The following is a 57,671-nucleotide window of genomic DNA, read 5'->3' as shown; positions in this document are numbered from 1 at the left end:
ACCCAGCACCAGGTTCACGACAACGAGACGCCGCACCGCGCCCACTGCGCGCGCGCCGTCCGGCCACTTCTGCGCCTGCACCGCGCGGCGCACGCGCGGAAAGAGCGCAAAGCGGATATGCCCGAAAATCAGCATCATCACGATGCCGATGCCCGCCATCGCGTGCAGTTGCCACGTCGCGTGAGCGCCGCCGAACTGCATCAGCAGAAAGCCGCCCGTCAGCAGAATCACCAGCACGGATACGCCGACCCAGTTGAAGAAGCGGCCGAACACCGATTCCCACAGCGGCAGCCGCAATTGCGGCGAGAGATCTTCGAGCGCCGGACGCAAGCAGAAATGCGCGAACACCATGCCGCCGATCCATACGGCGACACCCAGCAGATGCAGAAAGAGCGCAACCTCGATCGCCTTGTTCATATAGTTTTCCTTTCCCGATGTGGCGCGCTGCCGTTTTGTCCTGTCGATGTGCGTCGGCTCTGACACGATCCAATGACCGCGTTCGACCCATCACGTCATGCGCAGTTCATTCCCGCGCTGACTTCTTGCGTGTTGCGCCGTGAGAGACCCCGCTCACGGTTTTCACTGCGACGCACGTTGTGAAAGGCGTGCATCGCAGTGAAGATGGTAAGGCCCTGCGACCGAACCATGCGCAGCAAACGAAGCCGCAAACGAAGGCCTTGATACGCGTTGGCTTCGCGCTTGCGACATTGCGCGCGGCGTTCGCCGTGCTTACTCGCCCAGCACCGGACGCATCGACGTCACCTTCAGCTTCGTATCGGGCGTGCGGCCCTTGCGGGCGCGCTTGCTGACATGCGCAGCCAGCGCTGCGCCCGACAACAGTTCTTCGCTCGGCTTGTTACGGAATATGCCTTGCAGCACGACGCCCGCGTTGCTGATCGCCAGCGCCTGCGTGAGCGCCTCGTTCGGGTCGAGCGCCATCAGAATTACGCCGCGTCCGCCGCCCGACAATGTCTTCATTTCGTCGAGACCGAACACGAGCAGACGCCCGCCGCCCGACAGACACGCCACCTGCGTCGCGTCGGGCAGCATCGGCATCGGCGCGAGCGGCGTCGCGCCCTCGTCGATCGTCATGAACGCCTTGCCCGCTTTCACGCGGCTCACCATGTCGCCGACCTTCGCGACAAAACCGAAACCATTCGACGACGCGAGCAGCAACGCCTGCTCCGCCGACGCCGCGAAGTAATGCATCAGATGCGTGCCCGATTCGAGCTCGATCAGCGACGTGACGGGAACGCCGTCGCCGCGCCCGCCCGGCAATTGCGACACGCCGACGGAATACACACGGCCCTTGCAGCCCCACGCAATCAGCGTATCGGGCGTGCGGCACTGGAATGCGGCATAGAGACCGTCGCCCGCCTTGAACGTGAAGCCGGCGGGATCGAGCCCGTGGCCCTTCAATGCGCGCACCCAGCCCTTCTGCGACACGACGACCGTCACCGGCTCGTCGACGACGCGTGCTTCGAACGTCGCGCGCTTTTCCTGCTGGATCAGCGTGCGGCGGTCATCGCCATACTGCTTCGCGTCTGCTTCGATTTCCTTGATGAGCAGACGCTTCATCGCCGGTTCGCTGCCGAGCAGTTCTTCGAGCCTGGATTTTTCGTCACGAAGCTCGGACAGTTCCTTCTCAATCTTGATCTTCTCTAGGCGCGCCAACTGGCGCAGCCGGATTTCAAGAATGTCCTCGGCCTGACGATCGGACAGACCGAATGCTTCGATCAGTGCTGTCTTGGGTTCTTCGGATTCGCGAATGATGCGGATGACTTCGTCGATATTCAAAAAGACGATCATCCGGCCTTCGAGGATGTGAATCCGGTCGTTGACCTTGCCGAGACGATGCTGCGAACGGCGCGTGACCGTCGTGAAGCGGAAGCCGATCCATTCGTGCAGCATCTCGCCGAGACTCTTCTGACGCGGGCGCCCATCCGCGCCGACCATCACGAGGTTCAGCGTCGCGTTCGATTCGAGGCTCGTATGTGCGAGCAGCGTATTGACGAACTCGGTTTGATCGATGGTGCGCGACTTCGGCTCGAACACGAGACGCACGGGCGCATCCTTGCCCGACTCGTCGCGCACGGCGTCGAGCAGACCAAGAAGCGTCTGCTTCGTCTGCAACTGCTCCGGCGTCAGCGACTTCTTGCCGAGCTTGATCTTCGGATTGGTCTGTTCCTCGATCTCTTCGAGCACCTTCTGGCCCGACGTGTTCGGCGGCAATTCGGTAATGACGAGCTGCCACTGGCCGCGCGCGAGGTCTTCGATTTTCCAGCGTGCGCGGACCTTCAGACTGCCGCGCCCCGTCTCGTACGCTTGCGAGATTTCCGCTTCGCTCGAAATGATCTGACCGCCGCCCGGGAAGTCGGGACCTGGCACGTGCTGCATCAGTTCGGCGTGCGTGATTTTCGGATGGCGGATCATCGCGACGGCGGCGGCCGCGACTTCGCGCAGGTTGTGCGACGGAATTTCCGTCGCGAGACCGACGGCGATGCCCGACGCGCCATTCAGCAACACGAACGGCAGACGCGCAGGCAGCAGCTTCGGCTCGTCGAACGAGCCATCGTAGTTCGGCATGAAATCGACGGTGCCTTGGTCGATTTCATCGAGCAGCAGCTTGGCGATCGGCGTGAGGCGCGCTTCCGTGTAGCGCATCGCCGCCGCGCCATCGCCGTCGCGCGAGCCAAAGTTGCCCTGGCCGTCGATGAGCGGATAGCGCATCGAAAAATCTTGCGCGAGACGCACGAGCGCGTCGTACGCCGACTGGTCGCCGTGCGGGTGATATTTACCCAGCACGTCGCCGACCACGCGCGCCGACTTCACCGGCTTTGCGTTGTCGGCAAGGCCCATCTCGTTCATCGCATACAGGATACGGCGCTGCACGGGCTTCTGGCCGTCGCAGACGTCGGGCAATGCGCGGCCCTTCACGACGCTCACCGCGTAGTCGAGGTACGCGCGTTCCGCGTAGTTGCCAAGCGTCAGCACATCGCCCTCGGGCGCTGTGGGCTCGGCAAAAAGATCGGGAGTGTTGTCGTCCATCTAGATTCCGTGTCCTTGTTCGGTGGCGCGCGCTTCGTGTTCGTATGTGAAAGCACGAAGCGCGGCGGCGCTCAGATATCCGCTTCGACCTGATTGCCCTTCTCTTCGAGCCAGCTGCGGCGCGACGCCGCTTCGCCCTTGCCCATCAGCATCGTCATCCTGGCGACGGTCGCGTCGAAGTCGAGTTCGCCGAGCGCGACGGGCGACAGGCGCCGCGTGTCAGGGTTCATCGTCGTGTCCCACAACTGCTCGGCGCTCATTTCGCCGAGGCCCTTGAAGCGGCTGATCGTCCATTGCGATTCGCGCAAGCCGTCCTTGCGCAGCTTGTCGAGAATCGCTTCGAGTTCACCTTCATCCAGCGCGTAGAGCTTCTGCGCGGGCTTTTTGCCGCGCGCCGGTGCGTCGACGCGAAAGAGCGGCGGACGCGCGACATGCACGTGACCGCGCTCGATCAATTGCGGAAAGTGCTTGAAGAACAATGTGAGCAGCAACACCTGGATATGCGAGCCGTCGACGTCGGCATCGGACAAGATACAGATCTTGCCGTAGCGCAGATTGGACAGATCGACGTTGTCGTCGGGGTTGTGCGGATCGACGCCGATCGCGACAGAAATGTCGTGCACTTCGTTGTTGGCGAACAGACGATCGCGCTCCGTTTCCCATGTGTTCAGCACCTTGCCGCGCAGCGGCAGGATCGCCTGATACTCCTTGTCGCGCCCCATCTTCGCCGAACCGCCCGCCGAGTCGCCTTCGACGAGGAACAGTTCGTTGCGTTCGATTTCCGTCGATTCGCAATCCGTCAACTTGCCGGGCAGCACCGCGACACCCGAACTCTTGCGCTTTTCGACCTTCTGGCCGGCGCGCGTGCGCGCCTGCGCCTGCTTGATGACGAGATCGGCAAGCTTCTTGCCGTGCTCGACGTGCTGGTTCAGCCAGAGTTCGAGCGCGGGACGCGCGAACGACGACACCAGCTTCACGGCGTCGCGGCTATTCAGGCGCTCCTTGATTTGCCCCTGGAACTGCGGGTCGAGCACCTTTGCGGACAGCACGAACGACACGCGCGCGAATACGTCTTCCGCGAGCAGCTTCACGCCCTTCGGCTGCAGGTTGTGCAATTCGACGAAGCTCTTCACGGCCTGAAAAAGACCGTCGCGCAAGCCCGCTTCGTGCGTGCCGCCTGCAGGCGTCGGAATCAGGTTGACGTAGGACTCGCGCGTGAGCGGCCCCTCCTCGCTCCACGCGACGACCCACGCCGCGCCCTCGCCTTCGGCGAAGGTCTCTTCGTTCGAGCGCGAGCTTTCCGCGTAGCGCTCGCCTTCAAAGAGCGGAATCAGCAGATCGCTGCCCGCCATGCCTTCCATCAGATAGCCGCGCAGGCCGTCCTCGTATTTCCAGCTTTGGCGCTCGCCCGTTTTTTCGTTGACGAGAATGACCTCGACGCCCGGCAGCAGCACGGCTTTCGAGCGCAGCAGGCGTTGCAGTTCGCCAAGCGGCAGGTTGGGCGAATCGAAGTATTTCGGATCGGCCCAGGCGGTCACGCGCGTGCCCGACTTCTTGTCGGCCTTCGTCGCGGCGCGCACCTGCAGCGGCTTGATGACGTCGCCATGCGAGAAACTGAGTTCGGCGATCTTGCCGTCGCGCCAGACGGTCACGTCCAGGCGCGTGGACAGTGCATTCGTCACCGACACACCGACGCCGTGCAAGCCGCCCGAAAACGTGTACGCACCGCCCGCCGCCTTGTCGAACTTGCCGCCCGCGTGCAGGCGCGTGAAGACGATTTCGACGACGGGCACGCCCTCTTCCGGATGCAGGCCGAACGGAATCCCCCGGCCGTCGTCTTCGACGGACACGGAATGGTCGGCATGCAACGTGACGGTGATCTGACGGCCATAGCCGCCGAGCGCTTCGTCGGACGCGTTGTCGATGACTTCCTGGATGATGTGCAGCGGATTTTCGGTGCGCGTGTACATGCCGGGCCGCTGCTTGACCGGCTCCAGACCCTTGAGCACCTTGATCGATGCTTCGCTATATGCGGCGTTAGGCTTTTTCGTTGACATGGCTTGCTGAGGTCCGTCGGTTCATCGTTGTCCACATGTCTTGTGGACAGGTGCGTGGACAATGCGTTGAGTTTTCAAAAAAGGCGAAACGAAACAACGGAGTGTGCGCGCTGCGCGACTTGCGTGCAGCGCGATCGGTTTGCCCTTTCTGCCCGCCACAGTTTTTCCGTCGAGCCCACAACGGGAGCAACGCGCTGGAACGACCGTGGGAAGCAGGTTCGCGGGTATTTTACTGATTTCAATGCGCGGGGCAATTTAGATGAAGGGGATAGGACGTTTCGTGAGGTCCAACGCGTTACGGCGCGAAACATGCCCCATATAATCTGGAGACTTCCCGCTTGCGAAGCAAGCCTTGGAGTATCGATGTGAAACCCGCCTTTGGTAAAGCGATACCCGTGTGAAGAACTCGGATCTGAGCATCGCCGATTGTCTCGAACGCATGCTGGAAGCGATCGCGAGAATCGAGCATTACACCGAGGACCTGACGGACGATACGTTCCGCATCGATTCGCTCGTGCAGGATGCTGTCATCCTCAACCTGGGAATTATCGGCAGTGTCGCATGCGATGTCGCGCGCAAGCGTCCGGACTTCGCAGCCGCGCATGCGCACGTCCCATGGGAAAAGACGTGCCTCGCCTGCAACCGGTTGACGCGCGATTACTTCTCGATCGATGCAGATCGTGTCTGGCAGACGGTCGTGCGCGACCTTCCCGTACTCAAGGAACAACTGGCGCAAATCCGGCGGCCAACGTCGTAGCGCTCGACGAGCGCCGCCTCTTCGTCACTTCCGCTTGCTCTCCAGCTCATCCCACCGTTCGAGCGCCACAAGCAATTCATCGTCGATCGCCGCATAGCGCTCGGTGAGCCGCGCGCCTTCCTGCGCATCCTTGACGAAGATCGAGCCATCCTCGATTTGCGCCGCGATTGTCTTCTGTTCTGCTTCGAGCGCGGCGATCCGCTCGGGCAGCGCTTCCAGCTCGCGTTGTTCCTTGAATGAAAGCTTGACGGTGCGCTGCGCGTTGCGGCCCGCCGCGCTTTCCTTGGGCGCGGCTTCCTTCGGCGGCTCTTTTGGCGCATCCTGCTGCGCGATCTGCTCCGAGCGCTCGCGCTGAATCTGCCAGTCGGTGAAACCGCCGACATACTCGCGCCATCTGCCTTCGCCTTCCGATGCGATCACCGACGTCACCACGTTATCCAGGAACGCACGGTCGTGGCTCACCAGCAGCACGGTGCCTTCATAGTCGGTGAGCAGTTCTTCGAGCAGTTCGAGCGTCGGAATGTCGAGGTCGTTGGTCGGCTCGTCGAGCACCAGCACGTTTGCCGGGCGCGCGAAAAGACGCGCGAGCAGCAGCCGGTTTCGCTCGCCGCCCGACAACGACTTGACGGGCGAACGCGCGCGCTCGGGCGCGAACAGGAAGTCGCCGAGATAGCTCATCACGTGCTTCCTCTGGCCGTTGATCTCGACCCAGTCGCTGCCCGGGCTGATGGTATCGGCGAGGCTCTTTTCCTGATCGAGTTGCGCGCGCATCTGGTCGAAGTAAGCGACCTGCAGGTTGGTGCCGATGCGCACCTTGCCTTCGTCCGGCTGCAATTCGCCGAGAATCAGCTTCAGCAGCGTCGTCTTGCCCGCGCCGTTCGGCCCGACGAATCCAATCTTGTCGCCGCGCATCACGGTTGTCGAAAAGCGGTCAACCACCGTGCGCGCGCCGTAGCGTTTCGTCACGTCCGTCAGTTCGGCGACGATCTTGCCGGACTTTTCGCCTTGCCCGACGTCGAGCTTGACGTTGCCTTGCACGTTGCGACGTTCCTCGCGCTCCTTGCGCATCTGCACGAGCCGCGCGATCCGCCCGACGCTGCGCGTGCGCCGCGCCTCGACGCCCTTGCGGATCCACACTTCTTCCTGCGCGAGCAGCTTGTCGAACTTCTCGTTCTCGACGCGCTCGACTTCCAGTTGCTGCGCCTTGCGCGTCTGGTACGCTGAGAAATTGCCCGGATACGACAACAGGCGCCCGCGATCCAGCTCGACGATACGCGTCGCGACGCGGTCCAGAAACGCGCGGTCGTGCGTGATGAACAGCAGGCCGGCGCGCTGCGCGATCAGTAGTTCCTCGAGCCAGCGGATGCCGTCGAAGTCCAGATGGTTGGTCGGCTCGTCGAGCAGCAGCACGTCCGGTTGCACGACGAGCGCCCGCGCCAGCGCGACACGCTTTTGCATGCCGCCCGACAGCGAGCCGACGCGCGCTTCGCCGTCCAGACCGATCTGCGCGAGCGTGGTGGCGACGCGCGTGCGCCAGTTCCACGCGTCGGTCGCATCGAGCGACGATTGCAGCGCGTTCATGCGCGCAAGCAGCGCATCGTGCTGCGCGCCTTCCGGCGTTTCCGCAAGCTCGTGCGCGACCGTGTTGTATTCGTCGAGCAGCGCGCTCGCGTGCGTGAGGCCCGCTGCGACGCTGTCGAACACCGTCGCGTCGGCGTCGAACTCAGGCTCCTGCGGCACGTACACGGTGACGAGGTTCTGCTGGCGCGTGATCAGGCCGTCGTCCGGCCTGGCCAGTTCGGCGACGATTTTCAGCAACGACGACTTGCCCGCGCCGTTACGGCCGATCAGCCCGACGCGCTCGCCGGCTTCCAGGGAAAAATCCGCGTGATCGAGCAACGCGACGTGGCCGAACGCCAGTTGCGCGCCCGTGATGGTGTAAAGCGACATGGAAAATTGAAGAAACCAGCGATGAGTCGGAAGCGCTCATTGTACCCATCGGCGGCTCTGACATTGGCGGGGAGCGGCGCGGCGGACGGTATAGGACGAATGACGGTTGCGCAGCGCGTCTGCGGCGCCTGCGGATCGCGCGCCTCGTTGCCGCTCCCATGAATCGGCACGCGAGCCTTGCAGCGAAAACGAACGGCGTTCCTCGCGGCAGCGTTCGTGCCGGGAAACATTGCGCAAACGCGCCCGGCGCGGATTCGCTTGCCGCGTGAGCGCGCAGCATGCGCGCCGACGGCTACTTCACGTGAATCGCGATCGTCTTGCTCATCTCGGGACCGTACGACCGATGCGCGCCATCGCCGAAATCGAGCGTCAACGTGTGTTCGCCCGGCGGCAATGTGATCCGCGTTTCAGTCTGTCCTTTGCCGAAGTGAAGGGACTTGTCGTTGGCGGGAACCACTTCGCCTTTGGGCAACGGCTGCCCGTCGATGATCAGATGATGGTGCCCCGTGCCCTCCGTCATCGTGCCGGCGGGCGCGATCTTCATGCCGTCGACGGCAAACTTCACGTGGATGGGATTGCTGACGATCGCGCCGTCCTACGGCTCGATAAAGGAGACGCCCGCGGCATGCGCGATGCCCGACACCACCAGCATGCCCGAGCACGCTGCGCCGACCCACCGCCTGTTGTTCAGCATCGTGTTCCTCCTTGTCATACGCGACTCGACGGGCGCTGCGCGGCCCGCGAGCCAAATTGCCCGGACGCGCGTCGCTTTGCATTGATTTAAAACGATAAACACAGCAGAGCGCGGAAGCAGTCCAAGGATTTCCGGTAAGATTGCGGGTCGCCGCCGGATGCACAAGAAAGAAGCAGACCGTGCGCATTTTGCATTGAACCGATGAAGAGTGTGTGTCGTGAGTGAAGTGATCGAATACAAGAGCTGGGTCTGCCTGATTTGCGGCTGGATCTACAACGAAGAGGAAGGTTTGCCCGGGGAAGGTATCGCGGCGGGTACGCGCTTCGCCGATATCCCGGATGACTGGCGTTGCCCGCTGTGCGACGTGGGCAAGGCAGAGTTCGCCGTCGTAGAGTTCTGATACGGCGCGCCCGTGGGCGTCGATGGATTCTCCGGCGTCCGTCGTGCCTGCTTCTGCGGTCCGCGGGTGAAAGCCCTGCGGACCGTTTGCTTTTGATGGGCTTGCGGGCAGCCCGCGGACATGTCGAAAGCCGCTTTGGACACCCGGGCGATTTGCTATACTCTGCGCTCGTCGGCGGCTCCTCCCCGTAGTTCAATGGATAGAACGAGTGCCTCCTAAGCGCTAGATACAGGTTCGATTCCTGTCGGGGGGACCACACCAGCCGGTGATGGACGACGCGAGGACGACGCGACGACAAAACCCGCAACAGCTTGCGCTTTGCGGGTTTTTTATTTGCTGACGGCTCACATACGCAGAGCGATACGCAGAGCGCGCCAGGATTTCCGTATCGACTTGCCGATCAGCGGCGGCGTTCGACCTGAACCTTGACCAGTTGTTGATCGCGCCGATCGAAGAATCGGGCGAGCACGAAAAGCGTAGCAGCGGCAAATGGCCAAAGCACGAAGAATGTAGCGAGCATGAACGACTCCAATGCGAAAACGTCTGATTTGAGTGTACCGGCTCGTTACACAAAGAAAACTATCGGAATCGCCAAAACACAGTTCCCTTTTTTGACATGGAGCGGCGACACGTCCGCCTGACGCCCACGGCGGACACGTTCGCCGATCGCGCAGCGTCTCCCCGCTGCGTCCGCCCGTGACAAAATCACGCGTCCCGCGCATGACCAGCCAGACAACGAAGGACTTCCCATGGACCTCAACAAGCAAGTCGCCGCCCTCACCAGTTCGGAATTGCAAACGGCGGGCGCCAGCCAGGCGACGGCCATCGCCGTCAGTGTGCTGCTGCGCCACCTGAGCTCGCCGGAGCTGTCGAAGCTGCTGAGCTCGGCATTCGAAAATCATCAGGCCGTCATGCTGCAAACTCCTTGGCCTGACCAGATGCTGCAGTCGTTCGAAGCGACGCGCCGGTTTCTCGAAGGCGCGGCCCAGCCGCCCGCGAGCCCGGACAAGCAGCCCTGACGCCGGACTTCGCCTTACGGCGCGAATCGCCCGACCGCACGTCAATCCGGCGCGTTGCGGCCGTCGCCGCGAGACGCTCCGAACCGCCATCCATCCGACCAAGCAGCGCTTCGCCACGCGATGCGAAAAAACCACATGCCCGGGCGCCCAGGCATTCGCCGAAGCCCCGTCTGGCGGGATCTTGGTGTCGGCGCGCAAAACAAGTGTGCGCTCTCCCACTTAAGCCGCCATTTGTCTGCGGACGGGCGCCTGGCGTCCTCCTATCATTTCGTGACCCTTCGGATACCTCGGGTTGATCGATGCGCTACCCGTACAACCTGGTTCTCGCCGCTGGCCTGATGATCATCGTGCTCACCTGCAGCATCGCACTGGCGCTGACATGAGATGACACCTTGAGGAGGCCGCCGACTGCGCGTCGCGCCGCCGCGCGCCGCTCCCCGCCTCGCCGCCCGCACGCGCCGCAGTCGCTTCCGGCGCGCTGCCTCGCCGGCCAGAAAATATTTTCGATCGAACCCTAAAGTTTTGCGTGCCGCTGCCGTAGTGCGGGCATGGACAATTACCTCACTCCGTCGGCGGGATCGTTCAAATCGACTCTGATCGATCAGGACATCGCGCACATAGCCCGCGTCATGCGGCCTGCGATGCATGGCGATCTGGGCGGGGCGATTTTCCCAGCCGCCTATTGGCGCAAGCGGCTATTCGGGTTGCTCGAAGCCGATCATCTGACCAATTCGCAGATTTGCGCGATCGACGATCTGCTGCTGCAGCTCGACGAACTGTGCGCGAAAGAGCTTTCGCCGTTGCCCGTGACGACCGCGCGGCCCCCGGCGTCGCGCGACGCGAACCGCCATCGCGTGCGCCGCAAGCGCTGAGCAGTCGAGCCGTCGAGCCGTCGAGCGGTCGCGCAGACGCAAGCGAATGCCGCGGCACGCCCGCTGCGGGGGGCGATGCGCGCCGCGCATTTGACATTCGCTGATCCCTCGCGCGCTCTTCCCCGATGCTGCTGCCCGCAGCGCGACCACCCGGCGACACCCCGAGGGCGCGAGCCGACGCCGCCCAAGCTGCATCCCTTCCGTTTCGAACGACTGCCGCTCCAGAAGAGCCAAACCGGGAAATTTGTCCGCGCAAATGCGCGACAGTCGCAAATTGGGAACGTTCATAGGTCATAATGTCCGCAAAAATACCCAGCAAGGACTCCTGTGACCGAGGCTTCACCGCTTGAACTGCTGAAGCAGGCGCGCACCCGCTTCACACAAAAAGAAATCGCCGCGCATGTCGGCAAGGACATCAAGACGGTGCGCCGCTGGGAAAAGGGCGAAACGCCCTGCCCGGCCATGCTCGAAGCGGCATTGCGCGAACTGCTCGTTCCCGCGGACAGGCGCGCCGCCCGGACGCCGGCCGGCGCCAGCCGATCTCACGTGCGTTTCATCGATCTGTTCGCCGGCATCGGCGGCATTCGCATGGGCTTCGAGGCGCACGGCGGACAATGCGTGTTCACGAGCGAGTGGAACGCGTTCTCGCAAAAGACGTATCAGGAGAATTTCGGCGACGCTCGCGCACAGCAGGCAGGCGTGCCGGATCACACGCTGATCGGTGACATCGTCACGTTCCCCGCCGAAGCCGTTCCCGCGCACGACATCCTGCTCGGCGGCTTCCCGTGCCAGCCGTTTTCGATCGCGGGCGTCAGCAAGAAGAACGCGCTCGGCCGCCCGCATGGCTTCGAATGCACGACGCAAGGCACGCTCTTTTTCGATGTCGCGCGCATCATCGCCGCGCGCCGCCCCGCCGCGTTCCTGCTCGAGAACGTGAAGAACCTGCTGTCGCACGACAAAGGCCGCACCTTCGACGTGATCCTGCAGACGCTGCGCGACGAACTGGGCTACGAAGTGCATTACCGCGTGATCGACGGCGCGCACTTCACGCCGCAGCATCGCGAGCGGATCATCATCGTCGGCTTTCGCGGCAAGACGTCGTTTTCGTGGGAGGATCTGCGCCTGCCGGAAGAAGGGCCGCGCCTCGCATCGATCCTGCACAAGACCGACGGCAGCGAACCGACCCTGCCGTGGGACGGCGACCGTTTCTTCGATCACGCCGCGCGCCGGGTTCAGGCCAGATACACGCTGACGCCCAAGCTCTGGACCTACCTGCAAAACTACGCGGACAAACATCGTGCCGCGGGCAACGGCTTCGGCTACGGGATGGCGTATCCGCAAAGCGTGACGCGCACGCTTTCGGCGCGGTATCACAAGGACGGCTCGGAAATTCTCGTCTACCAGGGCGAGGATCAGCGCCCGCGCCGCCTGACGCCGCGCGAGTGCGCACGGCTGATGGGCTTTCCCGACACGTACCGCATTCCCGTCAGCGATACCCAGGCGTACCGCCAGTTCGGCAACAGCGTCGTGGTGCCGGTGATGCGCGAAGTCGCGCGGATCATGCTGCCGCATGTGCTGGCGCTCACGCGCGCGGCGGATGAAGAAAGCGCGGCGGAGCTGGCGGCCTGATGGTCGATATCGTCAACGCGGCCACGCGCAGCCGAATGATGTCCGGCATCCGCGGACGCAATACGAAGCCCGAGATCCTGATCCGCAGCCTGCTGCATCGGCGCGGCTTCCGGTTCCGGCTCGATGCGCGCGATCTGCCCGGCCGCCCCGACATCGTCTTGCCGCGCTATCGCGCTGTAATTTTCGTGCACGGCTGCTTCTGGCATGGTCACGACTGCCCGCTCTTCAAATGGCCGCAGACGCGCCCGGAGTTCTGGCGCGACAAGATCGGCCGCAACCGCGCCAACGACGCCAAAGCTCAGGCTGCGCTGCTCGAACACGGCTGGCGCGTCGCGACGGTGTGGGAATGCGCGTTGCGCGGAGCGAACCGGGATATCGACGGCGTGCTTCAACGGCTCGTGGACTGGCTGCACGCCGACGCGCCGCTGCACGAAGAGCGCGCCTGAGCGCAACCGTCGGCGATCGCCCGCGCTGGCCGCGGGACCCGTCGCGCCGCACTTTTCGACTCACGCGCGCGGCGAATATTGCCTTGCGCCGGTGCTACACTCGATTGGCTCACTGGAGTCCCTCAAGCGGTCTCTCGGCGGCTCCCGTCCATCCAAGAACCACCTAGAAGGAGGCACACGATGGCTGATTTCAGAATCTGGTCGGACGACTTCCCTGCCAACGGCTTCATGCCGAAAGCGCAAGAGATGAACGACAAGGCGTTCGGCGTCGACGGCGACGGCGAAAACGTGTCGCCCGCGTTGCAATGGGACGCGCCGCCCGCCGACACGCAAAGCCTCGCGCTCACCGTCTACGATGCCGACGCGCATACGGGCAGTGGCTTCTGGCACTGGGTCGTCGTCAATATCCCCGCCGACGCGCGCTCGCTGCCGCGCAACGCGGGCAAGGCCGACGGCAGCCTGCTGCCGCAAGGCGCGCTGCAGTTTCGCAACGATTACGGCACGGTCGGCTTCGGCGGCGCTGCGCCGCCGCGCGGCGACAAGCCACATCGCTTCATTTTTCGCATTCACGCGTTGAAAGTCGCGAACCTGCCGCTTGCCGCCGATACCACCAACGCGGTCGCCCGCTTCATGGTGCATCTGAACGAAATCGATTCGGCGACGTACACGGGCCTGTACGAACTGAAGTGACAGCGGCTGCGCGGCAAGGCGCCCTCGCCCTTGCCGCCCTTGCCGCCAGTCTGCCGGGCCGTCGCGGCCGCTCATCATCATGGCGACAGGCATCGCCCGTCTCGACTCTACGGATGACTGCCGCCATATCGCCGTCCATCACAACAACACAATGCAAGCATCTTCATCGAGGGGCAGCCGCCCTGCATCGGGCGCATCCAATCCCGCCGCCGCGACTTCAGCCGCCGCGCCGGATGCCGAGCACGGACTGCCGCTGCCGCAACGCTATTGGGCCATTCTCGTCGTCGCGCTCGGCATCACGCTCGCCGTGCTCGACAGCGCGATCGCCAACGTCGCTTTGCCGACCATCGCCCGCAACCTGCATGCAAGCGCCGCCAGCTCGATCTGGATCGTCAATGCGTATCAGCTGTCGGTGACGATCTCGCTTCTGCCGCTGTCGTCGCTCGGCGACCGGATCGGCTACCGGCGCGTCTACCTGGGCGGGATGGCGCTGTTCACGGTCGCGTCGCTTGGCTGCGCGCTCGCGACGTCGCTGCCGCTGCTCGCGCTCGCGCGTGTGATTCAGGGCTTCGGCGCGGCGGGCATCATGAGCGTGAACACGGCGCTCGTGCGCATGATCTATCCGCCCGCGCGCCTCGGGCGCGGCATCGCGATCAACGCGATGGTGGTGGCGATTTCGTCGGCGGTCGGGCCGACGGTGGCGTCGGGCGTGCTGTCCGTCGCGCCGTGGCCGTGGCTCTTCGCGATCAATGTGCCGATCGGCGTCGCGGCGCTCGCGGTCGGCCTGCGCTCGCTGCCCCGCAATGAGCGCCACGACTCGCCGTACGATTTCCCGAGCGCGGTCATGAACGCGTTCGTGTTTGGCCTGGTGATCTTCGCCGTCGACGGGCTCGGTCACGGCGAGCGCTACGGCTTCGTCGCCGTCGAACTGATCGGCGCGATCGTGATCGGCTATTTCTTCGTGCGGCGACAGCGCACGCAGCCCGCGCCGCTCTTGCCCGTCGATCTGCTGCGCATTCCCGTGTTCGCGCTATCGGTCGGGGCGTCGGTGTGCTCGTTCTGCGCGCAGATGCTCGCGTTCGTGTCGCTGCCGTTCCTGCTGCAGAACCACCTCGGCATGTCGCAGGTCGAGACGGGCCTGCTGATGACGCCGTGGCCGCTCGTGATCGTCGGCGCGGCGCCGTTGTCAGGCGTGTTGTCGGACCGGATCTCGGCGGGCTGGCTCGGTGGCCTCGGTCTCGCGGCGCTGACGGCCGGCCTGCTGCTGCTCGCCACACTCGGCGAGCACCCGACGGCGTCCGACATCGTGTGGCGCATGGCGCTGTGCGGCGCGGGCTTCGGGATTTTCCAGTCGCCGAACAACCGAACGATGCTGTCGGCGGCGCCGCGCCACCGCAGCGGCGGCGCGAGCGGCATGCTCGGCACCGCGCGCCTGACGGGACAAACGCTCGGCTCGGCACTCGTCGCGCTCGTGTTCGGCATCGCGCCGCAGCACGGCCCCGTGATCACGCTCTATGTGGCGGCAGGGTTCGCGGCGGCCGCCGCTGTCGTCAGCACGATGCGCGTGACGCAAGCGCCGGCCGCGGCGTAATCCTGCGCGGCTGGCGCAACAGCCTGCGCCCTCGCGGGCTGCGCCGCGCTGCCCGCTCGCCGCTTAGCCGCCGCCCTTTCCGCCGATGCTTGTAGTCGAAGGTCGCAACCCGCCGGCGTTCGATGCGACGCCGGGCGGGTGTCGCTCTGGCCTTGAACTTCCCGCCTGTGTCACTCATCGTCGCTGGACGTTTCACCACCTTCCCCGCCGCTGAAGACGCGGCGCAAAAGCTGTTCGACAACGGCTTCCTGGGCGAAGACGTCACGCTGTTCTTCGTCAACCCGCGCGGCCAGCACGCGCGCCACGCACTCGATGAACACGCGGGCGCACCGCCCGTCATGTCGAGCACGCCGCCACTTCATCGCCAACATCACGCCGTGACAATCGGCGCGGTCGCGGGCGCGGTGATTGGCGTCGTGGTGTTCTCGGCCTTCGCGGCATCGATGCCCGTCATCGTGATCGCGGCGGGTGTGGGTGCGTATCTGGGCGTGCTCGTCGGCAGGATGGTGCACGCGCGCACCCGCCCGCGCGAGCATCACGACGTCGTGCATCACGAGCTGTGCAACTCGGGCGTGCTCGTCGCCGTGCATGTGTGCCCGGAAAATCAGAGGGAGGCGGCGCGCATCCTGCGCGAAGCGGGCGGCGCGGACGTCGAGCGCGCGACGGGTCGCTGGCAGAACGGCAAGTGGTCGGATTTCGATCCTCGTCAGACGCCCGTGCCGTTCGCCGAACTAAACCAGCAGCAGGCGTGATCACGCGAGGATGAAGCGCAGACGGCAGCCTTTGCAGGCTGCCGTCGCGGGTGTGCTGACGTCGCCAACGGGCGCGCCGCGAACGCGCGGTCAGAAAGCGCGCTCCGCTAGACCGTCACATCGGCGCGCTTGACGGCTTTCTCCGTCACCGACGAAGCCGTCGCCACATGCCGCAAGTCGGCGAGGAACGTGTCGCGCCATACGGAAAGATTGTTCTCGCGCAGCGGCGCCATCATGTCCGCGTGACGCGCCTGCCGCTCGGCGAGCGGCATCGACAGCGCGCGCTCCAGCGCCTCGGCCATCTGCGACAGATCGAACGGATTGACGACCAGCGCGCCCGGCAATTGCTCCGCGGCGCCCGCGAACTGCGACAGCACCAGCACGCCCGGATCAGCGGGGTCCTGCGATGCGACGTATTCCTTGGCGACGAGATTCATCCCATCGCGCAGCGGCGTCACGTAGCCGACCTGCGACTGACGGAACAGCGCCATCAGCAGATTGCGTTCGTACTTGCGGTTCAGGTATTGGATCGGCGTCCAGTCGAGCTGCGCGAAACGTCCATTGATGCGGCCCGCCTCGCCTTCGAGGTTCTGACGGATGCGCTGATAGGTCTGCACATCGGAGCGCGTCGGCGGCGCGATCTGCACGAGCGATACTCGGCCATGCCAGCCGGGCGCGTTCTGCAGCAGACGCTCGAACGCCTGGAAGCGCTCGACGAGGCCTTTCGAATAATCGAGCCGGTCGACGCTCATGATCAGCTTGCGGCCGCGCATCGCGTCGCGCAGGCTGCGCACCGGCTTGCGGTCGCTGTACTGCTCGGCCGCCTTCGCGATCGCGTCTGGATAGATACCGATCGGATAGGCGGCGACCTTCAGGAAGCGCCCATACGCGTGAATCATGTTCTCGTCGCTCGACGTGCCGTGGCGGCCGCGCTCGATGTAGTCGACGAACGACTGCCGGTCCGCGTCCGTCTGGAAGCCGACCACGTCATAGCTGCACATGCATTTGACGAGTTCTTCGTGCGGCGGAACGGTGCGCATCACTTCCGGCACGGGAAACGGAATATGCAGGAAAAATCCGATCGGATTCTTCACGCCGAGCTCGCGCAGGCAGCGCGCGAACGGCAGCAGGTGATAGTCGTGGACCCAGATGATGTCGTCGGCCTTGACGAGCTCCTTGAGCTGCTTCGCGAGCGTCAGGTTCACCCGCAGATAGCCGGCATATTCCTGCCGGTCATAGCGCGACAGATCGTTGCGGTAGTGGAATGTCGGCCATAGCGTCGCATTCGAAAAGCCGCGGTAGTACTGGTCGTAGTCGCGCTTGCTCAATTCCACGGTTGCATAGGTCACGTTGCCCTGCTTCTCGATGACGGGCTCCGACGGCTCGGTGGCGATCTCGCCGCTCCAGCCGAACCACACACCTCCCGTTTCCTTCAGCGCGTCCAGTACTCCGATTGCCAGACCGCCCGCTGCCGGGCGTCCTTCCTGAGTCGGCGCGACGCGGTTTGAAACGACGATCAATCTGCTCATTGCGGCTCCACCTCATTCAGTTGACTGTTTCATGCGGTGATACTCCGACTGTCGGCACGCAAGTCTTATGCCGCATCGCGCGAAAACGCGGAATAAAAATGTATGCAAATGTGACAAGCGAGCAAAAACGCGCTGCGCGCTGGCGGCCGCGCAGCAGATTTTTCGCTCGTCAACCGGTTGAAAACCGACGTAAAGAGAACTCAGGCGTCCTGTTCGGAGCCTAGATCGCGCTGGTAATCCAGCCCTTCCTGGCGCACGCCGCCCTGGTTGTGTTCCCCGTCTGGCGGGGCGCCCGGCGCGGCGCGGTTCTCGTGCGCCGGATCTGGTGTGGGTGAATTGCCCGTGCCGCCGGCTGGGCGCTGATCGCGCTTCGAATGGCGCGCGGAGCGCCGCAATGCGGGATGTCTCATGATGGACGCCTCCAAGGGAAGGCCGCTACCCGGACGGGGGTTCGTCCGGGCCGCATCACCTTAGTCTAGAGCCGATGAACGTAAATTGCGGGTAAAAAGTTCGCCCGTTTTGTAACCAGTACATCTCTCAGGCCCACGAATTGCACACGCGCTCGCGCGCACCAGCGTTGCGGCGATCAGCGGCGTCACAATTCGGGGAGCAGCGCCATGCGCCCACGCGTGTGAGGCGTCTGCGACGGCTGCGGCGGCGGATCGCCGATGGGCGGCGTATCGGGTTCGACGGGTTCGCGCGTCGGATCGGGCACGGTATCGGGCTGGCCGGGTTCGGGCGCGTTAGGCGGCGTGGTGGGTTCGGGACGATGCGCGTACAGATCGCGCTCGGCGTCGTGGTCCGGCATGATGGGCTCCTGGCGGCCAGGGCCGGCATGCCGGCGGGGCTTGGGTGCCGAAGGGAATCGGCGCTCCTGCCCGGCCGCCTGCCCGCCCTGGCTCCATGCAAGTGCTGTTTTCGTTCGACGCAGTTTCGGCTGCTGCGCAGCCGGCTGCTCCAACTGAAATCAGCAAGGCATGTGCCGTCCGCACGCCGCGCCGGGCGAAGGCCGCGCTGCGTGCTGCGCGGCGGACTAGGCGTCCGCCTTGCCGAGCGCCTGAGGCTCGTCGCTGATGTCGTCGCCGTCGGCGCGGCCGGCGTCGTTGCCATACTCGACGAGCCGGTTATACAGCGTCTTCAGGCTGATGCCGAGAATCTCGGCGGCACGCGTCTTGACGCCGCCGCACTGCTCGAGTGTCGCCAGAATCAGCTGGCGGTCGGCCTCCGCCAGCGACGTGCCGAACGGTATCGTGATCGCCGTGCCCGCCGTCGGCTTAGACAACGAGATCTGCAGCGGCACGGTGGCCGTGCTGTCCGAGTCCGTACCCGACATGATGTGCGCGCGCTGCACGTAGTTCTTCAACTCGCGCACGTTGCCGGGCCACGGGTACGACAGCAGCATGTCTTTCACAGCGGGCGGAAAGTGCTTCTTCGTGGCGTGCTGCTCGTTCAGGTCGTCGAGAAACGATTGCGCGAGAAGTTCGACATCCTTGCCGCGCTCGCGCAGCGGCGGCAAGCTGATGGGGAACACATTGAGCCGGTGGTAGAGATCCAGCCGCAGTTTGCCTTCGAGCACCGCCTGTTCAGGATCACGATTGGTCGCGGCGATCAGGCGCACGTCGGTCTCGATTTCCTTCGTCGTGCCGACGCGCATGAACATGCCCGTCTCCAGCACGCGCAGCAGTTTCACCTGCAGCTCGATCGGCATTTCGGTGATTTCGTCGAGGAACAGCGTTCCACCGTTCGCGCGCTCGAAATAGCCCTTGTGCTGACGGTCCGCCCCCGTGAACGCGCCGCGTTCATGGCCGAACATCTCCGATTCGATCAGGTTTGGCGAGATCGCGCCGCAATTCACCGCGAGAAACGCATGCTTGCGCCGCAGGCTCAGCTGATGAAGCGTCTGCGCGGCGACTTCCTTGCCCGTGCCCGACTCGCCGACCAGCATTACGGAAGCGGCCGTCGGCGCGACGCGGCTGATCTGGTCGTACACCTGCTGCATGACGGGCGAATTGCCGAGCATCAGGCCGAAGCGGCCCATGCGACGCAGTTCGCCGCGCAGCGTGCCGATCTCGGCCTTCAGGTCGCCCGGGCGGGGCAGGCGGCTGAGAATCGCCTTCACCCGCTGCATGTTGATCGGCTTCACGAGGTAGTCGGCGGCGCCCATCTTCAGCGCGCTCACGGCCGATTCGACCGTCGCGTGACCCGTGATCACGACGAACTCGACGCCCGAGCGCGGATCGAGATCCTCGAACAGGTCGACCCCCGTGCCGTCGGGCAGCTTCAGATCGGTGAACACCACGTCCGGCATCTGCCGCACGAGCTGGATGCGGGCCTCGCGCAGATCGCCCGCCGTGGCCGTCGTCAGTCCGTCTTCCGCGATGATCGCCGCCAGTGCGTCGCGGGTACTCAGATCGTCATCGACAATCAATACATGTGGCATCGCGTATGGAAAGCTCGAAAGTGCTGGTAGTGGATACGCGCAGCCTGCGCTTCGCCACAAAATTGCGACGACAAAAGCGTCCGCGCGGTGCGACTCTCAAGCATACGCCTCGCTCGCAGCACCGGACGCCCAACCGGAAAAACTTCCCGAATTAACGCATCTGCGCAACAATTGCCGTAAATCTTGCTGTCAAACCCACATATTGTTGTGGTTTTTACTCATTATACGGGCTTGCATCGAAAAAACATAAAGTAGCGGGCGGCCTTCATGCGGCAGCGCACGGACGGCGCGGCAAGCCGCGGCCGCGCCGTTCATGTCAGCCGCGCGGGAAAGGCCACGCATCGCCGCTCGCGCCGTGATCCGCGCCATTGCCACTGCGCAGATGCGCAGCGGGCGCCACTTCGGCGCCAGGCGCATGTTGCGGCTCCGTCACCGAGCCACCTTCGCCTTCCCAGCGAGTCAGGTCGCGCGCGAGTGGCGCCTGCGCGGCGCGCTGCCTTTGCACCCAGCGCCATGCAAGGACGCTGCCCACGGCGAACAGAGCGCCGAAAACGCCGATTTTGGGTCGTGCCATCTTGAACTCCTTGTTGTCGTGAATGGTTGGGGCGTGCTCACGTCGGCTCGAGATCGCTCGGCGCCGCTCAGCGCGCGGCGAGCAGGCCGACCAGAAAACCGACGCCAGCTGCGATGCCGAGCGATTGCCACGGGTTCTCCCGCACGTAGCGCTCCGTCTGAAGCGTCGCGCTGCGGTAGCGCCGCTGCGCTGACGACTGCGCATCCGCCAGCGCCGTCTGCACCGAATCGACATGCGTGCGCAGCCGCTCGCGCAGCGCGTCGAGACCTTCGCCCGGCACGACGGCCGCGAGCCGCAGCATTTCTTCCGAATCGGTCAACAACACGCGGAGATCCTCGACGATTTTTTGTCGGCCCAGCGCGAGCTGTTCGGTGGTTTCTGTCATCGCAATCTCCCAATCTGCTTGTCCGCGCGGGGCTGATTGATCCCTGGTTGGGGGGCGGATGGTTGCGGGCAAACGCCACGCATGCGCACCTGCACCGCCTGTTGCGCCCATGTTGCGCGCGGCGCCACGTGAAATCCTGGCCGATGCGCTTCGTGCATCCCCTGTCCGTCGATGCTTGCAACGGCTGTTCCCGCCTGCTGGTGCGATCCTCGCGTGCGAGTCGAGTTCCGCTTTTCGATACGGCGCGGCGGGCACGCGCCACGCGTACGAAGTCGCCGGCGGACGAAACGCACGCGCAACTTTTGCCGGTATCGCGTGTCGATCGTACGCCAACCTTGGCGATTTGCCAGCGAACGCCAATCTTGCAGTCGCCTTGCCGGAACTGCCGCGCCAGTGGTTAAATTACCTTTTGTGAGATAGTGGACCGACTCACAAGGCAGTCCACGCACCGATACTGGCCTGCGCCATTCACGACATCCACCCGCAATTGCACAGGACACCCCTGGTTATGGCAACGACCGATCTCGACTCGCCCGCGGCTGAAGCCGGCAGCAGCGCAGCCTCGGCACAGGCGAAGCCGCGCACGACCGAAAACGTCGCGGGATTGAAGTCGTACGGCACGCTGTACGGCTCGTCGCCCGTCATGCTGGATCTCTATGAACAGATCGATCGTGTAGCCGCGACGGATGCGACGGCGCTCATCATCGGCGAATCGGGCACGGGCAAGGAGCTGATTGCCCGTACGATCCACGAGCACAGCGCGCGCAAGGGCGGCGCGTTCGTTGCCGTCAATTGCGGCGCGATTCCCGACGAGCTGATCGAGGCCGAGCTGTTCGGCCACGAGAAAGGCAGCTTCACGGGCGCGGTGCAGGGCCGCGTCGGCTATTTCGAGCATGCGAACGGCGGCACGCTGTTTCTCGACGAAGTGACGGAAATGGCGCCCGTGCGCCAAGTGAAACTGCTGCGCGCGCTCGAAACAGGCACGTTCTATCGCGTCGGCGGCACCGAGCTGATTCGCGGCGACGTGCGCGTGATCGCGGCGACCAACCGCGACCCGGCCGTCGCCGTCAAGGAAAACGGCTTGCGCGAAGACCTCATGTACCGGCTCGCCGTGTTTCCGTTGCGTGCGCCGCCGCTGCGCGAACGCGAAGGCGACCGCGAACTGCTCGCGCTGCATTTTCTGGATGAGCTCAACCGGCAGGAAGGCACGAACAAGGTCTTCAGCAAGCGCTCGCTGGAAACGCTGCGCACCTGGTCGTGGCCGGGCAACGTGCGCGAGCTGAAGAACGCGGTGTATCGCGCGTTCATTCTTGCCGAGAAGTCGGTCGAGTTGCCGCATCCGCATCTGATGACGCGCGTGAAGAAGCCCGTCACGCTCGGCGACTCGATGAGCGTATGGATCGGCACGCCGCTCGCCGATGCGCAAAAGCAGATCATCCTCGGCACGCTCAAGTATTGCGGCGGCGACAAACGGCGCGCGGCCAAGGCGCTCGGCGTCAGTCTCAAGACGCTGTACAACCGCCTCAGCGCATACGGCGACGAAGAGTCGAATTCCGACGACTGATGTGCATGCGGTGCGCGTTGCGCCGCGTGCGTGCCGTCATTCAAGCGTTTCCGTTTCCTTTCGTTTCCTTGCGCGCGTTCGTGACGTCACGGCGGTGTTAGCGCGGCCTTCCAACGCGGCTTCATACGACATTCCCGCACGAGCGCGCATCGCTGTACGCGGCGTGGCGTTCACTCATTGCATCAGGCACGCCAACTGCTGAGAGCGCAAAGCAGAAAGACAATAGCCCCGCAGCATCTTTTGCAATTGCTTGCATTTTCCCTATGCCAATTACAAAAGGCATCCTGCACAATGCGGCAGCGAAAAACAGACGCAGTCTGCCTTCGCGCTGGCGCGCTTCACGCACCGGAGGCACGAGCAGGAGCAATGACGAAGAAATGCAAAAAGCAACGCACCGCAAACCGCACACTGCGCAGCCCGCGACGATGCGGCGTTCGACTTTCCCTGGCGTCGCGCTGCTTGCCGGCCTCGCTGTAGCCGTCACGTCGGCGCTGAGCGGCTGCAGTTCGCTCTACTCGGAAGGCGCCACGGCGGGCGCCGGTATCGCGGGCGCAGCGATTGCCGCCAAAGTCACCAACAACGCCGCGGTCGCGACGGGCATCGGCCTTGGCGCCGTCGCGGCGGCGCGCGCGGGCGTGCAGTACTCCGAGCGCGTCATCCATCGCAATACTCAGGACAGCATTGCAATCGCGGCCGGCCCGCTCGCGGTCGGCGCCGTCGCGCCGTGGAGCATCACGCATTCCGTGCCGCTCGAAGAAGACGAGCATGGACGCGTGACCGTCAGCCGCACGATCAGCGCGGGCGAGCTCGACTGCAAGGAGATCGTATTCTCCGTCGACAAGACGGCGACGAACAACGTGCCCGCATCGAGCGCGTTCTATGTCGCGTCGATCTGCCGTGACGGCAGCGCATGGAAATGGGCGTCGGCGGAACCCGCGACGGAACGCTGGGGTTCGCTGCAATGAACGCGCGCTCGGCACTGGGACGCGTGAGCGCGGCAACGGCTGCCCGGCTCGCGTTGGCCGGCGCGCTGTGCATCAGCGCGGGCGCGATCGTGAGCGGGTGCAGCTCCGCTTCCGTCGGCGCGGCGGCAGGCGCGGGCGCCGGCGCGGCGACGGGCATCGTCACGGCCAATCCCGCCGTGGGCATCGGCGTCGGCATCGCCGTGCAGGCGGCCACCGACGAGGCCGTCTCGCGCTATCTGCGCGTGATGCATTCGGATCAGCAGAACGTGATCGCGGCGCTCGCGGGCACGATGCCCGTCGGCGAGACGCGCGACTGGAGCGTCAAGCATGCGCTGCCCATCGAGAACGGCCACGGCCAGGTGCGCGTGACGCGCGCGTTCGCATCGTCGCTCGCGATCTGCAAGGAGTTCGTGTTCTCCGTCGTCGACGGCGACAAGCCGGACGCAAAGGTCTTCTGGTTCACGGCTGCCGCGTGCCAGCAGGACAACAAGGGCTACTGGAAGTGGGCGTCGGCGGAACCGGCCGTCGAGCGCTGGGGCAATCTGCAATGACGTTGGCGTGACACCGCGCAGCCTCATCGCGCGGTAAAGCAGGCGCTTGCGCGATGCGCGGCGATCAGATACGAAGGGGAGCCGCGCGGCTCCCCTTTTTCATGAGGCGATGACGCAACCGCAAGCGTGCTGCGAATCAGGATTCGACATCTTCGAGACTGAAGATTTCCGTCTGGTCGTTGTACGAGAAGATCTCGCCATAACGGCCCCAGTTGATGACGGCATCGAGCGTCTCTTCAGCGGCGCTGTCGGACAGGAAGTCCTCCAGCTCCTGCTCGAAACGCACGCGGGGCGCACGATGTCCGGGCCGCTCATTCAGCACCTTCTTGATTCGCGCCGCGAGCGGTACGTGCTTGAGCAGGTGGTCGGCGAACATCAGCTTGCGCTCCTGCGTGCCGAACTCGGCGAACACGCGCGCGGGCGGCGTCAGGAAAATATCGCCCTCGCGCACATCGGCGAACCCGAGATGCTGCAGCACTTCGGCGATCGGGAACAGGTCGTCCACTTCGAGATGCAGCGAGCGCGCGATCTCCGGCATGTCCGCCCGGCCGTGGTACGGCGCGGCCGCGAGCGTCTCGATCAGACCCGCCATCAGGTTGGTCGACACATGCGGCAGCCAGCTGTGCAGCTCCAGCCCCTTCTTCGTCGTCTCGTCCTTCTGGCGCGCGGTCATCTTCGCGTAGATGTCGTCCACCAGTCGCCGGAACGCCGGGTCCAGACGATTGCGCGGATGCTTGAAGGGCACCTTGATCTCGGCGATCACGCGGCCCGGATTCGACGACAGCACGAGGATGCGGTCGCACATGAACACGGCTTCCTCGATGTTGTGCGTGACGATCAGCACCGACTTGATCGGCATGCGGCCCTGCGTCCACAGGTCGAGCAGATCGGTACGCAGCGTTTCGGCCGTCAGCACGTCGAGCGCGGAGAACGGCTCGTCCATCAGCAGCAGCGTCGGATCGACGACCAGCGCGCGCGCAAAGCCCACGCGCTGACGCATGCCGCCCGACAGCTCGCGCGGATACGCGTTCTCGAAACCGTCGAGGCCGATCAGGTCGATCGCGGCCAGCGCGCGTTCACGGCGCTCGCGCGCGCCGACGCCGAGCGCCTCCAGACCGGCTTCCACGTTCTGCAGCACGGTCAGCCAAGGGAACAGCGCGAAGGTCTGGAACACCATCGCGACGCCTTCGGCCGGTCCCTTGAGCGGCTTGCCCATATAGGTCACTTCACCGTCCGTCGGCTCGATCAGCCCGGCGATGATGCGCAGCAACGTTGACTTGCCCGAACCCGAGCGGCCGAGCAGCCCGACGATTTCGCCTTCACGCAGCGACAGGTTGGCGTCGTCGAGGACGAGCAGTTCGCCCTGCGCCTTGTTGAACCCGCGGCACACGTCCTTGACGCGCAGGATTTCTTCGCCGAGACGCGGTGGCATCGGCGGCGTCTGGATCGGCGCGGCGGTTACCGCTTTTGGATTTTGCATCGCGTTTTGCCTTCAATGAATCTCAATCGAGCCGCAGACGGCTTTCGGCGTAGGCGTACAGCGGACGCCACAACAGACGATTGAACAGGGACACGAACAGGGACATCACCGCGATGCCCAGAATGATCTTCGGATAGTCACCTGCCGCCGTGTACTGCGCGATGTACGCGCCGAGTCCGTGCGCGGCGAGTTTCGTATTGCCCCACTGCACGGCTTCCGCGACGATGCTCGCGTTCCACGCGCCGCCCGAGGCCGTGATCGCGCCCGTCACGTAGTACGGGAACACGCCCGGCAGCATCGCCTGCCGCCACCACTGCCAGCCGCGGATGCGGAAGTTCTTCGCGGCTTCCTTGTAGTCGTTCGGATAGGCGCTCGCGCCCGCGATCACGTTGAACAGGATATACCACTGCGTTCCGAGCACGATCAGCGGCGAGAGCCAGATGTCCGGATTCAGATCGAATTTGACGATGACGATCACGAACACGGGAAACAGCAGGTTCGCCGGGAATGCGGCGAGGAACTGCGCGAGCGGCTGGATCTTCTCGGCGAGCGCGGGGCGCAGCCCGATCAGCACGCCCGCGGGCACCCACACCACCGACGCGATCGCGATCAGCACCGTCACGCGCAGGAGCGTCAGCAGGCCGAGCACGAACACATGGCCGACTTCGTCGAGCGTCACGCCCGTGCGCACGAACATGACCACGCGATAGACGACGTACAACGTGGCGAGCAGGATGATTACCGTCCACACGATGTCACCCGTCTTCGACGGCTTGTCCGTGGCGGGCTTCACGAATTTCACGGGCCCGACGCTCGGCCAGCGGAACGGCACGCGCGCGGCCTTCGCGAACAGCCAGCCGAGCGGGACGAGCAAACGGTGAATGAGGCGCGTGCGGCGGATCAGGTCGAGCAGCCAGGACTCGGGCGCGTCGCCGGAACTGGTGTTCTCCATGCGGAACTTGTCGGTCCACGCGACGAGCGGACGGAACAGGAACTGGTCGTACGCGAGAATCACGACCGTCATCGTCAGGATCACCCAGCCGATCGCGTGCAGGTTCTTGTCGGCGATGGCCTGCGCCAGATACGCGCCGATGCCCGGCAGCGTGATCGTGTGATTGCCGACCGTGATCGCCTCGGACGCGACCACGAAGAACCAGCCGCCCGACATCGACATCATCATGTTCCAGATGAGGCCCGGCATTGAGAACGGCACTTCGAGCTTCCAGAAGCGCTGCCACGACGTCAGGTGAAAACCCTTCGACACTTCGTCCAGATCGCGCGGCACCGTGCGCAGCGACTGATAGAAGCTGAACGTCATGTTCCACGCCTGGCTCGTGAAGATCGCGAAGATCGCGGCCAGCTCCGCGCCCAGCACGCGCGACGGAAAGAGCGCGAGGAAGAACGTCACCGTGAACGAGATGTAGCCGAGCACGGGCACCGACTGCAGGATGTCGAGAATCGGCACGAGCACCTGGCTCGCGCGGCGGCTCTTGGCCGCGAGCGTCCCATAGACCAGCGTGAACACCAGCGACGCGACCATCGCGGCGAGCATGCGCAACGTGGTGCGCAGCGCGTACTCGGGCAGGTTCGCCGGATCGAGCGAGATCACCTCGTTCTGCAACGTCGAGATGGGCGCCATCGTCTCGTGGAAGCCGACGACGGCCATCGCGATCAGGCAGATGATGAACGGAAACGCAACGAAGTCCCAGCGGTTGGGCAGCACGCGCCATGCCGACGCATTGGCGGTGCGATTGAGGGTGAAGCTGAACAGATCCATCAGGCGGCCCTCCCGTGGCGGCAGGACGCGAACGTGCCGCAAGCCTTGATGGCTACGCTCGCGCCATCAGGGTTCGCGGCGGCGCGACGGTCCGTGGATCGATCCGGAAAGCGGAAATCAGGCATGGCAAGACTTTAATGCGCGGTAAATCGTTGGCGTTGAATAGCATTGGCCGGCAACGGACAGATTGCACGGCGCCCCGTGCCGGCCTGCACCTACGGCCCGCGCAATCGTGTTGCGCGCGCCGCCGCCGGCAGGCCGGCGAGCTTTCCTCATTTTGGACGGCACGACACTACTACAACCTGTGTGACAGAAACAACCATTGACATTCAAATGACACGTTGAATGCCTCCCGGAATGAATCTGTAAGCGACAGGCCGCCAGCCAGCGTCACCTGGCTGAAAAAGACGGGTTGCGCAACCGTGCGCACCAACCGTCGCGCGCGAGCCACATCCAAATGGTCATGCCGCTATTCAGAAAGTCCCGTCCGAAGCCGTTAAAACCACACACGGGACTTTCACACGCGCAAATCCTGACTGGCGTCGGGCCGCGCGGCGGTTAAAATCTTGAGGCGGCGAATCTAGCTGGCCGCCGGCAACGAGGACGGCGGCACGGCGTACCTATCCTGGCTCCGTGCGGCGCACGGCGACGAGCGGCAGGAACGGCCCGGCGCCAGCGCGTTGCAACGAAAGACGTTGTTGCATGAATCAGTCAGACGGATCAGAGGGTCGATGAAAAGGACAACCTTGCGCCAGGCATTGGGACCGGCCAGTTTCGTACTGGTCGTGCTCGCTTGCTGGTTCGCATCCGGCCTGGTCGCCGACCGGATGGTACAGCAAGAACTGGAGGCCGCCCTGCGCCAGCAGCGGCAAATGTCCGGCTCGATCGTCTACAACATGGCGGAAGTGATCGCGAGCGATCTGGCGATGTCGCGCGCCATACCCGCCACCATGGCCGAACTCGGCGTGATCCAGCAGGCCCTGACGCACTCGCAGAATTATGCCGCTTCGGGCGCCGAGGGGGAACCCGCGCACCGCGACGAATTGCTCAAATCGCCCGAACTGGCGGGCATCGATGGCTTCCTGCGCGATGCCCAAGGCTTCTCCGGTCTCGACATCATCTGGCTCGTCAACGCGAACGGCTTGTGTGTCGCCGCGAGCAACGCGCAAAACGCGCATTCGTTCGTCGGACTCGACATGCGCTCGCGCAGCTATCTGACCAACGCCCTGCTCGGCGCGTTCGGCGAAGCGTACGGGGTAGGCCGCATGAGCGGCGAGCCGGGCATCTTCATTTCCGCGCCCGTCTACGACGACGGGCTGCTGGTCGGCGCGATCGTCGCGAAGGTCGGCATCGCGCGGCTGCGTCACTGGGTTGCCCATGCGGGCACCTTCGTCACCGACGACAATGGCGTGATCATCATGGCGCACAACGCCGCGCTCGAAGGCGAGGCGATGCCGAACTCGCGCGTCATGCAGATGAGCGAGACGGAGCGCATGAGCACCTATCATCGCGATCAGTTCCCGTCCATACAGATCCGGCCGGTCAAGGAGCAGGTGCACCGCGCGATGCCGTGGGTGCCGTTGGCGATCGCCGAGCAGCTTTTCGAACTGCCGGGCCAGCCGATTCCGACGCTTTACCAGTCGCGCGGCGGACTGAACTCGGGGCTCTCCGCGCATCTCGTCGATCCCCTCGCCGCCTGGCCCGAACTGATGCGCAATCACAAGCGCGATCATCTGCTGGTGTTTCTGACGCTCGCGGGCACAGTGGCGCTCGCGTGGGTGATCACGGTGTCGTACCTGCGCGAGCGCCGTCACCATCGCGCGACGCGCGTGCTGGCCGAGCAACTGCAATCGGCCAACACGCTGCTGTCCGCCGAAGCGCGCCACGATGCATTGACGGGCGCGTTGTCGCGCCGCTATTTCCTCGATCTGCTGCGCCATGAGATCGACCGCGCGCATGCGACGGGCGAACCGCTATGCATGGCGATCGCCGACCTCGATCACTTCAAGCAGATCAACGACCGCTTTGGCCACGCCGCGGGCGACCGCGCGCTCGAGCACTTCGTCGATACCTGCCGCACCGAATTGCGCGGCAGCGATGCGATCGGGCGGCTGGGCGGCGAGGAATTCGGCATTCTGCTGCCCGCGACGGCGCTCGGCGCCGGTCTCGAAGTGGTCGAGCGCCTGCGCGTGCGCCTGAAGGCGATGCCGTCGTCGAAACTGCCGTCTTCCGTCGGCTTGAGCGTGAGCATCGGCATCACGGAGCTGTCGGCTGAAGATCTGCCCGAGCGCATCATCAGCCGCGCCGACCAGGCGCTGTACGCCGCGAAACAGGGCGGCCGCGACCGCAGCGAAGCGGTGCCGCCCGGCGATACCGCGCCACCCGCGCGTGCGCCTGTCAACGCCTGGTAACCTGTGAAAAGCCTGCCGGCGCGAGGTGCGCGATGCACGCCGCATCGCGCATGTCGAAGCCGCCGGGCGAGCAGAGCTTAAGCAGGTATCATCGGCTTTCATACGAAAGTTGTGATCACCGCCCAAGCTCCCCGGAGGTTCATATGAAGGGAAATCTGGTCATCGTCTGCCGCGATCAGGACGCTGACGCTTTCGATCATTTGTTGGCAGAGTACGGCGCGTTTCAGACGCGTCTGTCGTCGACCACGTGGTATCTGAAGCTGGAAGTCGCGCCCGAAGTGATCCAGGAAGAAATCCTCGCGCGTCTCGGCAAGTACACGACGCACTACATCTTCGAAGCAGACACGGTGACGTGGAATACCGTCGATAGCGAAGCCGCCGCCGCGCTCAACACGCTGTTCACCGAATAGGCGCGGCGCTCATTCAAACGACCGGGAATGGCCGGACGGCCACGGACGGTCGGCTTCCATCCCGGGCTTCAAACCCAGGCTTCAATCACGTTCACGCCTGCCCCTTCATCAGCCGCACAGCGGTACCGCGCGGCGCATCACCAGACGCTTTCCGATGCCGCCGCCGGGCGCGACACCGCTTCCAGCGGGAACGTCATCTGCACGCGCAGCCCTCGCCCGCCGTTGGGCTCATCATTGTTGCCGATCTGCCATTCGCCGCCCACACGTCGGACGAGCCGCTCGACGATCGCCAGCCCGAGGCCGCTGTGCCCGTTTCCGCCGCGCGCCGGATCGAGCCGCACGAACGGACGGCTTGCGTTGATCAGGTCCTGCGCGGCGATGCCGTTGCCGTGGTCGCTCACCGTCAGCGTGAAGCCTTGTTGCGTGCGCGCGGTCGCGACGACGACGGGCGGCGCGCCGTATGCATGCGCATTGTCGAGCAGGTTGGACAGGATGCGGTCGAGCGTCGCGGCGGGCAGCCTGAAGCCGGGACCGGCGCGCAGCTCGGTCTGCACCGTCGGCGCGCCGCCCGACACCGCGCGATAGCTGCGCACCACGCGCTCGCACTGGCTGTCCACTTCGACGGGCTCGCTGCGATCCGCGCCGTCGTGTGCGAACACGAGAAACTGCTCGACGATATGCGTCATCGAATCGACATCGCGCACAACGCCATCGCGCATCTTCGCTTCTTCCATCATCTCCGCGCGCAGCCGCAGTCGCGCGAGGGGGGTCTTCAGGTCATGCGCGACGCCCGCGAGCATCACCGCGCGGTCGTTCTCCGTGCGCGCGACTTCCTGCACCATCTGGTTGAAGCCATGCGTCAACTGGCGCAGCTCGCGCGGCCCGCGCTCGCGCAACGGCGGCACGGGCTGCCCGCGCCCGAAGCGGGCGACCGCCTGCGCGAGCGAGCGCAACGGCTGCTGCAGCTGCCACGCGGCAAACAGCGCCGCCATTACGCCCGCCGAAAAAATGATGCCGAGCCACAACACCATCCGGTCGAGCGGACGGGGCGGTCGCAACGGCTGCACGGGGACGACGATCCAGCTTGCGTCGCTTGCCGCACGGACCCATAACGCGGGCGGCTTGCTGGGCACGCCGACGCGCACCTGCGTCGAGGTGGGCAGACGGTCGCGCACGTCGTCGAGGAAACGGTCGAGTGGAGCGGGCAGATTCGTCGAGTCGGGCGGCACGTCGGCGCTCGCGGGATCGACGAGGCGCACGCGCGAGGGCAGCGGCTGGTCAGGCTCGCGCCGCACGTGATCGCGCACGGCGTCGACGAGAAACACAGCTTCTTCGACGGCATAACGCGTCTGCGACTGGTTGCGCTCGAATCGCACCAGCAGATACCACGCGAAATGCGACACGAGCAGGACACAAACGACCAGCAGCGCCAGCCGCCCGAACAGAGAATCAATTGGACGGCGCATGTTGTTCGCCATCGGGGACGAACACGTATCCGCGCCCGCGCACGGTCTGGATGAAGCGCGGCACCGACGGATCGGTTTCGAGAATGCGTCGCAGGCGCCAGACCTGCACGTCGATACCGCGGTCGGTGCCGTCGTATTCCGGACCGTGCAGCAGTTCGAGCAGGCGCTCGCGCGTAAGCGTGCGCATCGGGTGATTGACGAAGATCTTCAGAAGCGCGAATTCGCTGCCGGACAGAGTGAGCGGCTTGCCTTCCTGATGCAGCGTGCGCGACTGGAAATCGAGCGTGAAGCGGCCGAACGAAAACGGCTCGCGCTGCTCAGGCGCGGCTGCCGACGGCAGCGTCTTGCGGCGGCGCAACACCGCCTGCACGCGCGCGAGCAGCTCGCGCGGATTGAACGGCTTGCCGAGGTAATCGTCCGCGCCAAGCTCCAACCCGACGATGCGGTCGACGTCATCGGCGCGGGCCGTCAGCATGATGACGGGAATATCGTCGCCCGACGCGCGCAGCTTGCGCAGCGCCGTGAGGCCGTCGACGCCCGGCATCATCAGGTCCAGCACGATCAGGTCGGGGCGTTCGCGCTCGATGCGCCGCTCCAGAGAGCCGGCGTCGTGCAGCACCGACACCTCGATGCCTTGCCGGGCCAGATAGTCGCGCAGCAGGTCGCGCAGTTCGACGTCGTCATCGACGACAAGAATTTGAGTAGCCATGGCTTGAAGTGTAACGCGCGCGTCATTGCGTATTCGCCCCTTGCCGCCCCCAAAGGGTTACCGGGTGTTACCGCGAAAGGTACGCGTAATGTCGCGTAACTTCCGAAAGGATACGCGTAACACGGTCCGCATTCGATACCTCTACGCTGTGCCTTACCGGATGCACGCCCGTTCATCTTCGAGACGGGTGGCACCTTCGGCCAGTTGATCAAGGAGGATTGAAATGTCCAAAAAAACTTCACGCTTTCTCGCCGTTGCCGCCGCATCGCTCGCACTGAGTCTCGGAACCGCGTTCGCCGCACAGCCTCAGGGCGGCGAAGGCGGCATGGGCCATGGCGGCCCGGGCTGGCACCACGGCGGCTTCATGAAGGAACTGAACCAGTTGCACGGGCAACTGAAGCTGAACGCGGATCAGGAAAAGCAATGGCAGGCCGCGCTCGACACGATGAAGCAAAGCCATGAAGCGGAACGCGCGAACCACGAGCAGATGCGCCAGCAGTTCAAGCAGATGCAGCAGCAACCGATTCTCGACCTCAACGCGATGCATGCCGCGCACCAGCAGATCGAGCAGAAAGATGCGCAACTGCGCGAGCAGACGGCGACGGCATGGCTGAACTTCTATAACGGCCTGAACGACCAGCAGAAGACCACCGTGAGCACCGCGCTCAAGCAGCACTTCGCGAAGATGGAGCAGCGCCACGAAAAGATGCGCGAGCGTTGGGAAAAGCATCGCGGCGACGCAGCGGCTTCCGCGGTCAAGCCTTGAGCGTTGTGCTGCTGGTTCGACGCGGGCGCAGCGGCGAGGTCGGCCGCAGCGGCGCGCTGTGCGCCGCTGCGTTCAGGCACGCACGCGCGTGAGCGTGCGGTTGCGGGCCGACGCGACAGTCGGATGCCGGGCCCACGAAAAACAGAACGCCACGGAACAGGCTTGCGTGGCGTTTCTTCATCGGCGATGCCGATGCACAGCTGAACGACAGCGCGCTTAGCGCAACTGCCCGAGATCGAACAGCAGCACTTCGGCGCCTTCACCCTTTTCCAGCGTGACGGTCGATGCGTCGGTGATCATCGCCGCGTCGCCCGCCTTCAGCGCTTCGCCGTTCACCGTCAAGCCGCCGCGCGCGACGTGCACATAGGCCTGGCGCCCCGCTTCGAGCACATACTCGGCGCGCTCCGCGCCGTCGAGCAGACCGGCGTGAATCGATGCGTCCGCGTGAATCGTCACCGAACCGTCGCGTCCGTCCGGCGAGACGACCACGCGCAGCCGTCCGCGCTTGTCAGCGTCGTTAAAGCGCTTTTCCTCGTAGCCCGGCTGGTCGCCGCTGCGCTTCGGGATGATCCAGATTTGCAGCAAGTGCAGCGGCTCTTCCCGCGACCCGTTGAATTCGCTGTGCATCACGCCCGTGCCCGCGCTCATGCGCTGCACGTCGCCGGGTCGGATGGTCGAGCCGTTGCCCATGCTGTCGCGATGCGACAACGAGCCGTCGAGCACATAGGTGACGATCTCCATGTCGCGGTGCCCATGCGTGCCGAAGCCCTGCCCCGCCGCGATCCTGTCCTCGTTGATCACCCGCAGCGGACCGAAGTGCATATGCTCGGGGTCGTGGTAATCGGCAAACGAGAAGCTGTGCTTCGCCTTCAGCCAGCCATGGTCTGCGTGGCCTCGTTCGTCGGAGCGGCGAATCGTCATCATGTGACTCTCCCGTAAAAATTGGCGATGACGGGAATGTATGGGCTGCGGGCGCCCTGGACAATCCGCACCGCTGCACCGCATCGTTTCGCAAATGACGGCAATGCAGCAGCCATGCGATGCGCGCCGCCTAGGCAACCGTGCGCCCGGACAACGCGGGCGGCATCCCGCAATGCTGCGCCGCGCGCGCATGTCTCTGGAAGCAAAGGGCTTTCTCGCGCCTCGAACACTGGCACCGCGCGCGGGTTCGGGTAAAATACCGCGCTTTTTGGGAACGGGTCGACGCGCGCACCGCTCCCGGACGAATGGCCGCGCCCGCCGCCAACGGCCAGGCAGCACAGGGGAAAGCGCCCGGCGGAACGGACGGACTGGCGAGACGAAGCCGGGCCGGCCGTAAAACCGCCGCCAATTCAGGCGGCATATTTTTGTCCGCCTAGAATGGCGACGGCCGGCTGCGAGGCGGCTCTCGCCCGCGCAGGCGGACACGGCGGCGATCGGGGAAGTCAGGAGAAACATGAAGAAGCTCGCACTGTGCGTAGCGCTCGCAGCCGCGGCCACGGGTGCCATGGCAAAAGAATGGAAAACCGTGCGCATCGGGGTCGACGCCAGTTATCCGCCGTTCGAATCGATGGCGCCGAACGGCCAGATGGTCGGCTTCGACGTCGATCTGACGAAGGCGCTGTGCGCGAAGATGAACGTCAAATGCGTGTGGATTGCCCAGGATTTCGACGGCATCATTCCGGCACTGAAGGGCAAGAAGTTCGACATCATCGTGTCGTCGCTGACCGTCACCGACAAGCGCCGCGAGCAGATCGACTTCTCCGACAAGCTGTTCGACGCGCCCGCGCGCATGATCGCGAAGGCGGGCTCGACGCTCCTGCCGACGGCGGGATCGCTGAAAGGCAAGCGCGTCGGCGTCGAGCAGGGCTCGACGCAGGAAACGTACGCGAAGGCGTACTGGGAGCCCAAGGGCGTGACGATCGTGCCGTACCAGAACCAGGATCAGGTCTACGCGGATCTGGCGACGGGGCGTCTGGACGCCGCGTTGCAGGATGAGCTGCAGGCCGACTCCGGCTTCCTGAAGACGCCGCGCGGCAAGGGTTTCGCCTGGGCGGGCCCGGAAGTAAAGGACGCGAAGACGATCGGCGAAGGCACGGCTATCGGCGTACGCAAGGAAGACGGCGAGCTGAAGGCGAAGCTCAACAAGGCGCTCGCCGACATCCATCAGGACGGCACGTTCAGCAAGCTCGAAAAGCAGTATTTCGACGTGGATATCTACGAGAGCCGCTAGACGTCGTGTCAGCGAAACCCGGAACATCGGCGTCGCGCGGCACAGGCTCGGGGCTCGCCCGAATGGGCTCGCCGCCGGGCTTCGTAATACAGTCGGACCCTGAGTAGCAACAACGCAGCAACAAGCTGGAAAACGCGCTGCCGCCGGCAACGGCCAGGCAGTCATGATTCGCACAGCGGCATGCTGTGCGCCGCACGGGAGACATCGAAGGCAACGGCTGGACCCGCCTTCGGACGAACCGCCGCAGCGTACGCAGTCCGCGTCTTTCGCGGCGCGCGGGAGCGTCGTCAAGGACTCACTATGCTCTTTCAAGGCTACGGCCCACTCATCTTTGCTGGCACGGTGCAGACCGTGAAACTGGCAATCCTGTCGCTCGCGCTCGCATTTTTGCTGGGCCTGCTCGGCGCGGCAGCGAAACTGTCGAGAAACCGGGTGTCATACAGCATCGGCACCATCTACACGACCCTGATACGCGGCGTCCCCGATCTCGTGCTGATGCTGCTGCTCTTCTACAGCATCCAGATCTGGCTGAACAATCTCACTGACATGCTCGGCTGGGACCAGATCGACATCGATCCTTTCGTCGCCGGCGTCGCCGTGCTTGGCTTCATCTATGGCGCGTACTTCACGGAGACCTTCCGCGGCGCGTTTCTCGCCGTGCCGCGCGGCCAGCTCGAAGCGGGCCACGCTTACGGGATGACGGGCTGGCAGGTGTTCTCGCGGATCATGTTCCCGCAGATGATGCGCTTCGCGCTACCCGGCATCGGCAACAACTGGCAGGTGATGGTCAAGGCGACGGCGCTGGTATCGATCATCGGCCTCGCGGACGTCGTCAAGGCGTCGCAAGATGCCGGCAAGGGCACGCTGCGGTTCTTCTTCTTCACGCTGATGGCGGGCGCCATCTATCTGCTGATTACGACGGCGTCGAACTTCGTGCTGATATACCTCGAAAAACGCTACTCGACTGGCGTGCGCAAGGCGGAACTATGATCGAGCTGATCCAGGAATACTGGCGCAACTATCTATATACGGATGGCTACCGCTTTACGGGCGTCGTCATCACGCTGTGGCTGCTGGTCGTGTCGATCGGCCTCGGCTTCTGCCTGTCCGTGCCGCTCGCGGTTGCGCGCGTGTCGAAGAAGAAGTGGCTCGCGAGCGCCGTGTGGCTGTATACGTATATCTTTCGCGGCACGCCGTTGTACGTGCAACTGCTGCTCTGCTACACGGGCCTCTACAGCCTCGAAATCATCCGCTCGAACGCGCTGACCAACGCGTTCTTCCGCGACGGCATGCACTGCACGCTCCTCGCGTTCACGCTGAACACCTGCGCGTACACGACGGAAATTTTCGCGGGCGCGATCAAGGCGACGCCGTACGGTGAAATCGAAGCAGCGCGCGCGTACGGCATGTCGCAGTTCACGCTGTACCGGCGCGTCATCCTGCCGTCGGCGCTGCGCCGCGCGCTGCCGTACTACAGCAACGAAGTGATCCTGATGCTGCACGCGACGACGGTCGCCTTCACCGCGACCGTGCCCGACATCCTGAAGATCGCGCGCGACGTCAATTCGGCGACCTACCGATCGTTCGACGCGTTCGGCATCGCCGCGCTGCTCTACCTGATCATCTCTTTTGCGCTCGTCTGGCTGTTCCGCCGCGCCGAGCGCCGCTGGCTCGCTTATCTGCGCCCGCAAGGCAAGTAAGTACGGCGAATAAGCAAGTCAAGGAACCCGATGAACACTCCTCAAGCCACACAGCAAATGCTTTTCGTCGACAACCTGCACAAGCAGTACGGCGACAACGAAGTTCTCAAGGGCGTCTCGCTCAAGGCGAACCGCGGCGACGTGATCAGCGTGATCGGCTCGTCCGGCTCGGGCAAGAGCACGATGCTTCGCTGCATCAACTTCCTGGAGCAGCCGAACTCCGGGCGCATCTTCGTCGACGGCCAGGAGATCCGCACACAGAAGGACAAGCACGGCGCGCTACGCGTGTCGGATCAGAAGCAGTTGCAGAAGATGCGCACCAAGCTTTCGATGGTGTTCCAGCACTTCAACCTGTGGACGCACATGACGGTGCTCGAGAACATCATCGAAGCACCACTGCACGTGCTCGGCATTCCGCGCAAGGAAGCTGAGGAGCGCGCCCGCACGTATCTCGAGAAAGTGGGCCTCGCGCCGCGCGTCGAGAAGCAGTATCCGTCGCATCTGTCGGGCGGCCAGCAGCAGCGTGTGGCGATCGCCCGCGCGCTGACGATGAACCCCGACGTGATGCTGTTCGACGAGCCCACTTCCGCGCTCGACCCCGAGCTCGTCGGCGAAGTGCTGAAGGTCATGCAGACGCTCGCCGAGGAAGGCCGCACGATGATCGTCGTCACGCATGAAATGGCGTTCGCGCGCAACGTGTCGAATCACGTGATGTTCCTGCATCAGGGGCGTGTCGAAGAGGAAGGGCATCCTGACGAAGTGTTCAGGAACACGAAGAGTGACCGCCTCAAGCAGTTCCTGTCGGGAAGCCTCAAATAAGGCTTCAGGAATGTAGTCTATGTAGTATTACAGGGCGCTTACCGGCGCCCTTTTTCATGCCTGTGCGATGCCCGCGCGGCACGCTTGTTCCTCTTTTCACACGGCCTCAAAGCTTCGGCGTCCCAACATCTGCGCGAACGACAGCGCGAAATGCGCATACTCCCGCCGATTTCTCCCGTCAATAGTGGCAATCCTTGACCCAAGCCATTAACAACGGTGAATCCCTTGCCGGATAAGGCTTTGGGCCCGTTTTGCGGCCACCTGCAAGCCACTTGTCTTGCAATGGTATTGCAATTTAGAGACACCTTTACCGAGCATCACTAATTTATTCGCCAACCGAGGGGTATTTTGCTAAATTAGTAACGAAAGTAGCAAAACAAAGTTCAAGAAAAGTAGTTTCACTTCAAAACTAACGAACAGGAGATACCGGTCGCGAAGGATCGGCAAGACGATCAGACGGCTCCCGAGGCTGTGCGTCGATAACACCACCGATCACCCGCCCATCTCCCGCAGCAAGATTCCTGCTCGGCGCCGATGGCGTCCGGGCACTACTCGCAGTACTGGCGTTACTTTTTGACAGGGTATGGAGGAGAAGATGAAGAAAGTTTTGGCCGCCGCAGCGCTGCTGACCTTTGGCGTTGCTGCACACGCACAGAGCAGCGTGACGCTGTATGGGCGTCTGGACGCTGGTCTGGAGTACATGAATGGTGTCCCGACGAACCAGGTAAATGGCTCGGCAACGAGCGGCACGCACCGCTTCCGCGCGGAAAGCGGCGACTGGGGTACCAGCCTGTGGGGCTTGAAGGGTGCTGAAGATCTGGGCGGCGGCTACAAGGCCGTGTTCCAGTTGGAAGGCTCGTTCAACACGATGACGGGCGCGGGTCCTGGCGGCGGCGGTCTCTTCAATCGCTGGGCAACCATCGGCTTCGCGAGCGACCAGTACGGTACGTTCACGATGGGCCGCATGCTCTACATCTCGAACGGCGTGTGGGACTTCGACCCGTTCGGTCAGTCGAACTGGTCGTCGGCGTCGCTGGTGCGTGGCCGCAACTGGCCGCAATCGAGCAACAACGTAGCCTACCAGTCGCCGAAGATCGCTGGCTTTGACTTCTACGGTCAATACGCGCTGTCGAACGCGACGAACTGGAACGGTAACGGCACGACTCCGCAAGGCCGCGAAGCCGGCGCGCAGGTCACCTACACCTCGTCGCTGTTCCAGGTTCGCGGTATCTATGACGAAATCCGCAACCCGGCAAACGGCGGCCTGTTCGGCCCGAACCCGGCGGCAGCAGACCCGACCAACACCGGCAACATCGGTACGGGCGTGTTCGCAGCATCGCGTGAGTACTCGGCTCTCGTGAACGTGTTCCTCGGCCAGTTCAAGATCCAGGCCGCTTACCAGGCGATCCGCTCGTCGGGCGCGACGAACTATCTGCCGGGTACGCCGACCACGCTCGATCACGAGTGGGGCGGTATCACGTGGCAAGCAACGCCGGCTGCAGCTCTGATCGCGGCCGTCTATCACGTGAACGCGAACAACGGCGGCGGCAACGCGACGATCTACACGGTTGGCGGCTCGTACAACCTGTCCAAGCGCACGCTGCTCGACCTCCAGGTCGCGACGACGCAGAACAGCAAGACGGCTAACTTCGGCCTGAACGCCAACAACGCCGGTACGGCAGTCGCAACCGACAACCCGCTGCCGGGCCACAGCCAGACGGGCGTGTACGCAGGTATCCAGCACTCGTTCTAATCGAACGGTGTCGACAGAACGGCTTTAACAGAAACAGTTTTCACGCTGCTGCGAGAGGCGCGTATCGGTGCGATGTCCGAAAGGGTGTCGCACCTTTTTTTATTTCAGCGAGCGGCAATGCGACAGCATCGTGAGGCCCATCGCTCGTGCATCGGGGCACCGGCGCGGTGCAACGCCGGCGCTCTACGTTGAAACTGAACGGCTCACACGGCCGCTTCGTTCTCCTCACCCGTACGAATGCGGATCACGCGTTCGACGTCCGCGACGAAAATCTTGCCGTCGCCAATCTTGCCCGTGCGCGCCGCGCCGATGATGGCATCGATCACCTGATCCGTCTGGTCGTTCGCGACGACGACTTCGATCTTCACTTTCGGCAGGAAATCGACGACATACTCGGCGCCGCGATAGAGCTCCGTGTGCCCTTTCTGGCGGCCAAAGCCTTTGACCTCCGTGACGGTCAGCCCCGTCAGGCCGACTTCGGCGAGCGCTTCGCGGACTTCGTCGAGCTTGAACGGTTTGATGATGGCTGTGATTCGTTTCATGGCGGGCCTCGTCTCGGTTCGAAAAAAGGAAGGTTCAGATGCGTTGATTCTACGCCGCACCGCACACGTTGCCAGCACTGCGCATGACAACGCGTGCAGCAACGCGCGCTTTAAGGCAGATAGAGACAGCTTTCAGGCGGCTTTGTCCGGAACGGTTGCGAGATCATCCGTCCATACGGTCGCTTCCGAGTCGCTCGGCGCACGCCAGTCGCCGCGCGGCGACAGCGAGCCGCCCGAGCCGACCTTCGGCGCATTCGGCACGCAGGTCCGCTTGAACTGGCTCGTCTTGAAGAAGCGCCACAAAAAGATGCCGAGATTACGCTTGATGGCAGCGAGATCGTACTCGTTGCGCACGACGTGCGCGCCTTCCGGCCAGCCGCCCTGCTCCCTGTCGCGCCATGCGTGCAGCGCGAGGAACGCGACCTTCGACGGCGCGAAACCATAACGCAGGATGTAGTACAGATTGAAGTCCTGCAATTCGTACGGGCCGATGAAAGACTCCGTCTTCTGTTCGATCGCGCCTGCCGATTTGCCAGGCACGAGCTCAGGACTGATTTCGGTGGCGAGCACGTTGAGCAGCGTATCCGAGCCGTCCTTGCCGACTGCGCCCGTCTCCGCGACCCAGCGCACCAGATGCGTGATCAGCGTCTTCGGCACGCTGGCGTTCACGCTGTAGTGCGACATGTGATCGCCGACGCCATACGTGCACCAGCCGAGTGCCAGCTCGCTCAGATCGCCCGTGCCGATCACGATGCCGTTGTGGAAGTTCGCGAGACGGAACAGATGATTGGTGCGCTCGCCCGCCTGCACGTTTTCGAACGTGATGTCGTACGTCGCCTCGCCCGCCGAGTACGGATGGCCGAGGTCCTTCAGCATCTGCTCGCAGCTTGGCCGGATATCGATTTCCATCGACGTGCAGCCGACCACGTCCATCAACTCGCGCGCCTGCTTCAGCGTACGGTCGCTGGTCGCGAAGCCCGGCATCGTCACGCCGATGATGTTGGTGCGCGGCAGATTCAGGCGGTCCATCGCCTTCGCGCAGACGAGCAGCGCATGCGTCGAGTCGAGCCCGCCCGACACGCCGATCACGACCTTCTGGATATTCGATGCCGATAGCCGCTGCACGAGCGCCTGCACCTGAATGTTGTAGACCTCGTTGCAGCGCTCGTCGCGGCGGCGCGTATCGGCGGGCACGTACGGGAAACGCTCGACCTTGCGCGTGAGCGGCAGCGCGTGCGAGGTGTCGTGCCCGATCGCGAAGCGCACGATCTGAAACTTCGCGGCCTCTTCCTTGTGACGCTGCACCGACATGCCGAACGTTGTCTGCCGCATGCGCTCGTGCGACAGACGCTCGAGATCGACGTCCGCGAAGATCATGTGCGAGTCATCGAGAAAGCGCCCGGACTCGGCGAGCATCTCGCCGTTTTCGCAGATCAGCGCCTGGCCGTCCCAAGCCATATCCGTCGATGATTCGCCGCGTCCCGCCGACGTGTACAGATACGCGGCAAGACAGCGCGCCGACTGCTGGCCGACGAGCTGATGCCGGTAGCCCGACTTGCCGACCACGATGTTCGACGCCGACAGATTCACGAGCACGGTCGCGCCCGCGAGCGCCGCGAACGACGACGGCGGAATCGGCACCCACACGTCCTCGCAGATCTCGACATGAAAACGGAAGTCCGGCACGTCGGTCAGTTCGAACAGCAGCGACGCGCCGAACGGCACCTGCTTGCCGAGCAGTTCGATGTCGCGTGCGACGGCGCTGTCGGCGGGTGTGTACTGGCGCGCTTCATAGAACTCGCCGTAATTCGGCAGATAGCTCTTCGGCACCACGCCGAGCACGGCGCCGCGCGCGACGACGACGGCACAGTTGTAGAGGCTGTGGTCCACCTGCAGCGGCATGCCGACGATCAACGCGACAGGCAGCTTCTTCGACGCGTCGACGATCTTTGCCAGCGCTGTCTTGCATGCGTCGAGCAGCGCGCTTTGATGGAAGAGGTCATCGCAGGTGTAGGCGGGCAAACCGAGCTCGGGAAACGCGACGAGCGCCGCGCCCTTCGCGGCCGCATCGTGCGCGAGCTTGAGCGTCTCGTCAGCGTTGAAGGCCGGGTCCGCGACACGGCAGCGCGGCACGCCGACCGCGACGCGCGCGAAGCGGTGCGAATACAGATTGAAGAAGTTGCCTTTCATGTCAGAGATTCCTTCGGGCGCGCGTGCCGGCGATTGAACGAGATCGGACACATGGACGGCACACGCGAAACGGCTGCTATCGGTCAGCGTAGATGATAAGCCGTAAGCGCATTCCAGGTCTCGATCAATGCGCGGGCGGGACAGTCTCACGCCGATCACGAAGCGGCCCGCGAGCCACGCCGCGCGCTTCGCGGGCGCATTTGCATTAACATGGCCGTTCGTCGCGCCACGGTCCGTTCAGCGCCCAACGCCATCGCAGCGATGGCGTCGTGGACAAGTCGCGCGGGACATCAAGCGGCGGCGGCGCCGGACGCGCAAGCCTCGCGTGTCGGCATCACCCGCCCCCCGCCCCATCACGCCGCGCGCCCACGCAGGCACGCAGCAAACAGAATCGCCAACGGTCGAACAGATTGAACCAGGAACGTTTTGATTACCGCGCGGGCATTCTCGCTTCGCCGCTCGAAGTGGACGCCGCCGAATGGAACGCGCTGCTCAGCCGGCAGGCGCAACCCACGCCATTCCTGAGGCACGAGTTCCTCAGCGCGCTGCACACGGCGCAATGCGCCGTCGCGAATACGGGCTGGGCGCCGCAATTCGTCACGCTCACCGATCCGCGCACGGGCAAGCTGGCGGCCGCCGCGCCCGTGTACGCGAAGGGCCACTCGTACGGCGAATACGTGTTCGACTGGGCATGGGCCGACGCATACAAGCGCAACGGACTGCCGTACTATCCGAAGCTCCTGTGCGCGGTGCCTTTTACGCCCGTGCAGGGCACGCGCCTGATCGCCGCCGACGAGCACGCGCTGCGCCATCTCGCCGCCACGCTCGTCGCGTTCGCCGAGCAGGCCGATGTGTCGTCGCTGCACGTGCTGTTTCCGACGGAACGGGAAGCGCAAGCGCTGACGGAGCTCGGCATGATGCAGCGCGAAGGCGTGCAGTTTCACTGGATCAACGACGGCTACCGCGATTTCGACGACTTCCTCTCGACGCTCGAACAGAAAAAACGCAAGAACATCCGCGCCGAGCGCCGCAAGGTGCGCGATGCGGGCATCACGTTTCGCCGTATGCTCGGGGAAGACATCAGCGATGCCGACTGGCGCTTCTTCAGCAAGTGTTATCGGCAAACGTACCGCGAGCACTTTTCGAGTCCGTATCTGAACCTCGACTTCTTCCGGACGATCGGCGCGTCGATGCCGGACAATCTGATGATGGTGATCGCCGCATACGAGGGCAAGCCGATCGCGAGCTCGCTCGTCGTCTATCAGCGCGACGGCGTGAACGCGGGCGGCACGCTCTATGGCCGCTACTGGGGCGCGCTCGAACACGTGCCCTGCCTGCACTTCGAGACCGCGTACTATCAGCCGCTCGAATTCTGCATCGAGCAGAAGCTCGGCGTGTTCGAAGGCGGCGCGCAGGGCGAGCACAAGATGGCGCGCGGCTTCATGCCGACCGTCACGCGTTCGACGCACTGGCTCGCACATCCCGCCTTTTCGGACGCCGTTGCGCACTTTCTCGACAACGAGAAAAATCACATCCACGCGTACGTCGACGAACTGCGCGAACACAATCCTTTCAGGGAATAACAAGGGGTAGGCGCGCGCCATGCCGTGGTTTCTGTATCTGATCGAATGCTCGGACGGCAGCGTCTACACGGGCATCGCCACCGACGTGCAGGCCCGCTTCGACAAGCACTGCAACGGCACGGGCGCGCGCTACACGCGCTCGCGCAAGCCGGTGCGGCTGTTGGCATCGTTCGAACTGACCGATCGTTCGAGCGCGTTGCGCGCCGAGTACCGGGTCAAGCGCCTTGCGCCGATGCAGAAGTGGGAACTGGCGACGGGAACGCGGACGCTCGAATCGGTGCTGCCCGCCGCGATCGAAGCAGAAGCCGCCGATCAAGAGCAAACCTGACACGCGCGGCGACGCGTCTTTGTATTCGCTGCAACAGTGTTTTCAGCAAATGCCCCTCGACGCCGTGTTCGCGCGAACAGATACTTTCCTCACTCCCAATGCGTCGCCCGCTTCGCATCCAGATGAAGGCCGCACGGCCTGAAGGCGACGCACTAACCGATGTGGTTACCGATACCCCGCACGAACCCGCTAAGGTGAAGCAAATGGACGAGAGAAAGCGCGAAAGCATGATTGCCTATCTGCGCCGGCGCATGGCTCAGGTCGGCATCAAGGTCGGCGATCTTGCCGTGGCACTTGCCGAAGACCGCAAGCGTAAGAAAACAGCGCGCTATCGCAATGCAACGGGCGACACGTGGGACGGCAACGGCGCGATGCCGCAGTGGCTTGACCAGGCCGTCAGCGCCGGCCAATCCGTACAGCACTTTGCTATCGAGAAGCCGTTGAAGAAGGCCAACGCGGCACGCGAGGCCGTCGACTGGCGCAACGACCCGTTCGCCGGCAGCCGTCTGGCAACGATGAAGTGACGACGAACCACGCGGCGCATCGTGTGTCGCATGAGGCAGACGCGAGCCGGACGAAAGCCCTTCAAATCCCATCGTGCAAACACAAAGACGCTCCCGAGGGAGCGTCTTTGTTTTTCAATCAGCCATCGCTTGCCGGTTACTTCTTGTAGTTCGCGACGCCTTCGCTGATTTCCTTGTGCGCGGCGTCGACGCCCGCCCAGCCATCCACCTTCACCCACTTGCCCTTCTCGAGCGCCTTGTATTGCTCGAAGAAGTGCTTGATCTGGTCTTTCAGGTATTGCGGCACGTCGTCGACCGACTTCAGGTCCGCCGTCATCGGGCAGATCTTGTCGTGCGGCACGGCGATCAGCTTCGCGTCGACACCCGACTCGTCCGTCATCTGCAGCATGCCCAGCGCGCGCGCGCGGACCACGGAACCGGCCAGCAGCGGGAATGGCGTGATCACGAGCACATCGACGGGGTCGCCGTCACCCGACAGCGTCTGCGGGATGAAGCCGTAGTTGGCGGGATAGCGCATGCCCGTGCCGATAAAGCGGTCGACGACGAGCAGGCCCAGTTCCTTGTCGGCCTCGTACTTCACCGGATCGCTTTGCGCCGGAATTTCGATGATGACGTTGAAGTCTTGCGGAAGGTCTTTACCAGCGGGAACGTGATTGAAGCTCATGGCGCTCTCTGATCAGGAAGAAAGGTGAAACGTGGCGCGCGGCGCGCAATGCGCCTCCGATACTCGCGAAAGACGCGGCGCCGCGACCCGGACACTGCGGAATGCGCCATTATAGCCAATCGGCCGATGACACCCTCGTGGCGATCGGCGCGATAATCGTCCTGCGTCTGGCTGATTCAGATTGTTCCGGCGCTTGCCGCGTGGGCGACGGGCGGACGGGCTCGAGTCGTCGCGGATTTGACTCGCCGTTTGGCCTGCGTTCGTCTCGTGATGGGCTGTCTCACGCGCCATGCCGCGCATTGCGCGCTATGCCAGCCGTTTCGCCCATCACTGCGTACGCGGCACGCCCCGCGCGGGGAACAGCCGCACCCTCTGTCCCTTTTCTTTGTCGCCTGAGCAAGGCAAGGAGCCTGTGTGGAAGAAGCGAAACACTTCATCGGCGGTGAATGGGCCGCGTCGTCGGGCGGGGACCCGATCCCCGTCGTCGATCCTTCTGACGGCCAGCCGTTCACGACGCTCGCGCGCGGCACGGCCGCCGACATCGATGCCGCCGTCCAGTCCGCGCGCCGCGCGTTCGACGGCGCGTGGGGCGCCGCCAGCGCGGCCGAGCGCGGGCGCGTGCTGCACCGGCTGTCGTTGCTGGTCGGCGCGTGCCATGAAGAGCTGGCCCAACTGGAAGCCCGCGACACGGGCAAGCCGCTCAAGCAGGCGCGCGGCGACGCGGCCGCGCTCGCCCGCTACTTCGAGTTCTACGCGGGCGCCGCCGACAAGCTGCACGGCGAAACGCTGCCTTACCAGAACGGCTACACGGTCTTCACGATCCGCGAGCCGCACGGCGTCACTGGCCATATCGTGCCGTGGAACTACCCGATGCAGATCTTCGGGCGCAGCGTGGGCGCGGCGCTTGCCGCCGGCAACGCGTGCGTCGTCAAGCCCGCCGAAGACGCGTGCCTGTCGGTGCTGCGCGTCGCGGAGCTCGCGGCGGAAGCGGGTGTGCCCGCAGGCGCGCTGAACGTCGTCACCGGCTATGGACACGAGGCAGGCGCCGCCCTCGCGCGGCATCCCGGCATCGATCACATCTCGTTCACCGGCTCGCCTGAAACCGGCAAACTCGTCACGCAGATGGCTGCCGAGAACCACGTGCCTGTCACGCTGGAACTGGGCGGCAAGTCGCCGCAAATCGTCTTCGCCGATGCCGATCTCGACGCCGCGCTGCCCACGCTCGTCAGCGCGATCGTGCAGAACGCAGGGCAAACCTGCTCGGCGGGCAGCCGCGTGCTGATTGAGGGGAGCATCTACGAGCCGCTGCTCGAACGGCTCGCCGCGGCGTTCAATGCGCTGCGCGTGGGCCCCGCGCAAGCGGACCTCGACTGCGGACCGCTGATCAGCGCGAAGCAGCAACGCCGCGTGTGGGATTTCATCTCCGATGCGCAGCACGACGGCATCGCGATGGCCGCTCACGGCGAAGTGATCGCGCAAGCGCCCGAAGCCGGGTTTTATCAGGCACCTACCTTGCTGCGCGACGTGCCGCCCACTCACCGTCTCGCGCGCGAAGAAGTCTTCGGCCCGGTGCTCGCCGCACTGCCCTTCAACGACGAAGCCGAAGCCGTCGCGCTCGCCAACAGCACGCCTTATGGACTCGTCGCCGGCATCTGGACGCGCGATGGCGCACGCCAGTTGCGCATCGCGCGCCGCGTGCGCTCGGGGCAGGTGTTCATCAACAACTATGGCGCGGGCGGCGGCGTCGAATTGCCGTTCGGCGGAGTCAAGCATTCGGGACACGGCCGAGAAAAAGGCTTCGAAGCGCTGTACGGCTTCACGGTGCTGAAAACCATCGCGATCAGGCACGGCTGACGCGCAAACCTTACTGATTCATACAAAAACAGGAGACATCATGCGGTTGACCGGCAAAACAGCCATCGTCACAGGCGGCGGCTCGGGCTTTGGTGAAGGCATTGCGAAGACCTATGCGCGCGAAGGCGCGAACGTCGTCGTCAACGACCTGAACGGCGCGGCGGCCGAGCGCGTCGCGAGCGAAATCGCGCTGGCGGGCGGCAAGGCGATCGCCGTCGCGGGCGACGTCACGCGCGCGGACGACTGGAGCGCGTTGCGCGCCGCCGCGATAGAAGACTTCGGTAGCGTGCACATCGTCGTCAACAACGCAGGCACCACGCATCGCAACAAACCCGTGCTCGATGTCACGGAGGACGAATTCGACCGCGTGTACGCCGTCAACGTGAAGAGCATCTACTGGAGCGTGCGGGAATTCGTCCCGTACTTTCGCGAGCGCGGCGGCGGCGTGTTCGTCAATATCGCGTCGACGGCGGGCGTGCGGCCGCGCCCCGGGCTCGTCTGGTACAACGGCAGCAAAGGTGCCGTGATCGTCGCGAGCAAGGCGCTCGCCGTCGAGCTAGGCCCGGACCGCATCCGCGTGAACTGCGTGAACCCCGTGATCGGTGAGACGGGGCTGTTGACGGAGTTCATGGGCGTCGAGGACACGCCCGAGAACCGGCAAAAATTTCTGGCGGGCATCCCGCTTGGCCGCTTCTCGACGCCGCAGGACATCGCGAACGCCGCGCTCTATCTCGCCTCCGACGAAGCGGAGTTCGTCACGGGCGTGTGTCTCGAAGTGGATGGCGGGCGCTGCGTGTAACGGCGGCGCACCGCCCGTGCGCGTGCAATGCGCGCACGGCGCAGCCTCATTGCCTGAGCGCTCGGTGTTTTCCCCGACACCGAGCGGCTTTTCAGCGCTTATTGAAAGATTAGAATCGCGAACGGCGGTACGACATTTCCACAACAACGAGCCTTTGATAGGACCAGCGTTAGACGCCCAGCGCCAACGCCGGTCGATAGGAGACAAGCGTGTCGAGTCCTGCGAATCCACTTCACCGTCCCGGCGCAGGGGCGCCGCCTTCCTCTTTCGAAGAGGCCACATACAGAAAAGTCGCCTGGCGCCTCACGCCACTGCTGATGCTCAGCTATGTCGTCGCGTACCTGGACCGCGTCAACGTCGGCTTCGCGAAGCTTGGCATGAGCGCCGATCTGGGCCTCTCCGACGCCGTCTATGGCTTCGGCGCGGGCATCTTCTTCATCGGCTATTTCATCTTTGAAGTGCCGAGCAACATCATCCTGCATCGTGTCGGCGCGCGGGTGTGGATTGCGCGGATCATGGTGACGTGGGGCATCGTCTCGATGCTGACGATGTTCGTCACCACGCCCACGATGTTCTACGTGATGCGTTTCCTGCTCGGGCTTGCGGAAGCCGGCTTCTTCCCCGGCATCATTCTGTACCTGACCTACTGGTATCCGGCGCACCGGCGCGGCCGCATGACGACGTGGTTCATGACGGCCATCGCGATTTCGGGCGTGATCGGCGGGCCGATTTCGGGCTACATCCTCAAGGCGTTCAACGGCGTGAACGGCTGGCACGGCTGGCAGTGGCTCTTTCTGCTTGAGGGCGTGCCTTCGGTGATCGTCGGCATTCTGGTGTTCATCGTGCTCGACGACCGCATCTCGAAGGCGAAGTGGCTCACGCAGCAAGAGCGCGAACTGCTCGAGCGCAATATTGCCGCCGAAGACGCCACCAAGGAAGATCATTCCGTCGGCAAGGTGATGATGAGTCCGCGCGTACTGCTGATGAGCCTGATCTATTTCTCGTTCGTGATGGGCCTGTACGGCGTGAGCTTCTGGCTGCCGACCATCATCAAATCGACGGGCGTCACCGATGCGTTCATGATCGGCCTGCTCTCCGCGATCCCGTTCGCCGCCGCCGTGATCGCGATGGTGCTCGTCGCGCGCAGCGCGGACCGCATGCGCGAGCGCCGCTGGCACGTCGCGCTGCCGGGGCTCGCGGGGGCGCTCGGTCTCGTGCTGTCCGTCGTCTGGGCGCACGACACGACGCTTGCGATGGCCGCGCTGACGCTGGCGACCATGGGTATCATCACGACGCTGCCGCTGTTCTGGAGCCTGCCGACGTCGTTTCTCGCGGGCACAGGCGCCGCGGCGGGCATCGCGATGATCAACTCGATCGGCAATCTTGCGGGCTTTTTGAGCCCGTATGCGGTGGGCTGGCTCAAGCAGCTGACCTCCACCACCGATTCGGGCATGTATATGCTCGCCGCGTTCATGATTCTGGGCGCGTTGCTCGCGGTCAGTGTGCCGGCGCGGCTGGTGAACAAATAGCGTTTGGGGTTTGCCTGCGCGGCGGCGTGGACTTGCTTTTTGCCCCTTTGCCTCTGCGCGGGCATCCGTGAATGCGGTTTGTTTTTGCCGCTATCGCTGGCGTCCGCGATGCGGTTTGCTTTGCCGCTATCGCTGGCATCCGCGATGCGCCTACCGGCGCGGGCGTTGCCCCGCACAGGGGCAACACCTGCGCCGCGAGGCGCTATCGCGGATGCCAGCGAAGGCGGCAAAAAACATCGCGGATGCGAGCGCATACCAGCGACAGCGGCAAATCACAAACCACATCGCGAACGCCACCGCAAACCGCAAAAAACCAGCGTCGCAGACGAAAACAAACCTCAAACGATATTCATCGCCAGCGCGCTCTGACGGTAGTGCTCGCCCGCTTTCGACGCATCGCCCAATTGCTCATGCAGACGAGCCAGCGCACGGTGCGAGCGGATCTTCAGCGTCTCATTGTCGGCGAGCTTCAATGCCTGTTCGAGGAACGACTGCGCCTTGCCCCACAACTGCTGATGCAGACACAAACGGCCCAGCGCGAACATCAGATCGGCGTCGTCGGGGCGCTCCTTGCGCCACGCCTCGGCCTTCTGGATCAGCGGCAACGCGTCGCCGCCCGTGGTGTCCGGGTAACGCCGCAACAGGCGCGCATCCCAGTTTTGCGCAAGCGCTTCCTCGACGATCCTGCGCGCCTCCTGCGGACGGTTTAGCGCAACCAGCAACTCGGCGGCCAGATCGGCGAGACGCGGTGAATGGCGCTCGACAGGCGTCAGCGAATGCCAAAGTTCGAGCAGCGCGTCAGCGTTGTGCCGGCGATCGCGCAACAGGTTTTCCGCCGCCAGTTGACGCAGCCGCACCGCGACGGCGGGATGAATCGCCTCGCGCTTTTCGAGTGTCTTCACGAGCTTGAGCACTTCGCTCCAGTTCTTCAGCTGCTGTTGCGCACGCAGCGCGATCTGCTGCGCGTGAATCCGTCGGCCGCCCTGCGACTGCATTTCGGTGAGCGCGAGCAGCGCGCCATCGGCGTCGCGGCCGTCGGCGCGCATGTCGGCCGTCGCCATCAGACGCGCGTCCTGCCAGTCCGGTGCGTCGATCTGCGCGAGATACTCGTCGCGGCGCGCGTACTCGTGCATCCGGTGCGCGGCGTTCGCCGCGATCAGGCCCGCCGCGCCCTTGTTGTCAGGATTCGAGAGTGAATCGCGCGCGGCCTTCTCGGCGCGCGAGAAACGGCCCGCATACAGATTGGCGATCGCATCGCGCAGCGCCGAGTGCGCCTTCGCGACACGCTGGCGCGCCCGATACGCGGCCACGCGCTGCGGCATGCGCCAGATGTTGCGCACGATGCGCATCAGCGCATACATCACGATAAACACGACGATGATCGCGACGATGAACAGGTTCAGCGAAATGTCGATGCGATACGGCGGATAGACGAGCAGCACCTGGCCGGTATCGAACCGCCCGACGATCGCGAGCACGACGGCGACCGCGAACAGGAAAGCGAGCCAGAGAAGTCCACGCAGCGCCATGATTAACCCCGGTTCCGGTATTGATGCACGGCCTGCAGGCTCGTGTCGAGGTTCGGCACATCGACGGCGCCCGAGTTGTCGTCGACCTGCTTCACGAGATCGCGCACCGTCTGCACCTTCTTCGACGATGCATCGAAGTAGCGCGCGAGCGCACCGTCCGCGGCATGAAGGTCGGACTTGAGGGTCGTCTGGTTGCGCGCGAGCAGCGCGAGGCGCGCCGACAGCAGGCGCAGCTTCAGGTTCTCGCGCACGAAGTAGCCTTCATCCGGCGACACGAGCATCGCATCGGCGTGATCGATACGGCGCACCTGCACGAGGCTGGTCAACTGCTGCGTGACGCCCGTCACGAGCTGGTTCCACCAGACCTTCCACTTCGGCTCGCCCGTCGCGGCCGCGACCCGGTCGACGTCCTTCGGCGCGGCCGCGCGCGGCGTCGCGTGGGCGATGGGCGCCTCGCCCGAAAGCGGCAACTGGTCGATCTGGTCGATCGCGTTGTCGAGCTTGATCGCGAGGCCCGTCAGATCCGTCGACGGCGCCGACTTCAGCTTGTCGATGTCCTGCGCGATTGCCTTGCGCACAGCCAGCACCTGCGCGCCGTCCGACGCGGCAAGGCGCGTGTCGGCGCTTTGCAGCGCGAACAGTGCAAGTTGTGTGTTGCCCGTCAGCTGCAACTGCTCGCTCGCGGCGGACAGCATCTGGCCGACTTCGGCCATTGTCCAGTCGTCGCGGTTGCGCGCGAGGTCCGCATACTGCTGCTGCAACGCCTGCTGCGCGTTCTGCGCATCGGCAAGCTTGCCTTCGAGCTGCGCCAGCTGCGCGTCGGCCTGGCGCACGGTGGCGACGGCCTGATCGGTCTTCACGCGCAGCTCGGCCGTCTGCGCATCGTTGATCTGCTGCCGGTGCGACAGCTGCTGGTCGAGCTTGATGACCCTGCGGTTCAGCGCAATGCCGCCCGCGACCGCCGCGAAGAACACCAGCGCGATGACAACCCAGAGCAGTCCTGCGCCCTTGCCGCGTTTGGGCTGCTGCATTTCGTAGGGCGTAAAGGGTTGATTCGGCGGCAGCGTGGTGGCGGGCCGCGGCGCGGGATTCGGCGTGGGGTTCGTGGATGCGTTGGTATCAGACATGCGTTCTTGTGCCGGGTTGGACTGGACCGGTTGAACTTCGGGAGGAGCCGCGAGAGACAACAGCGTGCGCGCGATACGTTCATCGCCCGCACCGGACACCGTAATGCTATCAAAACCCAATCCCCGCGCGGTTTCCGCGATGCGTGGATGGGGCGCGACGAGCATCGCGCGCTTCAGTTGCGCCTGCTCGCTCGCGGTCAGATGCTCTTGCGCGAGTTCGCCGAGGTTGCGCACGCCCTCGGAACTCGTGACGAGCCACGCGTGCGGCGTCTTCGATTCGCCCGACAGCAGCGTGTGAATGCGCGACCATGCGCCGATCGACGGCTCGGGCACGAGGCGCCGGTACGCGGCGACCGTCTCGACTTCTGCGCCCGCTTCGCGCAGACGGTCGGCGAGCCATTCGCGCCCGCCGTCGCCGCGCACGATCAGCACGCGCTTGCGTTCGAACGCGTTTTCTCCGAACGACGCTTCGAGCGCCGCATAGAGCGCCTCGGAGTCGAAGCGCGCGCCGTCGTTGTCGTCGGCCACCGCGTGCGGGCTGATCACGTTGTACGCGGGCGCTTCGACGCCGTGCTTCGCGAGCGCAGCAACGCTGCCCGGACCGACCACACCGACGGGCAGCGCATGCGGCCAGATCGCGTCATGGCTCGCGAACGCGTAATCGACGGCATTCGGCGACACGAACACGACGAGCGCGTACTTGTCGAGCGACGCCAGCGCCGCGCGCAGCGGGCCTTCGTCGTCGGCGGGCGCGATCTCGATCAGCGGAAATTCGACGATGCCGACGCCCGCGTCGCGCAGCGCTCCGGCCAGTCCATCGGACTGCCCCGCCGGCCTCGTCAGCACCACGACGAGGCGCGAGCCCGTCGTCTGCGGCGAGCCTGCGCCGTCGCGAGACGGGAAATCGGCGGATGTCGGGTTCGAGCCGGCCGCCATCACGTACTGGTCGCCGGGCCGCTCGCCGTGCTGAGCGCGCGGACGATGTCCATTGCGCCCTGCGCTTCGAGCTGGCTCGCGACTTCGCGGCCTAGTTCGAGCGCTGCGCCCGTCGTCGGCGCGGGCGCGGAGGCCTGCGCGCTGAGCACGCGCTGGCCGTCGGGCGTCGCGACGATGCCGCGCAGATGCAGCGCGCCGTCATGCCACGTCGCGTAAGCGGCCAGCGGCACTTCGCAGCTGCCGCCCAGCGCGCGCGACACCATGCGCTCGGCTTCGACGGCGGCTGCCGTGTGCTCGTGATGCAGCGGCGCGAGCCACGCGGCGAGATCGGCGCGGTCCGCGCGGATCTCGATGCCGAGCGCGCCTTGCCCCGCTGCGGGCAGGCTGTCGGCGGGATCGAGCAGCGACCGGATGCGCCCGCCGAGGCCAAGTCGCTTGAGGCCGGCGGCGGCGAGAATGATGGCCGCGTAGTCGCCGCGGTCGAGCTTGCCGAGCCGTGTATCGAGATTGCCGCGCAGCGGCTTCACGTCGAGCTCTGGATAACGCGCGCGCAGCATCGCTTCACGCCGCAGGCTCGAGGTGCCGACCACGCTGCCGGGCGGCAGTGCGGCAAGCGAGTCGTATGCGTTGGAGACGAAGGCGTCGCGCGGGTCTTCGCGCTCCATGATGGTCGACAGCGCAAAGCCCTCGGGCAGCTCCATCGGCACGTCTTTCAGCGAATGCACGGCGAGATCGGCGCGGCCGTCGGCGAGCGCATTCTCCAGTTCCTTCACGAACAGTCCCTTGCCGCCGACCTTCGACAGCGTACGATCGAGAATCTGATCCCCGCGGGTCGTCATTCCGAGAATTTTTACGTCACAAGATGGATATAATTTGTGCAGCGCACACCGCACGTGCTCGGCCTGCCACATCGCAAGGCGGCTTTCCCGCGACGCGATGACGAGCGTGGCGGGCGGCGTGGGCGCAAGCGTCTCGGAATTCATTGTTTGAGTCATTGAACGACGGGATGTAATAACAAACAATGTTAGCACGCGCTTTGGCAACCTCTCGCTGGCCGCACGGCCATGCCGAAGCAGTTCGACGGAGGAAACGAGCCTGCCCCGGTCTGTCTGGCAGCCCGTTCCGAAGCCGACCCGATCGTGACCCGCGTGGCCGCCAGAAGCCCCAGCACGGTCGTGCGCGCGTCGATGCGCCGCATGCGCGATCATTTTATGCGGCGCAACACGCGCAACCGGCCTTTCTCCGCCGCGCGCGCCGCATTGCCGCCGGGCGTCTGCTTCATTGCCCGGCTGTTTGCCGCAGTGCCCGCAGTAACCGCAGTTGCATTTCACCATTCTCTTGACCCTGGCTTTTCCTGAGGAAACATCGTGACGTCTTCCGGATCGGCGCGCCCCGCCCGCCGCACTACTGCCTCGCCCGACGCTGCCAGCACGGCATCGGCCGCCTCCGCCGCCAAGGCCGCCAAGGCCCTGAAAGCAACCCAAGCCCTCGACTCCGCCAAAACCGGCAAATCCACGAAGACCAAGGCCGCCACGACCAAAGCGGCCAAGGCGCCCAAGGTGGAGATCAACGGCGCTTCGAAACGCATCAGGGGTGACGGCGACGGCCAGCCCGAAGCCGCGCAGCAAGCGATGAAGAACGGCGCGCTGAAGGACAGCGCCCGCACGCGCGAGGACAAGGACCAGCCGCTTTTCGAGGACATCCGTTATCTGGGGCGGCTGCTCGGTGACGTGGTGCGCGAGCAGGAAGGCGACGAAGTGTTCGAGGTGGTCGAGGCGATTCGTCAGACGGCCGTGCGCTTTCGGCGCGAGGACGACAGCGTCGCCGCGCAGACGCTCGACAAGAAGCTGCGCGCGCTGTCCCCGGAGCAGACGGTGAGCGTGGTGCGCGCGTTCAGCTACTTCTCGCATCTCGCGAACATCGCTGAAGACCGCCACCGCAATCGCCGGCACCGTATTCACGACCTCGCCGGCTCGTTGTCGCAGCCGGGCACCATCGCGCATTCGCTCGACCGTCTCGTCGAAGCGAACGCGGCCGCGACGCCCGTGCTCCAGCAGTTCTTCAACGACGCGCTGATCGTTCCCGTGCTCACGGCACACCCGACGGAAGTGCAGCGCAAGAGCATTCTCGATGCGCAGCACGACATCGCGCGGCTGCTCGCGGAACGCGACCAGCCGCTCACCGCGCGCGAGCGCCTGAAGAACGACTCGCTGTTGCGCGCGCGCGTGGCGTCGCTGTGGCAGACACGGATGATCCGCGATTCCCGCCTGACGGTAGCCGATGAAATCGACAACGCGCTGTCGTACTACCGCGCGACGTTCCTCGAAGAGATCCCCGCGCTCTACGCCGATATCGAAGAAGCGCTGATCGAGCACGGCATCGATGCGCGCCTGCCGCCCTTCTTCCAGATGGGCAGCTGGATCGGCGGCGACCGCGACGGCAATCCGAACGTCACGGGCGAGACGCTGGAGAACGCGATCACGCGCCAGGCCGCCGTGATCTTCGAGCATTACCTCGAACAGGTGCACCAGCTCGGCGCGGAGCTGTCGGTGTCGAACCTGCTGGCGGGCGCAAGCGACGAACTGAAGGCGCTTGCGCAAGCGTCGCCCGATCATTCGCCGCACCGCACCGACGAACCCTACCGCCGCGCGCTGATCGGCATGTACACGCGCCTTGCCGCGAGCGCGCGCGTGCGCCTCGGCGAGGGCGTCGTGCCCGTGCGCAGCGCGGGCCGCGGCGCGCCGCCGATTCGCGCGACGCCGTACGCGGACTCGTCCGAGTTCGCGCGCGACCTGCATGTGCTGATCGATTCCCTCGCCGAGCATCACGGCGCGTCGCTCGCGACGCCGCGCCTGTCGCCGCTGACGCGCGCCGCCGAAGTGTTCGGCTTTCACCTCGCGAGCATCGACCTGCGCCAAAGCTCGGACATCCACGAAGCGGTGATCGCGGAGCTGCTGCGGCGCGCGGGCGTCGAAAGCGACTATGCGTCACTGTCCGAAGCGGACAAGCTGCGCGTGCTGCTCGCGGAACTCGGGCAGCCGCGCCTGTTGCGCTCGCCCTATGTCGAGTACTCGGATCTCGTCAAGAGCGAACTCGGCGTGCTCGAAGAGGCGCGCGTGACACGCGAGAAGTTCGGCGCGCGCGCCGTGCGCAACTACATCATTTCGCACACGGAAACGGTGAGCGACCTCGTCGAAGTGATGCTGCTGCAGAAGGAGACGGGCCTGCTGCAGGGCACGCTCGGCAATCCTGCCGATCCGGCGCGCGCCGGGCTGATGGTGATTCCCCTCTTCGAGACGATTCCCGACTTGCGCAACGCGTCGCACATCATGCGCGATCTGATCGCGCTGCCGGGCATCGACGCCATCATCGAGCACCAGGGCAACGAGCAGGAAGTGATGCTCGGCTATTCGGACAGCAACAAGGACGGCGGCTTCCTGACGTCGAACTGGGAGCTGTATCGCGCGGAACTGGCGCTGGTGTCGCTCTTCAACGAGCGCAACATCACGCTGCGGCTTTTCCACGGCCGCGGCGGCACGGTCGGACGCGGCGGCGGCCCGACGTATCAGGCCATCCTTTCGCAGCCGCCTGGCACCGTCGACGGCCAGATCCGGCTGACGGAACAGGGCGAAGTGATCGCGAGCAAGTTCGGCAATCCGGAGATCGGCCGCCGCAACCTGGAGACCGTGATCGCGGCGACGCTCGAGGCATCGCTGCTGCCGCATGGCAATGCGCCCGCGCAATTGCCCGAGTTCGAGGAAGTGATGCAGACGCTGTCGGACGCGGCGATGGCGTCGTACCGTGCGCTCGTCTATGAAACGCCGGGTTTCACGGACTACTTCTTCTCGTCGACGCCGATTGCGGAAATCGCCGAGCTGAACATCGGCAGCCGTCCGGCGTCGCGCAAGCTGCAGGACCCGAAGCAGCGCAAGATCGAGGATCTGCGCGCGATTCCGTGGGGCTTCTCATGGGGCCAATGCCGGTTGCTGCTGACGGGATGGTATGGGTTCGGCAGCGCCGTCGCCGGCTGGCTCGATGCGTCGGAATCGAACGTGGAGCGCGAGCGTCGTTTGAACCTGCTGCGCAAGATGCACAAGACGTGGCCGTTCTTCTCGAACCTGCTGTCCAACATGGACATGGTGCTTGCCAAGACCGACCTCGCGGTTGCGTCGCGCTATGCCGCGCTCGTCACCGACAAGAAGCTGCGCAAGCACGTGTTCGAGCGCATTGTAGCCGAGTGGGAGCGCACGTCGAACGTGCTCGCCGAGATCACGGGCAATAAGGAGCGACTCGCGGATAATCCGCTGCTCGCGCGGTCGATCAAGAACCGGTTTCCGTATCTCGACCCGTTGAATCACCTGCAGGTGGAGCTTTTGAAGCGCCATCGCGCGGGGGATTCGAATGTGCGCGTGCGGCGCGGAATTCATTTGACGATCAATGGGATCGCGGCCGGGTTGAGAAATACCGGGTAAGGGTTTGATCTTGCCCTGCGGGCGGCGGCTCTTTGTTGGGGCGTCGCCTGGTCCGGTTTTTTCTGTCTGCGACGCCTGATCGGTTTTTTTTTTGCCGCTGGCGCTGGCATCCGCGATAGCGCCTCGCGGCGCAGGTGTTGCCCCTGTGCGGGGCGGCACTTACTTTCTTTGCCGCGGC

Annotated in this window: 49 protein-coding genes, 1 tRNA gene and 1 pseudogene (1 of these 51 running past the window's edge); 29 read left to right on the top strand and 22 right to left on the bottom strand. The window is 64.6% G+C overall.

Annotation, left to right across the window (positions count from 1 at the left end):
• The 3 genes from J8I87_RS18315 to J8I87_RS18305 form a co-directional block, all read right to left on the bottom strand.
• Positions 1–417, bottom strand: the 5' portion of a protein-coding gene (locus J8I87_RS18315; RefSeq protein ID WP_209933096.1) for a CopD family protein. Its footprint begins 42 nt before the window's first position; the window shows 417 of its 459 coding nt (coding positions 1–417); it begins with the start codon at positions 415–417; the stop codon falls past the left edge of the window.
• Positions 418–729: 312 nt separating this feature from the next.
• On the bottom strand, positions 730–3,048 hold the full coding sequence (gene parC / locus J8I87_RS18310; RefSeq protein WP_209933095.1) for a DNA topoisomerase IV subunit A: 2,319 nt from the start codon (positions 3,046–3,048) through the stop codon (positions 730–732).
• Positions 3,049–3,119: 71 nt separating this feature from the next.
• On the bottom strand, positions 3,120–5,105 hold the full coding sequence (locus tag J8I87_RS18305; RefSeq protein WP_209933094.1) for a DNA topoisomerase IV subunit B: 1,986 nt from the start codon (positions 5,103–5,105) through the stop codon (positions 3,120–3,122).
• 397 nt (positions 5,106–5,502) lie between these two features.
• Here J8I87_RS18305 and J8I87_RS18300 point away from each other — a divergent pair, with 397 nt between their 5' ends.
• Positions 5,503–5,862 (top strand): DUF86 domain-containing protein, encoded by a 360-nt coding sequence (locus tag J8I87_RS18300; RefSeq protein WP_209933091.1) that lies wholly within the window; start codon positions 5,503–5,505, stop codon positions 5,860–5,862.
• A gap of 24 nt (positions 5,863–5,886) precedes the next feature.
• On the opposite strand, the gene J8I87_RS18295 is transcribed toward J8I87_RS18300, so the two are convergent.
• Both J8I87_RS18295 and J8I87_RS18290 read right to left on the bottom strand, forming a co-directional pair.
• Positions 5,887–7,812 (bottom strand): ATP-binding cassette domain-containing protein, encoded by a 1,926-nt coding sequence (locus J8I87_RS18295; RefSeq protein WP_209933090.1) that lies wholly within the window; start codon positions 7,810–7,812, stop codon positions 5,887–5,889.
• A 292-nt stretch (positions 7,813–8,104) separates the two neighbouring features.
• Positions 8,105–8,506 (bottom strand): annotated as a pseudogene (locus J8I87_RS18290) (DUF4399 domain-containing protein).
• A 208-nt stretch (positions 8,507–8,714) separates the two neighbouring features.
• Here J8I87_RS18290 and J8I87_RS18285 point away from each other — a divergent pair.
• The 9 genes from J8I87_RS18285 (at position 8,715) to J8I87_RS18245 (ending at position 15,905) form a co-directional block, all read left to right on the top strand.
• Positions 8,715–8,906, top strand: a complete 192-nt coding sequence (locus J8I87_RS18285) for a rubredoxin (protein WP_409518768.1) — start codon at positions 8,715–8,717, stop codon at positions 8,904–8,906.
• Between the two features lie 181 nt (positions 8,907–9,087).
• Positions 9,088–9,162: transfer RNA gene (locus J8I87_RS18280), tRNA-Arg, on the top strand.
• 493 nt (positions 9,163–9,655) lie between these two features.
• Positions 9,656–9,925: a hypothetical protein gene (locus tag J8I87_RS18275; RefSeq protein WP_209933089.1), complete on the top strand. Its 270-nt coding sequence runs from the start codon at positions 9,656–9,658 to the stop codon at positions 9,923–9,925.
• A gap of 548 nt (positions 9,926–10,473) precedes the next feature.
• Positions 10,474–10,797 (top strand): hypothetical protein, encoded by a 324-nt coding sequence (locus J8I87_RS18270; RefSeq protein ID WP_209933088.1) that lies wholly within the window; start codon positions 10,474–10,476, stop codon positions 10,795–10,797.
• Positions 10,798–11,124: 327 nt separating this feature from the next.
• Positions 11,125–12,426: a DNA (cytosine-5-)-methyltransferase gene (gene dcm, locus J8I87_RS18265; RefSeq protein ID WP_209933087.1), complete on the top strand. Its 1,302-nt coding sequence runs from the start codon at positions 11,125–11,127 to the stop codon at positions 12,424–12,426.
• The gene (locus tag J8I87_RS18260; protein WP_209933085.1) at positions 12,426–12,872 is read left to right on the top strand and encodes a very short patch repair endonuclease; all 447 of its coding nucleotides are present in this window, start codon (positions 12,426–12,428) and stop codon (positions 12,870–12,872) included. The genes dcm and J8I87_RS18260 overlap by 1 nt, the downstream gene beginning before the upstream one ends.
• A gap of 180 nt (positions 12,873–13,052) precedes the next feature.
• A complete protein-coding gene (locus tag J8I87_RS18255) occupies positions 13,053–13,562 on the top strand; it encodes a YbhB/YbcL family Raf kinase inhibitor-like protein (RefSeq protein ID WP_209933084.1) in 510 nt (169 codons plus the stop codon).
• Between the two features lie 151 nt (positions 13,563–13,713).
• Positions 13,714–15,153 (top strand): MFS transporter, encoded by a 1,440-nt coding sequence (locus tag J8I87_RS18250; RefSeq protein ID WP_209933082.1) that lies wholly within the window; start codon positions 13,714–13,716, stop codon positions 15,151–15,153.
• 167 nt (positions 15,154–15,320) lie between these two features.
• Positions 15,321–15,905: a glycine zipper domain-containing protein gene (locus tag J8I87_RS18245; protein WP_209933081.1), complete on the top strand. Its 585-nt coding sequence runs from the start codon at positions 15,321–15,323 to the stop codon at positions 15,903–15,905.
• Between the two features lie 107 nt (positions 15,906–16,012).
• Here the strand turns inward: J8I87_RS18245 and otsA are convergent, their stop codons facing one another.
• From otsA to J8I87_RS18215, 6 genes are all read right to left on the bottom strand, one after another.
• Positions 16,013–17,434: an alpha,alpha-trehalose-phosphate synthase (UDP-forming) gene (gene otsA / locus J8I87_RS18240; RefSeq protein ID WP_209933080.1), complete on the bottom strand. Its 1,422-nt coding sequence runs from the start codon at positions 17,432–17,434 to the stop codon at positions 16,013–16,015.
• A gap of 200 nt (positions 17,435–17,634) precedes the next feature.
• Entirely contained in the window at positions 17,635–17,844 is a 210-nt protein-coding gene (locus J8I87_RS18235) for a hypothetical protein (RefSeq protein ID WP_209933079.1), read from the bottom strand.
• 185 nt (positions 17,845–18,029) lie between these two features.
• The gene (locus J8I87_RS18230) at positions 18,030–18,242 is read right to left on the bottom strand and encodes a hypothetical protein (RefSeq protein ID WP_209933078.1); all 213 of its coding nucleotides are present in this window, start codon (positions 18,240–18,242) and stop codon (positions 18,030–18,032) included.
• A gap of 225 nt (positions 18,243–18,467) precedes the next feature.
• Positions 18,468–19,874, bottom strand: a complete 1,407-nt coding sequence (locus J8I87_RS18225; RefSeq protein ID WP_209933076.1) for a sigma-54-dependent transcriptional regulator — start codon at positions 19,872–19,874, stop codon at positions 18,468–18,470.
• Between the two features lie 316 nt (positions 19,875–20,190).
• Positions 20,191–20,448, bottom strand: a complete 258-nt coding sequence (locus J8I87_RS18220) for a hypothetical protein (RefSeq protein WP_209933075.1) — start codon at positions 20,446–20,448, stop codon at positions 20,191–20,193.
• A 67-nt stretch (positions 20,449–20,515) separates the two neighbouring features.
• Positions 20,516–20,833, bottom strand: a complete 318-nt coding sequence (locus tag J8I87_RS18215) for a YqjD family protein (protein ID WP_209933074.1) — start codon at positions 20,831–20,833, stop codon at positions 20,516–20,518.
• Positions 20,834–21,341: 508 nt separating this feature from the next.
• Between J8I87_RS18215 and J8I87_RS18210 the strand changes: the two genes are divergently transcribed.
• The 3 genes from J8I87_RS18210 to J8I87_RS18200 all read left to right on the top strand — a co-directional run bounded on the left by J8I87_RS18210 (position 21,342) and on the right by J8I87_RS18200 (position 23,913).
• A complete protein-coding gene (locus J8I87_RS18210) occupies positions 21,342–22,397 on the top strand; it encodes a sigma-54-dependent Fis family transcriptional regulator (RefSeq protein WP_209933073.1) in 1,056 nt (351 codons plus the stop codon).
• Positions 22,398–22,822: 425 nt separating this feature from the next.
• Positions 22,823–23,362 carry a hypothetical protein gene (locus J8I87_RS18205; RefSeq protein WP_245254000.1) on the top strand — a complete coding sequence of 180 codons (540 nt, stop codon included), beginning with the start codon at positions 22,823–22,825 and terminating at the stop codon, positions 23,360–23,362.
• The gene (locus tag J8I87_RS18200; protein ID WP_209933070.1) at positions 23,359–23,913 is read left to right on the top strand and encodes a hypothetical protein; all 555 of its coding nucleotides are present in this window, start codon (positions 23,359–23,361) and stop codon (positions 23,911–23,913) included. The genes J8I87_RS18205 and J8I87_RS18200 overlap by 4 nt, the downstream gene beginning before the upstream one ends.
• Before the next feature lie 136 nt (positions 23,914–24,049).
• On the opposite strand, the gene J8I87_RS18195 is transcribed toward J8I87_RS18200, so the two are convergent.
• The gene (locus tag J8I87_RS18195; protein ID WP_209933068.1) at positions 24,050–25,393 is read right to left on the bottom strand and encodes an AAA-associated domain-containing protein; all 1,344 of its coding nucleotides are present in this window, start codon (positions 25,391–25,393) and stop codon (positions 24,050–24,052) included.
• A 22-nt stretch (positions 25,394–25,415) separates the two neighbouring features.
• Positions 25,416–27,170, bottom strand: coding sequence for an ABC transporter permease subunit (locus J8I87_RS18190; protein ID WP_209933067.1), 1,755 nt, complete (start codon positions 27,168–27,170; stop codon positions 25,416–25,418).
• A 731-nt stretch (positions 27,171–27,901) separates the two neighbouring features.
• Here J8I87_RS18190 and J8I87_RS18185 point away from each other — a divergent pair.
• Positions 27,902–29,581, top strand: coding sequence for a sensor domain-containing diguanylate cyclase (locus J8I87_RS18185; RefSeq protein WP_209933066.1), 1,680 nt, complete (start codon positions 27,902–27,904; stop codon positions 29,579–29,581).
• A gap of 143 nt (positions 29,582–29,724) precedes the next feature.
• Positions 29,725–29,991, top strand: a complete 267-nt coding sequence (locus tag J8I87_RS18180; RefSeq protein ID WP_209933065.1) for a hypothetical protein — start codon at positions 29,725–29,727, stop codon at positions 29,989–29,991.
• A 137-nt stretch (positions 29,992–30,128) separates the two neighbouring features.
• On the opposite strand, the gene J8I87_RS18175 is transcribed toward J8I87_RS18180, so the two are convergent.
• On the bottom strand, positions 30,129–31,457 hold the full coding sequence (locus J8I87_RS18175) for an ATP-binding protein (protein ID WP_209933064.1): 1,329 nt from the start codon (positions 31,455–31,457) through the stop codon (positions 30,129–30,131).
• Positions 31,441–32,166 (bottom strand): response regulator, encoded by a 726-nt coding sequence (locus tag J8I87_RS18170; RefSeq protein WP_209933063.1) that lies wholly within the window; start codon positions 32,164–32,166, stop codon positions 31,441–31,443. Before J8I87_RS18170 ends, J8I87_RS18175 begins: the two co-directional genes overlap by 17 nt.
• 223 nt (positions 32,167–32,389) lie before the next feature.
• On the opposite strand from J8I87_RS18170, the gene J8I87_RS18165 reads away from it, so the two are divergent.
• Positions 32,390–32,932, top strand: a complete 543-nt coding sequence (locus tag J8I87_RS18165) for a periplasmic heavy metal sensor (RefSeq protein WP_209933061.1) — start codon at positions 32,390–32,392, stop codon at positions 32,930–32,932.
• A gap of 216 nt (positions 32,933–33,148) precedes the next feature.
• On the opposite strand, the gene J8I87_RS18160 is transcribed toward J8I87_RS18165, so the two are convergent.
• Entirely contained in the window at positions 33,149–33,856 is a 708-nt protein-coding gene (locus J8I87_RS18160) for a pirin family protein (RefSeq protein ID WP_209933059.1), read from the bottom strand.
• Between the two features lie 511 nt (positions 33,857–34,367).
• Here J8I87_RS18160 and J8I87_RS18155 point away from each other — a divergent pair.
• The 5 genes from J8I87_RS18155 (at position 34,368) to J8I87_RS18135 (ending at position 39,416) form a co-directional block, all read left to right on the top strand.
• On the top strand, positions 34,368–35,144 hold the full coding sequence (locus tag J8I87_RS18155) for an ABC transporter substrate-binding protein (protein ID WP_209933058.1): 777 nt from the start codon (positions 34,368–34,370) through the stop codon (positions 35,142–35,144).
• Positions 35,145–35,444: 300 nt separating this feature from the next.
• Positions 35,445–36,134, top strand: a complete 690-nt coding sequence (locus J8I87_RS18150) for an ABC transporter permease (protein ID WP_209933057.1) — start codon at positions 35,445–35,447, stop codon at positions 36,132–36,134.
• Entirely contained in the window at positions 36,131–36,844 is a 714-nt protein-coding gene (locus tag J8I87_RS18145; RefSeq protein ID WP_209933056.1) for an ABC transporter permease, read from the top strand. Before J8I87_RS18150 ends, J8I87_RS18145 begins: the two co-directional genes overlap by 4 nt.
• A 30-nt stretch (positions 36,845–36,874) precedes the next feature.
• Entirely contained in the window at positions 36,875–37,663 is a 789-nt protein-coding gene (locus tag J8I87_RS18140) for an ABC transporter ATP-binding protein (RefSeq protein WP_280923080.1), read from the top strand.
• Positions 37,664–38,258: 595 nt separating this feature from the next.
• The gene (locus J8I87_RS18135; protein ID WP_209933055.1) at positions 38,259–39,416 is read left to right on the top strand and encodes a porin; all 1,158 of its coding nucleotides are present in this window, start codon (positions 38,259–38,261) and stop codon (positions 39,414–39,416) included.
• 203 nt (positions 39,417–39,619) lie between these two features.
• On the opposite strand, the gene glnK is transcribed toward J8I87_RS18135, so the two are convergent.
• The gene (glnK, locus tag J8I87_RS18130) at positions 39,620–39,958 is read right to left on the bottom strand and encodes a P-II family nitrogen regulator (RefSeq protein ID WP_008342452.1); all 339 of its coding nucleotides are present in this window, start codon (positions 39,956–39,958) and stop codon (positions 39,620–39,622) included.
• Positions 39,959–40,090: 132 nt separating this feature from the next.
• A complete protein-coding gene (locus tag J8I87_RS18125; RefSeq protein ID WP_209933053.1) occupies positions 40,091–42,148 on the bottom strand; it encodes an NAD(+) synthase in 2,058 nt (685 codons plus the stop codon).
• 410 nt (positions 42,149–42,558) lie between these two features.
• On the opposite strand from J8I87_RS18125, the gene J8I87_RS18120 reads away from it, so the two are divergent.
• The 3 genes from J8I87_RS18120 to J8I87_RS18110 all read left to right on the top strand — a co-directional run bounded on the left by J8I87_RS18120 (position 42,559) and on the right by J8I87_RS18110 (position 44,583).
• Positions 42,559–43,731 (top strand): GNAT family N-acetyltransferase, encoded by a 1,173-nt coding sequence (locus J8I87_RS18120; protein ID WP_209933052.1) that lies wholly within the window; start codon positions 42,559–42,561, stop codon positions 43,729–43,731.
• 19 nt (positions 43,732–43,750) lie between these two features.
• Entirely contained in the window at positions 43,751–44,059 is a 309-nt protein-coding gene (locus J8I87_RS18115; RefSeq protein ID WP_209933051.1) for a GIY-YIG nuclease family protein, read from the top strand.
• A gap of 203 nt (positions 44,060–44,262) precedes the next feature.
• Positions 44,263–44,583 carry an H-NS family nucleoid-associated regulatory protein gene (locus J8I87_RS18110; protein WP_209933050.1) on the top strand — a complete coding sequence of 107 codons (321 nt, stop codon included), beginning with the start codon at positions 44,263–44,265 and terminating at the stop codon, positions 44,581–44,583.
• 136 nt (positions 44,584–44,719) lie between these two features.
• Here J8I87_RS18110 and ppa read toward each other — a convergent pair whose 3' ends face one another.
• The gene (gene ppa / locus J8I87_RS18105; protein ID WP_209933049.1) at positions 44,720–45,247 is read right to left on the bottom strand and encodes an inorganic diphosphatase; all 528 of its coding nucleotides are present in this window, start codon (positions 45,245–45,247) and stop codon (positions 44,720–44,722) included.
• 414 nt (positions 45,248–45,661) lie between these two features.
• On the opposite strand from ppa, the gene J8I87_RS18100 reads away from it, so the two are divergent.
• From J8I87_RS18100 to J8I87_RS18090, 3 genes are all read left to right on the top strand, one after another.
• Positions 45,662–47,101, top strand: a complete 1,440-nt coding sequence (locus J8I87_RS18100) for an aldehyde dehydrogenase family protein (protein WP_209933048.1) — start codon at positions 45,662–45,664, stop codon at positions 47,099–47,101.
• Between the two features lie 40 nt (positions 47,102–47,141).
• The gene (locus J8I87_RS18095; protein WP_209933046.1) at positions 47,142–47,900 is read left to right on the top strand and encodes an SDR family oxidoreductase; all 759 of its coding nucleotides are present in this window, start codon (positions 47,142–47,144) and stop codon (positions 47,898–47,900) included.
• 209 nt (positions 47,901–48,109) lie between these two features.
• The gene (locus tag J8I87_RS18090) at positions 48,110–49,429 is read left to right on the top strand and encodes an MFS transporter (protein WP_209933045.1); all 1,320 of its coding nucleotides are present in this window, start codon (positions 48,110–48,112) and stop codon (positions 49,427–49,429) included.
• 338 nt (positions 49,430–49,767) lie between these two features.
• Here the strand turns inward: J8I87_RS18090 and J8I87_RS18085 are convergent, their stop codons facing one another.
• Genes J8I87_RS18085 through hemC form a run of 3 tightly spaced genes read right to left on the bottom strand, consistent with a single transcriptional unit; the run spans position 49,768 to position 54,004 of the window.
• Positions 49,768–50,958, bottom strand: a complete 1,191-nt coding sequence (locus tag J8I87_RS18085; RefSeq protein ID WP_209933044.1) for a heme biosynthesis protein HemY — start codon at positions 50,956–50,958, stop codon at positions 49,768–49,770.
• Positions 50,959–50,960: 2 nt separating this feature from the next.
• Positions 50,961–53,021: a fused uroporphyrinogen-III synthase HemD/membrane protein HemX gene (hemDX, locus tag J8I87_RS18080; RefSeq protein WP_209933176.1), complete on the bottom strand. Its 2,061-nt coding sequence runs from the start codon at positions 53,019–53,021 to the stop codon at positions 50,961–50,963.
• Positions 53,021–54,004, bottom strand: a complete 984-nt coding sequence (gene hemC, locus J8I87_RS18075) for a hydroxymethylbilane synthase (RefSeq protein WP_209933043.1) — start codon at positions 54,002–54,004, stop codon at positions 53,021–53,023. Before hemC ends, hemDX begins: the two co-directional genes overlap by 1 nt.
• Before the next feature lie 81 nt (positions 54,005–54,085).
• On the opposite strand from hemC, the gene J8I87_RS18070 reads away from it, so the two are divergent.
• Together J8I87_RS18070 and ppc are read left to right on the top strand one after the other, a co-directional pair.
• On the top strand, positions 54,086–54,379 hold the full coding sequence (locus J8I87_RS18070) for a hypothetical protein (RefSeq protein ID WP_209933042.1): 294 nt from the start codon (positions 54,086–54,088) through the stop codon (positions 54,377–54,379).
• Positions 54,380–54,388: 9 nt separating this feature from the next.
• A complete protein-coding gene (gene ppc / locus J8I87_RS18065; protein WP_209933040.1) occupies positions 54,389–57,493 on the top strand; it encodes a phosphoenolpyruvate carboxylase in 3,105 nt (1,034 codons plus the stop codon).
• Positions 57,494–57,671 lie beyond the last annotated feature (178 nt).

Source organism: Paraburkholderia sp. LEh10, from assembly GCF_017814945.1.
Lineage (GTDB): Bacteria > Pseudomonadota > Gammaproteobacteria > Burkholderiales > Burkholderiaceae > Paraburkholderia.
Note: the sequence above shows the minus strand (reverse complement) of the source record. Positions and strands in the feature narration are given on the sequence as shown.

Bases quoted from the DNA above. Each gene is read 5' to 3' on its own strand.
- hemDX (WP_209933176.1), bottom strand. From the start codon at position 53,021: ATGGCGGCCGGCTCGAACCCGACATCCGCCGATTTCCCGTCTCGCGAC.
- J8I87_RS18155 (WP_209933058.1), top strand. From the start codon at position 34,368: ATGAAGAAGCTCGCACTGTGCGTAGCGCTCGCAGCCGCGGCCACGGGT.
- J8I87_RS18220 (WP_209933075.1), bottom strand. From the start codon at position 20,448: ATGGCACGACCCAAAATCGGCGTTTTCGGCGCTCTGTTCGCCGTGGGC.
- J8I87_RS18085 (WP_209933044.1), bottom strand. From the start codon at position 50,958: ATGGCGCTGCGTGGACTTCTCTGGCTCGCTTTCCTGTTCGCGGTCGCC.
- J8I87_RS18215 (WP_209933074.1), bottom strand. From the start codon at position 20,833: ATGACAGAAACCACCGAACAGCTCGCGCTGGGCCGACAAAAAATCGTC.
- J8I87_RS18260 (WP_209933085.1), top strand. From the start codon at position 12,426: ATGGTCGATATCGTCAACGCGGCCACGCGCAGCCGAATGATGTCCGGC.
- J8I87_RS18295 (WP_209933090.1), bottom strand. From the start codon at position 7,812: ATGTCGCTTTACACCATCACGGGCGCGCAACTGGCGTTCGGCCACGTC.
- J8I87_RS18185 (WP_209933066.1), top strand. From the start codon at position 27,902: ATGAAAAGGACAACCTTGCGCCAGGCATTGGGACCGGCCAGTTTCGTA.
- J8I87_RS18200 (WP_209933070.1), top strand. From the start codon at position 23,359: ATGAACGCGCGCTCGGCACTGGGACGCGTGAGCGCGGCAACGGCTGCC.
- J8I87_RS18235 (WP_209933079.1), bottom strand. From the start codon at position 17,844: ATGAGACATCCCGCATTGCGGCGCTCCGCGCGCCATTCGAAGCGCGAT.
- J8I87_RS18170 (WP_209933063.1), bottom strand. From the start codon at position 32,166: ATGGCTACTCAAATTCTTGTCGTCGATGACGACGTCGAACTGCGCGAC.
- J8I87_RS18190 (WP_209933067.1), bottom strand. From the start codon at position 27,170: ATGGATCTGTTCAGCTTCACCCTCAATCGCACCGCCAATGCGTCGGCA.
- ppa (WP_209933049.1), bottom strand. From the start codon at position 45,247: ATGAGCTTCAATCACGTTCCCGCTGGTAAAGACCTTCCGCAAGACTTC.
- J8I87_RS18225 (WP_209933076.1), bottom strand. From the start codon at position 19,874: ATGCCACATGTATTGATTGTCGATGACGATCTGAGTACCCGCGACGCA.
- J8I87_RS18305 (WP_209933094.1), bottom strand. From the start codon at position 5,105: ATGTCAACGAAAAAGCCTAACGCCGCATATAGCGAAGCATCGATCAAG.
- J8I87_RS18175 (WP_209933064.1), bottom strand. From the start codon at position 31,457: ATGCGCCGTCCAATTGATTCTCTGTTCGGGCGGCTGGCGCTGCTGGTC.
- J8I87_RS18205 (WP_245254000.1), top strand. From the start codon at position 22,823: ATGCGGCGTTCGACTTTCCCTGGCGTCGCGCTGCTTGCCGGCCTCGCT.
- J8I87_RS18250 (WP_209933082.1), top strand. From the start codon at position 13,714: ATGCAAGCATCTTCATCGAGGGGCAGCCGCCCTGCATCGGGCGCATCC.
- J8I87_RS18230 (WP_209933078.1), bottom strand. From the start codon at position 18,242: ATGCCGGACCACGACGCCGAGCGCGATCTGTACGCGCATCGTCCCGAA.
- otsA (WP_209933080.1), bottom strand. From the start codon at position 17,434: ATGAGCAGATTGATCGTCGTTTCAAACCGCGTCGCGCCGACTCAGGAA.
- J8I87_RS18125 (WP_209933053.1), bottom strand. From the start codon at position 42,148: ATGAAAGGCAACTTCTTCAATCTGTATTCGCACCGCTTCGCGCGCGTC.
- J8I87_RS18160 (WP_209933059.1), bottom strand. From the start codon at position 33,856: ATGATGACGATTCGCCGCTCCGACGAACGAGGCCACGCAGACCATGGC.
- J8I87_RS18110 (WP_209933050.1), top strand. From the start codon at position 44,263: ATGGACGAGAGAAAGCGCGAAAGCATGATTGCCTATCTGCGCCGGCGC.
- J8I87_RS18095 (WP_209933046.1), top strand. From the start codon at position 47,142: ATGCGGTTGACCGGCAAAACAGCCATCGTCACAGGCGGCGGCTCGGGC.
- J8I87_RS18150 (WP_209933057.1), top strand. From the start codon at position 35,445: ATGCTCTTTCAAGGCTACGGCCCACTCATCTTTGCTGGCACGGTGCAG.
- J8I87_RS18140 (WP_280923080.1), top strand. From the start codon at position 36,875: ATGAACACTCCTCAAGCCACACAGCAAATGCTTTTCGTCGACAACCTG.
- J8I87_RS18195 (WP_209933068.1), bottom strand. From the start codon at position 25,393: ATGCAAAATCCAAAAGCGGTAACCGCCGCGCCGATCCAGACGCCGCCG.
- glnK (WP_008342452.1), bottom strand. From the start codon at position 39,958: ATGAAACGAATCACAGCCATCATCAAACCGTTCAAGCTCGACGAAGTC.
- J8I87_RS18270 (WP_209933088.1), top strand. From the start codon at position 10,474: ATGGACAATTACCTCACTCCGTCGGCGGGATCGTTCAAATCGACTCTG.
- parC (WP_209933095.1), bottom strand. From the start codon at position 3,048: ATGGACGACAACACTCCCGATCTTTTTGCCGAGCCCACAGCGCCCGAG.
- hemC (WP_209933043.1), bottom strand. From the start codon at position 54,004: ATGAATTCCGAGACGCTTGCGCCCACGCCGCCCGCCACGCTCGTCATC.
- J8I87_RS18255 (WP_209933084.1), top strand. From the start codon at position 13,053: ATGGCTGATTTCAGAATCTGGTCGGACGACTTCCCTGCCAACGGCTTC.
- J8I87_RS18210 (WP_209933073.1), top strand. From the start codon at position 21,342: ATGGCAACGACCGATCTCGACTCGCCCGCGGCTGAAGCCGGCAGCAGC.
- J8I87_RS18275 (WP_209933089.1), top strand. From the start codon at position 9,656: ATGGACCTCAACAAGCAAGTCGCCGCCCTCACCAGTTCGGAATTGCAA.
- J8I87_RS18135 (WP_209933055.1), top strand. From the start codon at position 38,259: ATGAAGAAAGTTTTGGCCGCCGCAGCGCTGCTGACCTTTGGCGTTGCT.
- J8I87_RS18070 (WP_209933042.1), top strand. From the start codon at position 54,086: ATGCCGAAGCAGTTCGACGGAGGAAACGAGCCTGCCCCGGTCTGTCTG.
- J8I87_RS18165 (WP_209933061.1), top strand. From the start codon at position 32,390: ATGTCCAAAAAAACTTCACGCTTTCTCGCCGTTGCCGCCGCATCGCTC.
- J8I87_RS18145 (WP_209933056.1), top strand. From the start codon at position 36,131: ATGATCGAGCTGATCCAGGAATACTGGCGCAACTATCTATATACGGAT.
- J8I87_RS18180 (WP_209933065.1), top strand. From the start codon at position 29,725: ATGAAGGGAAATCTGGTCATCGTCTGCCGCGATCAGGACGCTGACGCT.
- J8I87_RS18115 (WP_209933051.1), top strand. From the start codon at position 43,751: ATGCCGTGGTTTCTGTATCTGATCGAATGCTCGGACGGCAGCGTCTAC.